Below are 56,838 nucleotides of genomic sequence, written 5' to 3'. Positions count from 1 at the left end.
GATGGCTTGCAGGCGCAAGCGCAGTTGAGCGGCCCCGCGATCAGGTCAGCGTACTTGGTAAAATGGTGTACGGGCGCCTCCGGGGGACATTCGAGAGGGTGACCCGGCGACCTCGCGATGAGGATAGGGTCGCTCCATCCGATGGGCCGCAAAGGGACGCACTGCCCGCCCCGTGCCTCGCATGACTTGGCCTCGACGCCGCCGCCGCCGCCGCCGCCTTCCTCGCCGCCATCGTTCGTTCCGGCGTCATCGGCATCCGGACCGGCGTCGCCTATTCCAATAACTTCAAGCGTCCCCGTATAACATGCCGAACACAGCGTCACGAATGCACCACAAATAGCCAACCGAATAAATGCTATGGTTTCCATATCGCCCCAACTCCAATAGACGGCAACACCGCAGGCATGGCCCAAATTCTTTCCGACTCTCGCGACCCAGGGGAAAGATAGACGATTTCGGTCCTGGTAGCCGCAATCAGTACCTCTGCATATCCGCGGAGTCGCACGTGCGGGGAGAGTGCGACGTCGTACGAACCCCGCAGGCCGGCACCGCCGAATGGCTCGGCGAAGCTACTACCCGTCTTTGCCGCGGCGCCGACGCCAATTTGATAGACCCCAGCGGATATCGGAATGCAGGCACGGACATGTTCGCCAATGACGAGGCACGGGAGCACGACGCCCGTTGCAAACCACGTGCGGATCGGGACCTCGGCGACCTCCCCTCGATGATCGACCACGACGCGCAGCTCGACGCCGAGGCTAGCCCGCGGCCAACGCAGCGCGACCTGGAGGGCTCCGCCGAAGGCGACGTTCGGGGTGTCGAGAGGCCCGAACACGGCGGCTGCGGACAGCTCCGGGCGGAACGGGGGCGCGGCGGCTGCGCCGTCCGGTGGAGCGGCCTGCGGAGGGGGCGCGGCCGGGGGCAGTACGTCAGGCGGCTGCCGCTCTGGCGTAGGCACCGAGGCCGGAGACGCGGGCGGCGGCGGGACCAGGAGTGCCCACGCCTCCGGCTTCTCGCCCTTCACGGTCACGAACCGCACCGCCACCATGAGCGCGACGTCCTCGACGAGATCATTGCACTTCCCTCGGGGCGTCGCCGTTTCCTCCCATTGAACCGTCCCCTGCTCGTCGCGCGCGATGAGCACGGCCTCCAGTTGCCCCCCGGCACGCCGCACCCTGACGGAGAGGGACGCACGCGCCGATTCCGGGAAGACGTCGTAGCGGAACTTCGCGCTCGTCAGCTCGGCAAGGGCCGCTTCCGTGGGACACCGAACGTCCGCGGGAACGACATACTCCAGGCGAAACGCGAGCCGCTGGTCCACCAGCGCGTCGTCGGCCATTGCAGGCGCCGCAAACGCGACGACCGAGGCGGTGAGCAGGTTGAGGCCCGGGCAGCGCATCGAATCCGTGGACGAACCCTGATGCTACCAGGGAACGCCCGGAAAACACAAGGGGACGGCGCACGGTTCGGTCACGACGAACCAGGGGGGGGGTCACTCGGACGAACCCCGGATCCTGCCTACGGCCATTCGCGGCGGCAGTTCGAAGAGCGTCGGCCGGTATTCGGGATCTTGCCCGGTGCCGGTCGACGTCGAGGTCGAAACGCACGCCGATCGTGCAGGGGATGTCTCGCGCCGGCGCGAACACCTTCCAGACCTCGGCAGGGCGCGCCTTGCGCCGGCGCGCGCACCTTCCAGACCTCGGCAGGGCGCGCCTTGCGCCGGCGCGAGCGCCTCGCAAGGCTCGTCAGGCAGCGCCTCGCACCGACGCAAACACCTTCCTGCACCTGACAGGACGTGTCTTGCGCCGACGCAAACACCTCCCGGCCGTCGGCAGGACGTGTCTTGCGCCGACGCAAACACCTCCCGGCCGTCGGCAGGACAGGTCTTGCGTCGACGCGGACACCTCCCAGCGCTCGCCGGGAGCCCACCGACGCGCCTGCGCCCGCGCGCCCCGTCGAAAGCAAGAATCCGCCTCGCATGAGATGACCCTCCGTACGTCTCACGGCCCGCACGGCCGCAGCGGCCTGCGCTTTCTCGACACTCCGCATCCCCTTTTGGAAGGAGGATTCCTCGATGCAATCGCCCACGCGTGACACCCCCGTCTCGAAATGCTCCGAGCTTGCGCGTTACTCCGCCCGAATGCTCGGTAAATTCAGCGCCAATGCCGTGCTCGTCGGCCTCGCCGAGAAGATGACGTGCGGCGAGGCGGAGCTCATCGCGGCGCAAGTCGTTTACGAGGAGGCCGTCAAGGCCATTCTTCCCGCGCGGGTCGACGTCAAATACGAGAACCACGTCTCCGATCGCCGCGTCCGCATCTCGCTCCAGAAGGCCGAGATCGCCGACGGCAGGAGCGGCGGGCGTATCGCGGGCATGGTCTTCCCCGAGGGATCTGGCGTGATCACGAGGCTGCTCGGCGAATCGCAGGTGCAGGCGATGATCGACCTCGAAGGCCGCCTCGCCGCCGCGGCGCCATTTTGGCCGGAGGCGGAGGCCGAGAGGCTCGTCATTGCGGCGCACAGGCAGCAATATCAGGTCGCGCTCGCGAGCCGGAAGGTCGCGGCGCAGAAGGCGCGGGACGCGCGGGCGGCGAGGGACGCGGCGAAGGAGAAGTTTCTCCTCGTATACACCGAGGTGATGAGCCGCCTCGTGGCCGAGTTTCCTCGCGATAGAGTCACGCAGGACCTCTTCTTCGACGAGGTCCGCACGAGGTCGGCCCTCGCCGCCGCCGATACGGGCGCAGGCGACGAGGCGCTCGAAACCGATCCCGCACAGGGCTGACGCCGCCGCCCGCCGCGATGGTGGACGCCATTCGCGCTCCATTGTTCGCGGCGAAGGCGAAGCAGACGCCGGAAGGCTGAGGCTTGGGGGGAGCGGGTTGATTTCCTTGTCAAACCCGTGAGAACATGCCCGCATGAACCCGCTCCTCCGCGCTGTGGCGATCGGGGTGTTCGCCCTCGTTCTCCCGAGCTGTTCGATCATGGACCCGGATGACCGGCAGGCGCTGCGCGACCGTCTGGCCGCGATGGCGCCGGAGGACATGGTCCTCTTGCGGCGCACGGTTCTGAACGCCAAGGGGCTCAACTACTTTCAGCAAAGGCCAAGCAACGATCAGGTGGGACGCCTCTTCTGCCGCGAGTATGCCGATGGTCAGTGGGGCGACTGGAAGGAAGAGAAGCGCTGGGAAGTCAAGGATGTCATTGAGTGTCTCATGACGGACGGCCTCGCGGTGACCTTCATCTTGTGCAAAGACAAATTTCTGTATACAGAGATGTCGAAGAAGAAGGGGGACATTATGGCGCAGCAGATCCCCGGCAAGGATGCGGAGTGCCGATTCGACTTCGATTGGCGGTACGAACCCGAGAAACTCCCTGAGGAGATCTGGAAGGAAGAATCGATCTCGTTCGACGACGTGATCGACGTGCTGGTCAGCCTCCCCGCGCCGCCGCCGGGATTCATCGCGCCTGAGCTTGTGCCCCTGCTTTGCCCGCTCGGTGCCGGGCCTGGGTGGGGGTGCCCGAGCGATCCGGCTACCGAAGGGGATCCGCCGCCGGAAGGAGGGGGTTGACGTGGAGCCGAAAGGACCTCCTCACAGCATCGCGAAAGGACCGTGCGCCGCGCTCGAGGCTGAGCTCCAGAAGGAGTGGTTTTTCCGGAAGGATCCGGCCGAGAGGGCTGCAATTGCGGACGCGCGCGCCCAGGTCGTTCTCTTGGCCTATCGAGATCCCCTTCCGGAAGAGGATGCGGAGTGGGCCCGCCTGCATCGTGAACGTTCGAAACGGGATCCAGAGCCGGCGCGCCGCGATTTTGCTGGGAGGTGCGCGTACAAGGGATACCTCGAAAGCACGGGCGGCACCTTCGAGGGCCGTGCGGCACCATGGGACAGCATCGATCGTGAACCATGGTGCGCGTTCGGCTACCACGTGTGGAAAGCCCCTGAAGACGAGCCCGAACACGAGACGCTCGCGGCTGCCCTCACCGCGTATGGGAACCGCGCCGGCCAGCCGGCGCCGCCGCCGTCGGAGCCCTGGCTCGCGGCCGCTCGCGCCGTCCGGAAGAATTTCCCCAAGCCGACGCCGCCACCATCCCGAGAGGCCGTGATGGAGGCCGCGCGAAAATGGCTCACGAGCCCGGAGGAGCGGACGCAGCGCCGGAGGGCGGAGGCCGAGGCGAAGATCCGCCCGATTGCGCCAGGACCGAGCGCCGCGCGTGAGGCAGAGCTCGCGAAAAAACTTTCGTGGGTCGAGGATCCTGCCGAAAAGGAAGCGCTCATGGCGGAGTACAAGGCGCTCATGAGCCGGGCCAAAAAAGACCCCGTCCCCGAGGAGGACGCGGAATGGGCCCTCATTCATCGGGAGTGGGATCAAGATTGGCTGCGAGAGTTTCGCCCCGCGCGCAGGGGCATCGCCGCCAAGCTTGCCTACCGCGCGTATTGCGAGACCGAGGGTATCCCCGTAGACGAGAAGGTGCTCGCGACGCGCCTCCCGGACGAGTTCTATTTCGTTGGCGATCGGATGATCGATAAGTTCGAGGAGCCCGAACAGGAGACACTCGCTGCGGTCCTTGCCGTCTATGTGAGGCGCACCGGCAAACCGCCTCCGCGCCCCTCGGAAGCCTGGCTTGCCGCAATCCGCAAGGTCCGCGAAGTCCTCCCGAAGCCCAAACCATGATTCCCCGCGTCACGATTGGGCTCTGCGCGCCCTTCCTCGCCGCGTCCCTCCACGCCGCCACGGCCCACGCCGATCCCGCCCCGTGGCAATTCGACGTAAAAGCCTCCTACGTCGTCCTCGGCGACCACGCCCAGCGCTCGACCGGCGGCCTCATGCCGTCCCTCTCCGCCCGCCGCACCTTTGCCCTGCGCGAAAACGTATCCCTCGGCCTCGGCGCTCATCTCGGCGCTTTCGGCCTCTTCCGCGACTCCGCCTGGATGGGCATCCTCGGAGGCCCCCTCCTGAGCGCTGGCTATCGACCCTCCCGCGCCCCCTTGTCCTTCGAGCTCGCCGCGCACCTCGATTTCGGCCGCGTCCCCGTCTGCAATGCGTGGGGCCTCTGCTCGCGGTATCTCGGCTTCTTCCCCGCGGTTCACCTCGGGCTTGCCTACACGCTCGCGAAGCACCTCGCCCTCGTCGCCGCCTGCGGCGTGCGCTTCCTCCGCACGCTCGCGTGGACCGGCGTGAGCGTGGAGCCCGCGGTCGCTGGCAGGTTTTCCTTCTGAGCGACTTGTCAAGGCACAACGGAGAGCGGGAAACGAGCGGCGAAGGTGAAAGCGGATACGGGCTTGACGGGTGGAAACACGGAGAGATAGCGTACGGGAATGAGGAGGCCGATGAGGTACGCCGTCGCGATGAGCATGCTCGTGCTGGCTGCCATGCTGATGGTCGGTGGATGCACGACGGATCCTGACCTCGGGGTCGATGCGGGCGTCGCGCAAAGCTATTGATGCACGCTGAGGTGAACGCGTGCATCAATAGCTGTTACAAAGCCGACCAGGGGCTGTCATGTCGTATGTGCTGCCGCCGTAATGGTGCGCAGTGCGACGCGGATGCTGGTTATAGCTTCTACTCATGCCTCGGGGACTGAGCGTCGTGGGGCTCGCATGGGCGCCCTCCTGCATCATCTTGAGTGCGGGTCTTGTCCTGCTCGCAGGTTGTAGCCCCCGGGAAAAGAAGAAGGGCCGGTACGATGCATACGATGGCGGCGTTCCGCCGTTTCGGGAGGAGTGCATCGTACCGGGGGACAATTGTTATCGCGACTGCCACGATCGAGAGGCCAGCGTCACGTGTGTAGGATGCTGCCGCGATCAGGATTTTTTGTGCAACACGCAGCAGCAGCATTCCTTCGAGTCGTGTAAGACCGTGAAGTGATCGAGCACTCTGTTGACGTATGGCTGGGCGCCGGGTGCACCGCCGGAAGCCACTCGCCTCCCGGACGAGCTCTATTTCGTTGGCGATCGGATGATCGATAAGTTCGAGGAGCCCGAACAGGAGGCACTCGCTGCGGTCCTCGCCGTGTATGCGAGGCGCACCGGCAAAGCGCCGCCCCGCCCTCGGAAGCCTGGCTCGCCGCAATCCGCAAGGTCCGCGAAGTTCTACCGAAGCCCAAACCATGATTCCCCGCGTCATGATTGGGCTCTGCGCGCCCTTCCTCGCCGCGTCCCTCCACGCCGCCACGGCCCACGCCGATCCCCACCCGTGGCAATTCGACGTAAAAGCCTCTTACGTCGTCCTCGGCGACCACGCCAAGCGCTCCACCGGCGGCCTCATGCCCTCTCTGAAGCACCTCGCCCTCGTCGCCGCCTGCGGCGTGCGCTTCCTCCGCACGCTCGCGTGGACCGGCGTGAGCGTGGAGCCCGCGGTCGCCGGCAGGTTTTCCTTCTGAGCGACTTGTCAAGGCCCAACGGAGAGCGGCTTTGCTACGCCCCGCCCGTTCGAGCGCTCTCCTCGGCCGGCGTGGCATCTCCCGGCGTCGACCCCGCTTCGGTCCGGGATCTCCACACGTGGTGGATCAAGATCAGCGCGGCGATCACCCACGCGATCTGCGTTGCCCGATGCTCCAGCAGCCGGTCGAGCAGGACCTGCCGTGCGTAGTCCCATATCCTCGGCCCGCGCGGCGTCTCCCCGGGGATCAGGCATAACACCCCTGCGAGGAAGGCACTCCAGGCCAGGGTCTTCCGTTCCGTAGCGGTAAGCATGCGATAGCCCCGCCCTCGATACGCGGGATCGCGCCGAGCCTAACGCAAATTTCCCGCGTAAGGGAAGGGAAGTGAAGGGGTGCGGCGCCTCGAAATTCGCGCTAATGGGGGGACGCCCCATGAGCTCCGCCACAGGCCAGCCGCCCCTCGACGCAAGCACGGCCCCCGAAGCCCTCGACGAAGCGCCGGAAGAGGCCTCCGAAGCTGCGCCCAGCGCCGCTTTCGAGACGCCCAAGGGCCTCGGGTGGCTCTCGTGGCACCTCCAGGGCTACTGGACGATCATCCGCGACGTCTACCTCTCGATCGACCGGCGGACCCTCGGCTTCGCCCGGATCATGCTCGGCTTCCTCCTCGTCACGGACCTCTTCCGGCGCACGCCGGACTGGCTCCACATGTACTCCGACAAGGGGGTCCTGCCGACGCACCTGAACCTCTTCCGGCCTCAGGCCTGGGGCGCGTTCACCCTCTTCAATGCCTTCTCCACCGCCCCCGAGCTCTGGGCCCTCTGGGCGGTCCTCCTCGTCACGTTCACCTGCGTCCTCGTCGGCTACAAGACGCGGATCGCCCACGTGCTCGCCGCGATCTTCGTGGCCAGCATGAATGGCCGCATCCTGCTCATCGAGAATGGCGGATACGTCGTTTTCAACCTCCTCGTGATGTGGACCGCGTTCCTCCCGATGGGGGACCGCTTCTCCGTCGACGCCCTGCTCGACTCGATGCGCCGCCGCAAAGAGGCGAACGCGGACGAGCTCAACGACCGCACGAACCTCATCGAGCCGCGCAAGCTCACGCCCCACGTCTCGCTCGTGGCCGGCGTCATCCTCCTCCAGATCTGCGCCATTTATTACTTCAACGTCATTCACAAGACCGGCACGGCCTGGAAAAACGGCACGGCGGTTCATTACGTGCTCTGGGTCGACCGCATGGTCACGCCGATCGTGGCGGCCGTGCGTGGCCTCGTCCCGCCCGCGCTCATCATCGTCGGCACGAAGTTCGTCCTGATGGCCGAGGCCACGATCCCGATCTGCCTCGCCTCGCCGCTCGGCCGCGCCTGGGCCCGCCGGCTCGCCGTCGCGCTCATGTGCATCCTGCACATCGGCTTCGGCGCGACGTTCGTCCTCGGCCCCTTCGCCTGGGCGATGTGCGTCTTCTCCACGTTGCTCTTCACCACCGACGACTGGGACCTCGCCGCCCGCACGATGCGCCGCACGCACCGCGCGCGTGTCGTCCTCTTCGACGCCTCGTCCGGCGCCTCGCTCTGGCTCTGCCGCGTCTTGAAGCGCCTCGACCGCTACGAGCTCCTCACGTTCCGCGCCGAGGAAGGCCTCACGCGTGGCATCGCCGTGGAGCGCCCGAAGGACCATGCGCGCCTCGAACAAAGCGCCGCGCTCGCCGACATCGTCGCGGCCTTGCCGCTCGGGCCCACGGTGGCCTGGCTCTTCCGCGTCCCTGGCCTCTCGCACCTCGTCGACGCGATCTGGAACGCCGTCACCACGCGTGACGTCTCGCGTGTCTTCGGCCTGCGTGTCCCGCGTGCGCCGGGCCCCGTGACCCTCACCGAGCCCTCGCCGCTTCGCCGCAAGGTCGGTCGGTTCGTCGTGACGCTGCGCGAGCTCGCGGTCGTCGCGATGCTCGCGGGCGCGGTGAACCAGGCGATGGTCGAGCTCTGGGTCGTCAACCGCCGCATCAAGGTCCCGCACCCCGAGCCCTTGCGCGTCCTCGCGCAGAAGATGCGGTACTTGCAGGGCTGGTTCATGTTCTCGCCGAACCCCGTGATGGACGACGGCACGATCATCGTCGACGCGAAGACCATCGACGGCCGCTCGATCGACCCGTTCACCGGCAAGCCGCCGGAGTTCGACCTCACGAAGGCGCAGAGCCTCCGGTACAACCAGATCTGGAGCGACTACTTCAACCGCATCCACCTGCCGGCGAACTCCGCGTACCGGGACGCGATGCGGGACTTCATCTTCCGCTACCCGGAGCGCACGGGGCGCCCGGAGGACACGATCGTCTCGGGGGACGTGTACTGGATCCAGGACATGAACCCGCCCTTCGGCAAGACGGCGTCGTACAAGCTGGAGAAGAACAAGCTGTTCTCCTTCGAAAACCCGGCCGCTCGCTCGCAGGCGCGGTCCGGAGGCTGACCGAACCGCCGAAACAAAACTTTCGTCTTGACTCGCGAAGCTCAATCAGTAGAGTCCCGCGAGTCGCTGACGGGCCTGTAGCTCAGTTGGGAGAGCGCTAGAATCGCACTCTAGAGGTCGCAGGTTCGATCCCTGTCAGGTCCACCAAGAAAAACCCGCAGCGAGATCAAACGCCGTGTTCCCGAGCTGGAACACGGCGTTTTTCGTTTTCCGCGCGCTCCTTACTCGGGCGCACGCTGGCGCGTTCGAAAACGCGGGAAAGGAAGCGCGCGAAGAGCGCCGTCCGAGGCTTGCGACCGCCTGCTCGGCTCCTCAGGTTCGCGATCGGACGGCACGGAGGGGGCGGTCTGGGCGGACCCCTGCGCCTTCGTCGTGCCCATACACCGCCGCGGGCCGAACTCCCGCGAGCGATCTGGGGGGACATCATCATGAAGAAGCTGCTCGTTGCGTTCGTCGCGGCCGGTTCGACCGTCCTCGGCATCTCGCAGCAGGCCAACGCAGAGCCTTACGAGCTCGTCGAGCCGCCCGAGGGCGTCGAGATCCGCGGGCTCGTGTACAACGGAACCGGCTGCCCGCAGAGCTCGGTCGCCGGCACCCTCTCCGAGGACCGCAAGGCCCTCGAGCTCATCTTCGGGGCCTTCACCGCCGAGGCGAGCCCGCTCGGACTGCCGAGCGAGGCGCGCAAGTTCTGCCAGCTCACGGTCGATATGGCCTTCCCGCAGGGCTACAGCTACTCGCTCGTCTCGGCCGACTACCGCGGCTTCGCCGAACTCGGGGCGGCCGTCGTCGGCACGCAGACGTCGAGTTACTACTTCACCGGCGGCTTCGGGCGCACCTTCCGCACCAAGCTCGTCGGTCCCTTCTCGGAAAACTACTTCCGCCGCGACGACCTCACCCTCGAGGCCGTGGTGTGGTCGCCGTGCGGCGCGAGCCGTCCGCTCAACATCAGCACGCAGGCGGCCGTCTCGACGCTCGCGAACCGCTCGGGCAGCGGCCTCATGACCGTCGACTCGGTGAGCCTCGTCGTGCGGCAGACGTACGGCATCGCCTGGCGCAAGTGCTGACGCGATCCGCGTGAACGAACGGCGGGCCTCCGGACGTGTGTTCGTCCGGGGGCCCGCGCTCGTTTCAGGTCAAACCTTCGAGGTGGCTGCGGTCGTTGATGCAGAGGATGCGCACGGTGTCCTCGTGGCGCTCGACGCGCTGGACCGAGCAGTTGTCCACGCGGAAGACGACCGGTGGCGGCTGCGAAGCCGGCACGCCGAGCAGGTGGTAGAGGAGCTGGTTGATCGCCACGCCGTGGCTGACGAGCACGATCCGGCCCTCGACGCCGCGGGCGAAGAGGCCCTCGACGAAGCCTGAGATCCGGGCCCGGCAATCGGCGTTCGACTCGCCGCCCGGGGGGCGGAAGAGCGGGTCGCGCGCGAGCAGCGCCCGCCACACGTCGGGATGGCGCGCCTCGATGTCGGCGAACGACGTGCCGGTCAGATCGCCGAAATTGCGCTCACGTAGAGCCGGGTCCGCGACGAGCGGAACGCCTGATTTTTCGACGAGGGGCGCCGCCGTTTCCAGGGCCCGCGGCAGATCACTCGCGAAGATCGCGGTGACTGGCTTCTCCGTGATCCGCCGGGCCACGGCCTCGGCTTCGCGGCGCCCGCGGTCGGTGAGCGGTGAGGGGCCGTGCCCCGTGAAGACACGATCCCGGTTTCCCTCCGACTGACCGTGGCGAACGATGATGAGTTCGATGTGCATGGTGCGAGAGCGACTGTGCTCGCGCTCAGCATAACGCGTCCGCAAGGGGTGAGGACCACGAGCCGCACGTGATTGATGCCTGTAGGCATCGAGATGAATTCTTCTTCATGCAGCAGGATCGCGCTTCTTGCCGGGATGACGCGCGGATTGACTGCTGGTACGGAACTTGATGATAAACGGGGGTTGCATCCGATTGCTTGGAGAGGACGCATGAGAAGAAGAACGGCTCTCAGCGGTATCGTCGCCACGCTCATCTGCGGGGCGGCGGGGACCGTGAGCGCAGAACCGGCGCAGCGTTTCCAGGTCACCCAGCGGGGTGACTTCGTTTTGATCGGCAACACGCTCGCGCAGGACTGTGGTCCTGGAGTCCCCGTGCCGATCGCCGGAAACGTCGGCGCCTGCGGCACGAACACGAACGACTCGGCGCCTGACGTGTACTGGCAAGCGGACGCGCAGGCCTCCGCGAGCACGATGGTGAGCGCGAGTTCCGCGAGGACGACCGCGCAACTGACCCTGCCGATCGGCGCCACCGTGACGCATGCATACCTCTACTGGGCTGCGCGCAGTCCGACCGGGGTGGCCGATCTCGAAGTGACCCTCGATGATCCCCTGGGCGACTTCACCCACAACATCACGGCGATCGACTCTGTGCTCGGGGATCCGCTCTCGAACATCAGCGGGTACTACCAGTCGGTCGCCGACATCACGGCGTACGTGCAGCAGTACGGCTCGGGCCCCTACCGCGTGAGCGGCGTCGACACGGTGGCGCTGAACAACCTCAACAACAACTCGGTGTTCGCCGGCTGGTGGATGGTCGTCGTCTACGAGCTCCAGAGCGAGCCGCCGCGCAACATCACGCTCTTCGACGGCTTCGACGAGGTCAGCAGCGAAAACCAGGATGGCATCGCGGCGACGATCTCCGGCTTCGCCGTGCCGCTCGCGGCCTACAACGCGAAGCTCGGCGTCGTCGCGTACGAGGGCGATGATCAGCAAGGGGGAGACAGCCTGAGCTGGAACGCGCTCCCGCTCTCGGACGCCTCCAACCTCGCCACCAACTTCTTCAACGGCACGCGCTCACGCCTCGGCACGCCCGTCTCGGTGATGGGAGATCTGCCGCAGCTCACGGGCGCCGCGCGGAGCATGAGCGGCATCGATCTCGACATCCTCGACATCACGAGCATCGTCACGCCCGGCTCGACCTCGGCCGAGCTCGTCGCGAAGACGTCGAGCGACGGCTACATCCTCGGCGGCTTCATCACCGCGATCTCCACGCTCAAGCCGAACTTCACCTCGTCCGCGAAGAGCGTCGCCGATCTGAACGGCGGCGTGGTCAACCCCGACGACGAGCTCGAGTACACGATCGTCGTCAGCAACACGGGCGACGACACCTCGAAGGAGACGGTTCTCTCCGACAAACTCCCCGCCGAAGTGACCTACGTCCCGGGCTCGCTCGAGGTCGTCACGGGCCCGAACATGGGCGCGAAGACGGACGCGAACGCCGACGATCAAGGCGAGTTCGACGCGGCCACGAGCACGGTGATCGTTCGTCTCGGCACGGGCGCGAACGCCACCGTCGGCGGTAACCTCAACGTCGGTGAGACGACGACGATCCGTTTCCGCGTCAAGGTGAATCCCGGCGTCGGCGGCAGCATCGTGAACCAGGCCGTGATCAACGCGAGCGGCACGCAAGGCGCGCCCGCCGAGGACACGCCCACCGACGGCAACGGCGGCGATCCCGGCGCGCCTCCCACGGTGATCATCGTCGACTCCGACGGCGACGGCCTCTCGAACGACGAGGAGGAAGCCGGCGGCACGGACCCGAACGACGCCGACTCCGACGACGACGGCGTGATCGACGGCCAAGAGCCGCAGTGGAACGTCGACTCCGACGGCGACGGCCTCATCAACGCGCTCGACCCCGACAGCGACAACGACGGCCTGCTCGACGGCACCGAGCTCGGCCTCGGCTGCGACAATCCCGCGACCAATGCCTCGGCCGGCGCGTGCCGTCCCGACGCGGACATGGGCGCGACGACGACCGATCCGCTCGACGCCGACACCGACAACGGCGGCGTGAGCGACGGCTCCGAGGACGCAGACCTCGACGGCAAGATCAATCAGGGCGAGGGCAACCCGCTCGATCCGAGCGACGACACCACGATCAACGACACCGACGGCGACGGCCTTTCCGACATCGTCGAAGCCATCCTCGGCTCGGATCCGAACGACGCCGACAGCGACGACGACGGCGTCATCGACGGCCAGGAGCCGAACCCGTCGATCGACACCGACGGCGACGGCGTGCCCAACGTGCTCGACGCCGACAGCGACAACGACGGCCTCTTCGACGGCACCGAGCTCGGGTTCGACTGTTCGAACCCCGCGACCGACACGACGGCCGGCACCTGCAAGCCGGACGCGGATAGCGGCGCGACGAAGACGAGCCCGATCGACGCCGACACGGACGACGGCGGCGTGTCCGATGGTTCGGAGGACGGGAACCTCAACGGCCAGATCGATCCGGGCGAGGGGGATCCGAACGTCGCCGCCGACGACAGCACCGTCGTCGACACGGACAACGACGGCCTCTCCGACGTCGTCGAAGGCACGCTCGGCACCGATCCGAACGACGCCGACACGGACGACGACGGCGTGCCCGACGGGCAAGAGCCGAACCCCGCCGAGGACTCGGACGGCGACGGCCTCATCAACGCGCTCGATCCTGACAGCGACAACGACGGCCTGCTCGACGGTACCGAGCTCGGCTACGACTGCAAGGCGCCCGGCACGAACGAGGTCTTCTGCGTGCCCGACGCCGACATGGGCGCGACGAAGACGAGCCCGATCGACGCCGACACGGACAACGGCGGCGTGAAGGACGGCTCGGAGGACGGAAACCTCAACGGCCAGATCGATCCGGGCGAGAAGGATCCGAACGATCCGAGCGACGACAGCGTCATCATCGACGCGGACGGCGATGGCCTCTCCGATGACCTCGAAGAGCACCTCGGCTCGGATCCGAACGACGCGGACACGGACGACGACGGCGTGGCCGACGGCGCCGAGCCGAACCCGTCGTTCGACACGGATGGCGACGGCACGCCGAACATCGCCGACGCCGACAGCGACAACGACGGCCTGTTCGACGGCACCGAGCTCGGCCTCGGCTGCGACAGCCCCGCGACCGATCCGAACGCTGGCCGCTGCGTGCCCGACGGCGACATGGGCGCGACGAAGACGAGCCCGCTCGACGCGGACACGGACGACGGCGGCATCTCCGACGGCTCCGAGGATTGGAACCTCAACGGCGTCGTCGATCCGGGCGAGGGCGATCCGAACAATCCCGGCGATGACAACACCATCGTCGACACGGACGGCGACGGTCTCGGCGACGATCTCGAGGACTTCCTCGGCTCGGATCCGAACGACGCGGACACCGACGACGACGGCGTGATCGACGGCAAGGAGCCGAACCCGAGCGACGACTCGGACGGCGACGGCATCAAGAACGTCGTCGATCCGGACAGCGACAACGACGGCCTGCCCGACGGTCTCGAGCTCGGGTTCGACTGCTCGAACCCGGCGACGGATGCGGCGGCGAACATCTGCAAGCCCGACGCGGACGGCGGCGCCACGACGACGAGCCCGATCGACGCGGATACGGACAACGGCGGCATCCCCGACGGCGCCGAGGACGCGAACGGCAACGGCGCGGTCGACGCCGGCGAGACCGATCCGACGAACCCCGGCGACGACATCTCATGCAACACGGACGCCGATTGCGGCAACGCGACGAGCGGCATGGTCTGCAACGAGAGCAAGGCTTGCGTCGAGGGTTGCCGTGGCAGTGATGGCAACGGTTGCCCGACGGGGCTCGAGTGCACCTCGATGGACAGCAGCATCGGGCAGTGCGTCGATCCGACCGGCGTGGGCGGCGCAGGCGGCGAGGGTGGCGCAGGCGGCGCGGGCGGCGCGGGTGGCACGGGCGGCGCCGCTGCGGACGGCGTCCAGCTCAGCGGTGGTTGCGCGGGTTGCACGGTCGCGGCTGACGACGACGCCTCGCGTGGCCTGCTCGCGGCGCTCGGCGCGGCGCTCCTCGCGTTCGGCCGTCGTCGCCGGCGCGCCTGAGGCCATGAACAAGGGGCTCGGCCTTCCGCGCCGAGCCCCTCCTTCCCCTCGTTCATCTCTCCAAACCTGAGCTCACTTGCAGCAGAAGGTCACCGCGCCTTCGGGCGTGACCTCGCCTGTCGGCGCGCCGCCCGTCGGGGTGCACGAGCCGCTCGGCATGGCAGGGACTTGCTCGATCGACCACGAGTTCGAGTCGAGCTGCCCGCTCACGTTCCTGCACGTGTTGCTGTCGACCGCGATCCGGGCGGTGCTGGCGCCCTCGGCCACGCACATGTCGAGATCATAAAAGACGTACTGCCCGCCCGTGCACGTCGTGTCGGACTCGCACGCGCATGCGCTGCACGCGCGCGTGTCCGTGGCGCTCTTGTAACTCACGACCTGCGTGAAGCCGTTGGGGCACGCGTGCTCGCCCTCCTGCCGGAGGCAGAGGCTCTCCGTGTCCGCGGCGGGCTTCGGCGCGCACGCCGAGCCGGCGCCGCAGCCACCGTTCGAGGTCTTGGCGTCGCACGCCGTGATCTTGCCGGCGAAGGGCTCCTTGTTCTGGAAATCGCTCACCGAGGGCGGACAGCTCCCGGGCGAGGTCACCATCGCCGTCCCGTTCAGCCGGCACGAGAGGCTGATGGCGAAGCCGAGCAGGTTCGTCGGCTTGGCGCAGGCGCCGTTCTGGAACGCGCCCGACCAGCTCTCGCCGCCGCCGAAGCAATTGTTCGAGTTCGTATGACACTGCAGGCCCGGGGTCGAGCACGCCGCGCCTTGCAGATCGCCGCACGTACACGCCGAACACTCGGCCGCGCCCGCGGGATCCCTGAAGAGCTCCTCGGGCTGGAAGCCGGGTTCGCAGGACGTGGGTGTCGCGTCCCCTTCTGCGGTCCACGTGTACGACCACCCCGCCGGTGCCTCGTCCACGCAGGTAAAACCTTCCGTGCAATCGGCATCTGCGCAGTCGACATCGCCGTCGCCGTCGTTGTCCGCGCCGTCGAGGCAGTCCTCGGACCCGCTCATCCCGGCGCCTGCGCCACCTTGCCCGCCCCCGCCGCCGCCTTGCCCGCCGCCGCCTTGCCCGCCGGAGCCGCCGGGTCCCGCGTTCGTGGTGTTTCCTGCGCCGGCGCTCCCGCCGCCGGTCTGGAACACGTCCGACGTATCGGTTCCGCATCCGAAGAGCGACGCACCGAGCAGGGTGAGCGCGCCGCCTGCCATGGCGGTGGAGGCGACGATGGAGAGACGCAATGTGCGACGAGGCCGAACGCGGCTGAACATGGTTAAGCTCCCGGGTTTTCGAAGGATTCGAACGACCCCGAGAGATACCGTGAAACCTGGGATTCGAGAAGGATCGTCGCGCACCCTACCTGCATCCATTGCGCGAGGGGACGACTGCCCTTAGCATCGCGACCCTCGCGGACTGCCCCCGCGTTTTCTGCTGTGCGATGACGATGGCCTTCTCTGCGGTCCCGCGTCCTTCCCAGGTCCTGCTCGTGCCGCCTCGTGCTGCGCATGCGCACCTCTGGTTCGGCTGGCGGAGCGAGGCGCACGCCCAAAGGCACATGCCGATCGAGCCCTGGTCGGTCGACGCGCTGCGCCGAAGGCTCGTCGCGTCGACGCCGGACCTCTCGGACCCGGAGAAGCAGGAGCACCGCTGGATCGTGCAGTGGCAGGAGGAGTGCGTGGGGATCGTCTCGATCCTGCGGCCGAGCTTCCGCCTCGGCCACGCCGAGCTCAGCTACCACGTCGCGCAGGCCCACCATCGCCGAGGCATCGCCACGCACGCGGTGGCGGCGCTCATCGATCGCGTCTTCGAGCAGACCGACCTCGCGCGGCTCTACGCGTACATCAGCGAACCGAACCGGCCCTCGCGCAGGCTCGCGGAGAAGCTCGGCTTCGTGCACGAGGGCACGCTGCGCGAGCATTTCATGATCCACGGACGCCGCGTGGATCAGTGCATCTACGGCCTGCTCCGGCGCGAGTGGGTCTCGCCGCGCAAGCGCTGAACGGCTCAGCCGATGACGGGGTACTTGCGCTCGTCGTAGAGCTCGCCGAGGCGCTTGCGCATGCGGCCGACGACGAGGTCGAAGCCGGCCTGCACGATCTCCGGATCGGAGGCGTGGTGCGGCGCGAGGTCCCTCCCGAGCGCCTCGGAGAGGTGGATCGGGGGCAGGACCTCGGTCGTGATTTTCGCGGGCAGCGGGATTTGCGGCAGGAACGGCAGCGCCCAGATGCCCCAGGGCAGCCCCGCGAGGACCGGCCAGATGTCGGCGGAGCGCACGATCTTCGGGATTCCGATCGCCTTGGCGAACTCGTGGCCGCCGGAGAGGACGACGACGGTTTCGTGGGAGCCGGCGGAGACCACGGGCGTGATGGGCAGGTTCCAGCGGATTGCCTGCGCGATAAAGCCTTTGCGGCCGCCGAGGTCGATGTTCGCGCGGTGCCAGAAGGGGCGGAACGACTCGCGGGCGGCGCCGGGAAAAATCAGGACGGATTGCCCGCGCTCGAGCACGGCGTCCATGGCGTTGCGATCGGCGCGGAGCAGCCCCGAATCCGCGAGCAGCTTGGAGAACGGATCCCACAGGCTGTGCAGGAGATCGTGCGTGAGGACGTAGAGGGGACGGTCGAATCCGAAATGGTCGTACCAGTGGACCCCGAGGCAGAGACCATTGATCGGCAGCACGCCGCCGTCGTGATGGGAGACGATGATCGTTTGGGACGACGGGAGTCGCTCGGCGCCTCGAATCTCGCTACGGAAATACGATTTCACGATCCGCGAGATGATGCGGTGCGAGCGCCGGACGACCTCGGTCCGGATCTCGGGAACGGTATGGCCGTATTTTCGTGGACTGCGGGACGCGCTCGAATGCTGCGCGGCTTCGAATTTCATGCGAGGATCGTCCTGGTCACCTCGGGCACGATCACGGAACCAAAGAATCCCTCGATCGTCCGGACGACCTCGTCCGGGCACTCGATCATGGGCAAGTGGCCGCACCCAGGAATGACTCTCATTATAACCCTGGGTAGCTTGGCCGCCACCTCCGCCGCGCTTTCCCGCGGAATCAACCGATCTCGTTCTCCCCATACGACCAGGACTGGCATGCCGAAGCGATGCGCATTCTCCAGGATCGTCGGGGACACCAGATCCTTCGCCAGGTCGTGAAATACCTTCGCCATTTCATCCATCGTCGGGTGAATGGGCCGGTCGAGGGAATCTTTCACGAATTTCTCGGTATACTCGTTTCGAGCGACGAACACATGGTCGAGCATCGGCATCGCCAAGCGGTCGAGCGTGCGCGACAGGAGCCACGGCTGAAGCAGCGTCTCGGCGAGCCACGGGGTGAACGGCGGGTACCTGCGCATCCCCGCCGAGCCGATGAGCACGAGCCGCTCGACCCGATCGGGCGCACGGAGCGCCGCCTCCGCCACGACCTGCCCCCCGGCCGAGTGCCCGACGAGCGTCACCCGGCGCATCCCACGCTCATCCAGCCATTCCAGGAGCGTGTCGGCGTAACCGGCGATCGTGTTCCGCGTCGTCGGTTTGTACGAGAGCCCGCAGCCCGGAAGATCGAGCCCAGCGAGGCGAAATCGCCCGGCGAAGGGCTTCACGACATGCTCGAAGTGCGTGAAATCACCCACGAGTCCGTGGACGAACACCACGCTTTCACCCTCTCCCGCGTCGAAGTAAGCGACGCTCCCACGCCGGAGCGCGGCGAAGCGCGTAGGGAACGGAAACGACTGCGAACGCCCCTGACCCAGACCACCGGTGACGACCACGGGCCGGAGGGTAGTAACGAGCCGGGCGACGTCGAGCGAAACCATTCGCCTGGGCGCGCGTCCGGGTCGGGTAGCAAGCCACGCCGAACCCGTGAAATATTGCCCACATCACGCAACCACACGAAGGAAAGCTTTTTCGAGGGATGCACGTGGGGGCTCGACGGCGCGCCCACATGGAAGTACATACGCCGCTCGCTCGGCCTCGATCCGGGGCTGGAACGGGCAAGATGACACCTCCTCGAAATCGCCGACGGTCGACCTCTCTTCGGGTGGAATCGGAAAACCACGGCGAGCCGGGCTTTGTGCAGGCCAGCCGCGACGCGCAGGTCGATTGGGTCTTCGAGATCCTGTTCGGCAAGGGCGCGCTCGACAGGGACGATGCGATCGGGCAAGCGCTCGACGCGCTCGTGCTGCTCGGCCTCGCCGACGAGGAGGACGAAGCGAAGAAGGCCAAAGCGCGCATCGCCGTGGAGCGAGCGATCGACAACGGCCTGCGCGCGGGCCGCTTCGATCGGCCGAAGCGCGGCCAGATCCGCGCCATTCGTACCGACGCGAAGGACTATTCGTCCGAGGATTGGACGCTCTGCCTGATGAACGCGCTCGACCGCGAGCCGACCGATCGTGACGCGGCCTTGCGCTTCGCCGCGTACTGGGCGGCGTCGAACACGGGTCTCTCGTTTGCGCGTTTGCAGCGCGGCGGCTCGATCTTGACGGGCCTCGACGCTGCGCTCGAGTCGGCTCTGCGGCGTGGTCGCTTCCTCGACGTGGGCGGCGGCTGCGTGCGCAAGGTCTGACAGGAACGACCGATCGCTTCGTGATACGTTCCGCGCCATGTTCGGCCGGATCGGCGTCATCGCCCTGAACACGTACCGCGAGGCGGTGCGCGCGCGCATCTTGCTCGGGCTCGCGGTCGTGGCCTTCTTCGTGTCGCTCTACTCGCTCGTGGTCGGCGCCTTCACGCTGAAGAACGCGCCGCGCGTCGTGAGTGACCTCGGCGCGGCGTCGATCTCGATCTTCAGCTTGCTCGTGGCGATCGTCATCGGCGCGACCTCGCTCTACCGCGAGCTCGAACAGAAGACGCTCTTTCCGATCCTGGCCCGACCGATCCGCCGCAGCGAGTACCTCGTCGGCAAGTACCTCGGCACGCTGCTCACGATCGTGGTCTTCGTCATGGCCGACGCGGGCCTCGTGCTCCTGCTCAGCGCGGGCCTCGGCGCGGGCGACTCGGCCGCGCACCTCTCTCGCATCGCAGGCGGCGGGCTCGGCTGGCTCGTGCTCATGGGCCTCGTCGGCTGGCGGATCCCGTCGATGCGCACCTACGGCGTGATCCCGTGGGCCGCGGGCATGCTCGTGCTCGGCGTGGTCCTCTCGGGCGTCGCGCCGGACGAGCGGCGCGTCGTGCTCGCGTCGAGCGTGCTCACGCTCCTCGAGATCGCCATCGTTGCCGCGGCGGCCACGCTCTTCGCCTCGTTCTCCACGCCGTTCCTTTCGGCGCTTTTGACGCTCGGCGTGTGGATCGTGGGCCGGCAGGCCGACAGCCTTTCGCGACTGCCGGTGAAACAATTCGGACAACAAATTCACGACATGGGTGTCGTGCTTTCGAAGATCGTACCGAACCTGCAAATCTTCGTGCCGCCGCGGCCGCTGCTCGTGGGCGCGGCGATCGATGTGAAGTTATCTTCGTACCTCGGCATGGCTTCGCTCACGTCGCTCGGCTGGTCGATGGGGCTTTTGGCCGTGGCTGCGCTCGTCTTCAACGAGCGTGATTTCCTGTGAGCGACGCAGCCCCCACGACTTCGATTTCGCCCGAGCGCGCGCGCTTCGTCACGCGTGTCGTGCGCGCGCTCGGGGCCGCGGCGATCGTCGGGCTCCTCGTCGGCGCGGTGACGGCGCGTGTCGTGTGGTCGGGCGAGTCGGAGATCGCCGAGAGCACGGCGGCTTTGCGGCACGGCAACGCGTACGAGGCCACGGTGCGGGCGCGGAGGGCCGCGGGCTGGTATGCGCCGGGCGCGCCGCACGTGCGGGTCGCCTACGAGCGGCTCGCGTCGATTGCCACGACGGCCGAAGGTCTCGGCGATCGGGATCTCGCGCTCCTCGCTTGGCGCGGCATCCGCACGGCGGCGATCGAGACGCGCTGGCTCCTCGTGCCGCACAAGGAGGACCTCGACCGCGCGAACCTGGCCATCGCGCGGATCGAGGCTGCGGCGCCGCGTCCGCCGGGCACGCGGACCGAGCCGCCCCAGCGCATCGAAGAAAAGCAGCTCGCGGCGCTGCTCCGCGACGAGGCTCCGCGCACGCCGTGGGTCGTCCTCTTGCTCGTCGCGTTCGTCGCGTGGGCGGGCGGCGCGGCGTGGGCCGTGCGCCGTTCGAGTGCTTCCCCGGACGGCATCGATCTCGCGCGGGCGCGGGCGGGCGTGTTCGTTGCGCTTGCCGGCGTGCTCTTGTGGGTGCTCGCGCTCTGGCGCGCTTGATTCAGCGTTTGGCGAGGTCCATTTCCGCGGGCACGCTCGTCCCGGGCGAGAACGCGACGACGGGCGAGGGCAGGAGCTTCGGCTTCGGCTGTGCGCCGTGCGTGGCCTCGGCGAAGGCGACGAGCGCGTTCGTCTGCACGTGCACGCGTTTGGCGAGCGAGCGCGCCCCATCGGCGGCGATCTTCCCTTGTTCCTCCTTGTGCGAGCGTGCCGCGCCGATCATCTGCTCCTTCTTCGACACGCGCAGCGGCTCGGTCACCGAAAACAGGATCGTTCCTGTGCGTACGTCGAGGAAATCGGCCTGGGCGATCCCCTGGCTCTCCACGGTCACGCCTGGCGCGAAGAACATGCCGAGCACGGTCGGATAGAGCCACGCCCAGCCGTTCAGGTGCGTGCTGTCCTCGAAGCGCTCCGAATAAAGCACGAGATACCTGAGCCGGTAGCGGGCGGCGATCACGCGCAGCCCCTCGATTCCGCCCACGTTCGGCAGGTCCGTCGAGATGTCCGTGACCTGCGAGAAATGGGGATTTCCCGCGAGCGCCTTGGCGAAATGGTGCGACGCCGTGTTGCGGAGGCCGAGGGACGGCGATCCTTTGGGATCAAAGGGTTCCGCCAGGGGAATCACGCCAATGCGTGCGGGGAGCTGCAGATCGATCGGCGCTTCGAGCACGGTTTGCAGGTCCTGCTCGGTGAGCGCGCCGGTCACGTCCTTCGTGAAGTACGAGCGCTGGAGCGCGGGCGCGGTGGGCGCCACCATTTCGGGCCGCGCGGCGGCGTAGGCCTGGGGCTCGGCCACGGGTGACGGCGCGCCGCCGCAGCCGGCGAGAAGGGCGATCGAGGCGAGGACGGGGGCGATTGTCGAGGCGAGGCGGCTCAGGGCGATCATGGCGGGTATCCGTTCTCCGTGGCGTGTGCATGAGAACGAGATCGCCGCCTTCGCCTTACACCGGGATCGTCAGGCGCGCGAGGGGCGCGAAGAGCAGCTTCTGGTAATGGGCGAGCTCCTCGATCGATTCGCGGATGTCATCGAGCGCGCGGTGCGTCTCCTTCTTCTTCGGCGCCTGCCGCTCTGGACACCACCGCTTCACGAGCTCCTTCAACGTGGACACGTCGATCATGCGGTAATGCAGGTGCGCCACGAACGCGGGCATGTAGCGCTCGAGGAACTCGCGGTCCTTCCAGACGGAGTTGCCGCAGAGCGGCGCCGTCCCCTTCGTCACGTGCTTCTGCACGAAGGCGAGCGTTTGCGCGGCGGCGTCGTCGAGGGTGACCCTCGAGGTCGGGATCCGTTCGAGCAGCCCCGAGCGCGCGTGCAGCTCGCGGACGAAGTCGTTCATCGTGGCGAGCACCTCGGGCGGCTGGTGGATGACGAGGTTCGGCCCTTCTTCCACGACGCGAAGGTTACAATCCGTGATGATCGTCGCGATCTCGACGATCGCGCAGCGCTGTGGATCGAGCCCTGTCATCTCGAGGTCCACCCACACGAGGCGGTCCGACGGTTCGGCCATGGGGCGGAGCATAGTCAACGAAGCCCGCCCCCCGCCAAGTTTTGACCCGCTCGGCTCGCCCGCGTGCGCGTCCTCGCGTCCGGGCGCGTCGATCGGTGCCTTCGCTCGCTCCCGAATGGACTACCCTCCCGGCCATGGCCCGTGCGGCGCACCCCGATGAACACGCGCATCACGACCACGCGCATCACGATGGTCACGATCACGACCACGATCACGACCACCACGACGATCACGACCACGCGCACGACGAACGCGCGAAGGGCGACGCGCACCACGACCACGGCCACGACCACGGCCACGCGCACGGCTTGAGCGAGCTACGGCGCACGCCGATCCGGCGGCTCGTCCTGGCGTTCACGATCACGGCCGGCTTCATGGTCGTCGAGGCGATCGTCGGCTTTTTGTCGGGCAGCCTCGCGCTCCTCGCGGACGCGGGCCACATGCTCGCGGATGCGGCCGCGCTCGCGCTCGCCATGATCGCGCAGCGCATCGCCTCGCAGCAGCGCACGCGCGCCCGCACGTACGGCTATCGCCGCGCCGAGGTGCTCGCGGCCTTCGCGAACGGCGTCGCGCTTGCGCTCACGGCCGTGTGGATCTTCGGCGAGGCCGTGCAACGGTTCAACGAGCCGCGCCCAATCGACGGCACGGCCATGACGGCGACCGCGGCGGCCGGCCTCGTCGTCAACCTCGTCGCCGCGGCGGTGCTCTCGTTCGGCGACAAGGGGCACAACATCAACACCCGCGCGGCGCTCGCGCACGTCCTCTCCGACGCGCTCGGCTCCGTCGGGGCGATCGTGGGCGGCGTGCTCGTCCTCTCGCTCGGCTGGACCCGGGCCGACCCGATCATCAGCGGCGTCATCGCGCTCTTGATCTGCTGGGGTGGCTTCAAGCTCGTGCGTGACACCTCGCACGTGCTCATGGAGGGCAGCCCCATCGAGATCGACATCGCCCACGTGGAGGAGACGCTCCTCAAGGTCCCGGGCGTCGTGGGCTTCCACGACCTGCACGTCTGGTCGATCTCGGAGGGCTTCGACGTGCTCACGGTGCACATCGTCATCGCCCGCGGCTTCCACGGCACCGACGTCGTCCAGGCCGTCGCCGCGCGCATGCGCGAGGCCCACGGCCTCGAGCACTGCACCATCCAGCCCGAGCCCTCCTCCGAGCCCCAGCTCGTCCCCCTTCGCCGCAAGTCCCAGGGGGAAAACCCTTCGACCTCCAACGAAGGGAAACCCTGAACGTTACGATCCGGAGAACATCTCCGTCACCCAGAACGACCCATCCGCCCCGCGCGACACCGCCACCCCCACGCGGGTGAACTTCTCGAGGAGCAAATTCCCTCGGTGTGACGGGCTCGCCCAGAGCGCCCGATGCGCGTTCGGCAGCGAGCTCGCGCTCGCCACGTTTTCCCCGGCGATCGCCGCCTGGATCCCCGCCGCCTCGATGCGCTTGCGTGGATCGCCCCCGCCCACGTCGTGGCCGACGAGCCGCGTCTTCATCATCTCCTCGGAGTGCGCCCGCGCCACCTTGTCGAGCGCCGCGTCCCGCACGAGCGGCTTGCGACCTTCGGCGATACGCGCCGCGTTGATCATGCGCAGCATCGCGTCCGCGTCGTCCTTCGCGCCTGCCGCGGCCTCCTCGCCCGGCACCGCGGCTCGAACGAACTCGCTCGGCGGCTTTTGCCCGGCGTAGATCGTCGTTTCCAGCACCGGCCGCGGCCCCGTCGACACCGTCGCGAGCACCTGCACGAGCCACGCGCCCGGCTGGTCCACCGAGAACGTCGACCGGATCTTCCCGCCCGACAGCGAGCTCGGCACCGTGCGCGGCGCCGCGCGTGGCCCGAGCAGCACGACCTGCACGCCCGAGGCCGGCACGAGCATCGTCCCTTCCAGCGTGATCCACTGCCCCACGCGCGCCGTCGTCGTCACTGGCGCCATGTCCGCGAGCGCGTCGAACGTGATCACCGTCGCGACCGACGCCCCGCCTTCGCCGTCGAGCTTCGCCACCCCGCACCGGCGCGCGCCGAGCGAACGAAGGCCGTTGATCCACCCCTTGAAGCGCGTCTCCGTGTCCGCGTCGTCGAGGTTCACTCCGGAGAGCGACCACGCCTTCGGCCACACGTGCGGGTCTCCCGCGGCGCGCAGCGCGAAGGCGAGCTCATCGGCCGTCAGCGCGCTCGCCCCGTCGAGCTGGCGCCGCGCCACGATCCCCGCGACCTCCATGAGCGCGCTGTCCGCGGGCCCGCAGAGGCCGAGCAGTGGAGCCTCGCGCGAACCGGTCTTCGCGGCGGGGTGGGGGGACGAAACGGTGGGCTTCCAGGTGACGCGCAGCGCGCCGGCCTGGGCGGAGGCGACGAGCGGTAGCACGAGTGCGGCCAGGGCGGGCAGCGAGCAAACGAGCGCGTGGAGGCGGGACGGACCTCGGTGCAATCGACGCGAATGAGCGTTCATCGACGATCTCCGGGTGGGGTCAACGCGCCGCTGTGTACACCCCTTGCGCGGGGTCGGCGACGAGCGGCGTGCCGAGCATCGTGCGTTCGACGTACCGCACCATGGCCTCATGCACCTCGCGTGGCGCGCCGCGCGCCCGCTCGGGACGGTACCGGCCCAGGATCTCGGTCATGACGTACCCGCCGAGACCTTCCTCGTGGGCGACCTCGAGCAGCGCCTCCATCGCCGGATCGACCGCCGCGCCCTCCTTGGACATCCGCGCGGCGACGTACGCCCCGATCGCCGATTCCATGCAGATGAGCTCTTCCATCATCGTGAGGTGGTAGGGCACGTCCTCGGGCTGCTCGAAGATCCGCGCGCGGACCTCGGGCTCGTAGCGCATCACGGCGCGGCAGCCGGCGTAGATCCGCGCGGGATCGCCGCCCGAGGAGCCGACGTGGATCGCGCCCACGTCGTCGACGTCGAGGAAGACGCGGAAGAGGGGAAGGCGCGTGTGACGCGACGAGACCAGGCCGTTCGAGAGCCGGTCGGCGAGATCGAGCGCGCGGCGCGAGGCGGGCCAGAAGGCGATGGCCTCGGCGACCCGGCGACGCGCCTCGTCGCGATCGGTCCGTTTCTCTGCGAGCTCGGCGAGCCGGAGATGCGCCGTCGCGAGCGTCGGGTCGATACGGAGCGCCTCTTCGAACGCCTCGCGCGCTTCCTTCGGCTGGTTTTGCGCGACGAGCATTTCCCCGAGCTCCAGGGCAATCCCCGCGGCCCGCGTGAACCCGAGCGCGGCGCGGAACGCCTCGGCGGCGGCCTTCGTATCACCCGCGTCGCGCTTCGATCGGGCCGTCGCGAGCGACGCTTTCGCCTCGTCCGACAATTTTACCGCGGTCAGCGTGAGCGCGCGCTCCTTGCGAACCACCTCCGCCGTTTGCCACGGGTCCGGCTCTGCGGCCGGGGGCGGCCCGTACTGCGCCACCAGGTTCGCGAGCTCGGGCGCCGCGTTGTCGAGCGCGTACAAGCGCGGCGATTTGTCGATCACCGTGACGATCAACGTCGAGAACCGGATCGTTCTCCGTAGATCGTCGAGGCGCGCCGGGCCCGCGTACTGGAAGCGGTGCAGGTCCGGATAGACGCGCGCCGCGGGCACCTGAATCGGCGTCTCGACCGGGGCGAGCAGGGCGCGCTGCGCCGCGGAGTACGCGGGGAGCCACGCTGGCCGATCGCCGTTCACCTGCGTTTCTGCGGCCGGCGCGTCGGGGGCGGGCGTCATCGGCGCGGCGCCGGCACAGCCCATGCCGCCGAGCGCGAACGTCACGAGCGCTGCCCGAGCTACGCCACGCATGCTTCTGGTGGTAGCAAATTTCGGCGCGCCTGACACCCTCGGTGACCACGCCCCGGCTGCAAGAAAGGGGCGCGTCTCTTCGGCATTTCCGTGGTACGCTCGGTTTGCTTGGGCATCGAGGTCAATAAAGGCGCCAAGGTCGGCTTGATGACCGTCGCGCTCGCGGCTGCGGCGTACGGCGCGTATCGCTTCATCTCGCCGGATGCGGGCACCGAGAACGGTTATCGCGTCTGGGCGTACTTGCCCGACGTGACCGGCGTGGCGCCGCACTCGCGCGTGATGATCCAGGGCATCCAGGTTGGCACCGTGGATCGCATCTGGCTCGACGGCGGCAAAGCGCGCGTCGACATCAAGATGTTCCCGACGGCCCCGCTCTACGACAACGCGGCCATTGGCAAGCGCGCGACAAGCCTGATCGGCGAATACTACATCGTGCTCGCGCCCGGGACGGAAGGATATCCACGCATCCCGGATCAGGGGCAGATCACGCACTACATCGAGGAGCCCTCGATCCAGTCCTTGCAGGGGCAGGTCTCCGAGATCCTGAAGGACGTCAAGACGGTGACCGAGTCGTTGAAGGGCACCGTCGGCAGCGACACGGGCAAGGATCAGCTCGAAAAGATCCTGAAGAACCTCGCCGAGGTGACCGAGGCGCTGAACGAGACCGTCCGGGAGAACCGCACGGCGGTCCGCGACACGATCAACAACATCAACACGATCACCCAGAACTCGCAGCCGAACATCAACGCCATCCTCGACAACCTGCGGCAGGTGACGGGCGACGTCCGCAAGATGACGAGCGCCAACGGCGAGAACGGCAAGGCGGGCGAGCTCCGGAGCGCGGCGGCGCGCATCGACAAGGCGACGACCTCCCTCGAGAGCGCGCTTTCGCATGCGGACAACGTCGCGGCGCGGATCGATCGGGGCGAGGGCACGCTCGGAAAGCTCACGAAGGACGAGACGCTCATCAACGAGGTCGAGAGCGCCGTCGGCGACGTGGGCGAGCTCGTCGGCGGCATGGGCCGATTGCAGACGATCGTCGGCCTGCGGACCGATTACAACTTCCTCGCGAACACCATCAAGAGCTACGTCGAGCTGCGATTGCAGCCGTCCGAGGACAAATACTACCTCATCGAGCTCGTCAACGACCCGCGCGGCCTCACCACATTCGAGCAGATCGACGTCGACACGACGAACCCGAACGACCCGCCGCATTACCGCGAGATCCGTACGGTCACGACGAATGCCTTCCGCTTCTCGTTCCAGTTCGCCAAGCGTTTCGGCCCCTTCACGGGCCGCTTCGGCATCAAGGAGTCGACCGGCGGCATCGGCCTCGATTTGCATCTGCTCGATGATCGATTCGAGCTTCGGCAGGACCTCTTCGGCTTCGGCGAGCAGATCTCGCCGCGCTGGCGCGTCGCGCTCGCGTACGAGTTCATTCGCAAACTGTGGCTGCTCGGTGGCGTCGACGACATCCTGAATGCCGATCGCCGTGATTACTTCATCGGCCTTCAGCTCCGCTTCAACGACAAGGATCTGAAGACGATCCTGCCCTTCGCGCCGCCCGTGTTCTGAGATCGCGAAGGGTGCGGAGCCAGCGCCGCACCGTTCTCTCCGCAGGCGAGGGGCGCGGCGATCGCTCCGCAGCCGATTTTTCGCGCAAATCGCGAATTCGGAGCGGAAATGACCTCGGCACGGACCGTGCAATTCCTCCTCGCGAGCGCCGAGACAAGGCGCTGTCCCAAGGAGCCAGCCATGATGCACGTCCCCTCGTTCTTCCGCCCCCTCGCCGTCGCCCTTTGCCTCGCTTTCGCCGCCGCGCCCACGGTCGCTTTCGCGGGTGACGGCAGCGCCCCGGCCGGCGCCAAGGCCAAGGACGAGGCGGGCAAGAAGAAGCGCGTCGCCTTCCCGATCCCGGCCGATCAGTTCACGAAGCACCTGGAAAAGCGCATCGAGAAGGCACGCGGTCGCATGGAGAGCCACATGAAGGAGAAAAACCTCCCCGAGGCCGACCGCGCCGCACGCCGCAAGGCCTTCGACGCGAGCGCCACCGAGGTCCGCGCCGCCGCCAAGCGCGTCGCGCAGGACGGCACGGTCACGAAAGAGGAGGCCAAGGAGGTCCGCAAGCTCGCGAAGGGCCTCAAGCCGGGCGGCCACAAGAAGGGCCGCGACCACGGCAAGAAGCCTGGCAAGGCCGCCTGATCCGACGCTCGCGCCCCGCGCCGCTCACGCCCGCCTCGACCGGAGGCCCCTGCTGTACTACTGAACAACCGAACCCTGTTCACCCGGTCGAGGCGGCCCCGATAGCGTATCCTGCCAAACGTAGCGCCCGTTCGTCCGCTTGGAACCCCAACGGTTTTTTCTCGGTAGATCCTGCGTCGAACCTGGATCGAGAGCCCGGTTGACATGACCTGAAACTTCGTTCAGTATCCGGCCCAGGTCGCGCCTCGCCCGGACGTGCTGCTCGGGCCTGCTCGCGCGCGCCAGGGATGTCGCCATGACTCCGCCCAGCGCCAGTCATCGTGTCGTTTGCCTCGGAGTGCCCGGCGTGCCGGAGCTCGGGTGCGAAGAGACCAATGCCCGCGATATGTTTCGCCTGTTCAGCGGAGCACTCGGGCCGCCGGGGACCATCGCGACGTGTCTCGTCGGCGAGGACGCCACGAAAACGGCCGTAAAGCGCGTATTCGACGCGGCGTCGCGCGAGAGCGCGCCGTTTTTCGTGGTGTATTTCTCGGGTCGGGCCAGCGAAAAAGGGCTGCACGTCGCGGATGGGTGCATCGGCGCTGACACGCTCGCGCGTCATTTCGAGCGCGTCGCGGCGCCGTCGGTGCTGGTTGTCCTTGATCTCGTGGTCGGCGCCGTTCCCGATGAAGACGTCGTGCCGGCGTGGGTCGAAGCCTTCGCGCGCGCACGCAAAGGCCTGCGTGTGGCGGCGGCGCGCGCGACACGAATTGGCGCGGGCAGCGCGGGCGCGGGGCGGGGGCGGTTCACGGGCGCGCTGCTCGAAGCGTTGCAAACCTCCGAGGGCGATCTGGAGTTTCAGGGGGCGAAGTACATCTCGGATATGCGGGCGCTCGACCAGTCGCAGGCCATTTTGCAGCGGCGGTGGCATGCGACCCATTTGCCCGTCCGGATGGGGCCATTCGGGGAATTTCCGCTTGCGCGTTGCCAGGCTGTCGCGGGCATTGGAAAAGGCACGATTGTCGGGGTCGCGGCCGGGACGCGCCTCTCGGCGACGGTGCGTTATTCGATCGAAGGTCGCGCGTACGTGCCGACAGTGCTGCAGTACGCGCTCGAAGACACGAGCCAGGAGGTGCTCGGGGAGGGCGAGGTGATGGTGCTCCCCGACGGTCCGGTGTGCGTGGGTCGTCAGCGTATTCGCCTGCCCGCGCGCGTGCTCGCCGATCATACCGTCTGGGGGCCGACGCTCGAGCTTGGCGAGCGGGTGCACGTCCGCTGGCGCATCTCCCTGCGAGATGCTCGCGGTCGCACGCTCGATCGCAAGGTCTTCGGCCACGAATACGCCGCGCCGCCGAAGTCGTCCCGGCGTTCGCGACGCTAGTCGGCGGGGCGGCCGGGCGGCTCCGAAGCGCCGCGCCCTGTGCTACAAGCCGTCCGATGCCTCGCGCGCTCCCCAGCACGGCTCTCGTTCTGTCCCTCGTCCTCGGAGCCACCGTGGCCGCGTGTCAGGGTTGCCGTACGCCTCCGGCCGTCACCGCCGAGGAGGACGCAGCCTCCGCGCAGCCGACCCTACGCCTCTACCTCCTGAGCACGGTCGCCGGCGCGATCGAGCCGTGCGGCTGCACGAAGGATCAGCTCGGAGGCGTCGATCACCTGGCCGCGTTCCTCCGCGCGGAGTCGGCCGCGGCGCCTTCGAGCCTCGTGCTCGGCGCAGGTCCGATGCTCTTCGGCGAGCCGACGCTGCGGCCCGAGGAAGTGACGCAGCAGTCGTGGAAGGCGGAGACGCTCGCCGCGGCGGCGAAGGAGCTCGGGCTCGTGGCGTGGGCGCCCGGCTTGAACGACTGGGCGGCCGGCGGCGAGGCGCTCACGAAGTACGTCTCGACCGCGGGATCGGCGCTTCTCGCGGGCAACGTCGAGGGCGTGCCGGGCGTGACGAGCGTCGTGGTGCGCGAGGTGTCGGGCGTGAAGGTGGGGATCATCGGCGTGGCGGAGCCGCGGGATCGCGCGGGAAAACTGCCGGACGGGATCACCACGAAGCCCGCGCTCGATGCGATGAAGGCGGGGGTCTTGGAGGCGAAGAAGCAGGGCGCGCGCGTGCTCGTGGGGCTCGCGGCGATCCCGCGCGGCGATGCGCTGCGGCTGGCGGACGCGATCCCGGAGCTCGCGGTCCTCGTGCTCGGCAAGCCCCAGGAGACGGACCACAACAACGACGCGCCGAAGCCGCCGATGCGCGTGGGCTCGACGCTCGTCGTGGAAACGTCGAACCATCTACAAACGGTGGGCGTCGTGGATCTCTACGTGCGGGCGCGGGACGCGGAGGTGCTCTCGTTCGCGGACGCGAGCGGGATCGAGCGCGCCGAGGAGCTCGTCGTGCTCGCGGGCCGCATTCGCGACCTCGAGACGCGGATTCAGTCGTGGGAAAAGGGCGGCAAGGTGAAGGCCGAGGATCTCGCCGCGCGCAAGGCCGACCTCGAAAAGCTGCGCGCCGAGAAGGCGAAGCTCGAAGAGCCCATGCCTTCGCCGAAGGGCAGCTTCTTCCGGTACAAGCTCGTCGAGGTGCGCGAGAAGCTCGGCATCGAGCCGGCAATGGCGACCAAGCTCGTCGATTACTACAAGCGCGTGAACGAGCACAACCGCACGGCGTTCGCGGATCGCAAGCCCGCGGCCGCGCCGGCGGGGAAGGCGAGTTTCATCGGCATCGAGGCGTGCACGGTTTGCCATGACGAGGAGCGCAAGGTCTTCGACGGCACGGCGCACGCGAAGGCGTACGAGACGCTGGAAAAGGACTTCAAGGAGTTCAACCTCGATTGCGTGAGCTGCCACGTGACGGGCTATGACAAACCCGGTGGCTCGACGGTCACGTTCGTGGACAAACTCAAGGACGTGCAATGCGAGGAGTGCCACGGGCCGGGGTCGCTCCACGCGAAGAAACCGGACGCGAAGGGGCTCATCATCCTGAAGCCCGATCCGCAATCGTGCGTCTCGCAATGCCATCACCCGCCGCATGTCGAGAACTTCGATCCGGTGGCGAAGATGGACCTCGTGCTCGGGCCGGGGCACGGGAAGTAGGGCTTTCGCCGATGTCTGGCCCTCGCGAGGGTCGTCGCGGAGGGTGTGAGGAACGGTCTCACGGTCGGGCTGCGGGGCTGGTTTTCGGGTGGGAGCGGGGAGCTCGCGGGAGGTCTCGGGCGGGTATCCGCGGTTCCGATCCCCATTCCAGCGAGACGTGGCGTGATCGGAGGTCGCTGCTGCGCTCGTCACGCTCGTTCCTGGTAAAACGTTTTACTTGACGGAACCCCGCCCCGCCGGTACACGGCGCACGTGTCCCCCGAAGACGACAGCGTCGACTTGATCCTGCGCCACATCTCGCAGCGGTTCCCGGCCGAGCTCGCGCGTGGTCTCCTCGGCTGCGAAGGGCCTCTCACCGCCGCCGTGCTCGAGACCCAGGTCACCTCGCGCCACCGCGAGCTCGATCGCACGCTTGACGTACGCATCGACGGAGAGCGGAGGCTGCTCCACGTGGAATGGCAGACCGCGATGCCCGCCAACATGCCGTATCGGACCTACGAGTATCAAGCGCTGCTCGGCTTCGCGGTCGCGGAAGAGAACAAGAGCGGCCCGGAGCTCGTGCCGCCCATCGAGAGCATCGTCGTCCTCTTGGGCGGTCGTGAGGAGCCGTGGCCCCTCTATGGCACCTACCGGGTTTCCCCGCGGGGCGCGCCGTTTTCGGGGGTCCACTTCCGCATCGAGCCTGTCTACCAGCGGACGATCGCCGAGCTCGCCGCCTGGGGCAGCTTCTGGCTCGCGTTCGCGCCGCTCGCCGTGGACGCGGACGAACGTAGCGTCGCACGCGTGCTCGACGAGCTCCGCGCGCGCGTCCCGCCCTCGACGTTCGACGAGCTCGGCACGGCCATGGCCGTCCTTGCGGAAGCGGATCAACGCGAGCGGGGATTACGAGACGTGGTACGATCGCTGTTGCCGAGGGAGCTGGTGATGCAGAACTGGATCTACAAGGAAGGGCTGGAGGAAGGGTACGCGAAGGGTATCGAGAAGGGCATCGAGACGGGTATCGAGAAGGGCATCGAGAAGGGCATCGAGAAGGGTATCGAGAAGGGCATCGAGAAGGGCATCGAGAAGGGCATCCACGAGGGCCTCCGGCCGCTCGTTCACCTCTTCGAGCGCCGGCTCGGCCGTGCGCTGACCGAGCCCGAGCGCGCGACGTTGCTCGCGCGCATCCGCGCCGACGGCCCCGATCGGGTGGGCGACGCCGTCCTCGACCTTTCCCCGCAGGACCTCGCCGCCTGGATCGCCGCGACGAACGGCCATTGAGCGCCGCGCCCCCTCGCGCTCCCCATCCCCGCGCTGTCGCTGGCAGGTGGTCCGGTAAAACCACATCGCCCTCGCATACCGCCGCCGCGTGATCCATTGACGAGCGCGAGACCTGCGTCGACGCACGCGATCCGTCGACATGGCCGACCGAAGGGGGCCTGGCCGACGAAAATCCGGTGTCCGGCGCCGGTTTGCTTTCGCCTTCAGCCGCGCGGGGGCAGCACGACATTCATCATGACCCGCGTCGCATTGGCCTCGCCGTCTCCCGGCTGGGCGCGGATCACGACGCGGTCGCGGAAGCGGTACGTGCACTCGATCGACGAAAGCCCCGCCGCGTAGAGGCGCTCTTCGAGCTCCGGGAGTTGAAGCCTGCGCACGGGTCCGTCGAGGCCGCCGCGGGCCCAGGGCGCGCCGAGCGTCTCGACGAGGAACAAAGAGCCGCTCGGCGAGAGCATGGCCGAAAGCTCTTCGAGCGCTCGATCGAGCCACGCGATTCCGTCGCGCAACGTCCCGCCGCGCAGCTCCATGATGGGCATGAGCACGCTGCCCACCGTGACGACCGTGGCGAGCGGCGCGATCGCGAGCCCGCCTTCGCCGAGCCCCTGCGTGATCGACTTGATGCGTGTCGACCCGCGGTGGAGGGCCTCGGCGAGCGCACGTTCGGCGCGGATGATCTTCTGCACGTTCGGCTCGACCAGCGTGATCCGGCCGAGCTCGGGGTAGGCCGAGGCGACGAGGCGCGTGAGCTTGCCCGTGCCGGCGCCGACGTCGACGAGGTGATCGTCGGCGCCGAGCGGGGGGAGCGAGAGTACGAGCTCGCGGTAGTGCTCGGGTTCCCGCTCGGGCCCGGCCGTGAAGGTGGTGTCGTGCAGGTCGTACCAGTCGGGGTGCTCCCACGGGGGCATCATGCCCCGAGTTTATCGCGACGCCGCCGCCCGCGCCACGCCCGTCCGCCCGCGCGCCGGGGCCGCGCGCCGGGGCCGCGCATGCGCCTCGGGCGGGTTCGGCCGGACGTACCCTGGGTTTGCCCGCGGCAGGTTCGGACGACAAAAACACGCCCGCCGACAAACGTGGAGGTTGTCAAACCCGGCCGTGCCTTCTATAGTTTGCCCCGGAACGATGTTCGTCTGGACAACCAACGGCGCGACGCGCTGCGAGGGCTTCGACGAGACAGGCGCGCTCTTCGGCGGCCTCGGCGCGATCGTGCTCGGGGGATTTCTCGGGCTCGTCTTCTTGCCTGTGTCCTGGGGCCTCGTGGTCCTCGGTATCGTCGTCACCTTGTGCGTGGGCTGCCGGTATTCGATCCGGATTGGTACGGATGGCATTCGCCTCACGCTCTACCGGTTCTGGCTCGTTCCCGTGCACCGGCGGCATTCGTTGCTCGACGCGGACATCGACATCCATCACGACCTCGACGCGGCAGGCCCGAAGGGCCTCGTCATCCGCGAGCCGTACGCCGATCCCGGCTTCGACAACGAATCCGACGTGTTCGGGCCCCGCTTCGGTCCGCCGCGCCTTCTTCGGCTACACGCGCGGCTCGTGACCGCGCTCGAAGTTATGCGCGCGGCCGCGGCCCGTACGCCGGTGCCGCCGGAGCTGCGCAATTTCTGGCTGGGCCCGCAGATGGGCGCGTTCGACCTCGTCCGGGCCATTCGCGACCCGCGTGGGCGGCTCCGGCGGGTCCGTTCGGTCTCGCCCGTGTACGTCGGCGAGGTCGAGGTGCCGCCGGGATCCATTTTCCATTTCAATGAAGACCGCTTCCTCGATCCGCGCCGGGAGGACCGGCTGCACGAGGTGGTGCTCGGCGGTCCGATTTCGCTGCTCGGGAGGAGGGTCCGCCCGGGGGCGAGCCTCGTGTTCGCGCCCTCGGGCCGTTTGTCGAGCCTGCGCGGCGCATTCGAATCGGAGGTGGAGATCGACGGGACGTGGGTGAACGGGCGGGACGTGCTCTCCTTCAATGAAGACGGCGAGCTCATGGGATTCACGTTGGGCCGGGACGGGCGCGCGGCGGGTCGCTGTTTCCCCAAAGGGAGCCGCTTTCAATGCTGGCCGGCCGACGACGTGCTGCCCACGCGCTGGACCGTGCGCCTCGGGGGCACCTTGAAATTGCCCGACATCACGCTCCGCGCCGGCGAGTCGATCGAGCTCTCGGACGACATCAGCCGGATCACCGCCATCTGCCCGCGCCGTGACGTGAAGGCCTCCGGGCTCGTGGTGCGGGCCGGCATCGTGCCGATTCCGCTCCGCCAAGACGGGCGAATCGACGTGGCGGGTTGCTTGAAGAATGGAATCTTGCGGCCTCGCGAGGAGGCCGAGGAGCAACGAGGCTTCTGACCTCAGGCCTTCGGCATCGGCGGCGTCGGCACGAAGAACCCTTCGAATTCGTCCCAGCCTTCACGCGGGCCGGGGAAGCCGAGCACGGCGAGCGTGCGGCGCGCAGGCTCCACGACCGCGGACGGCAATTCTTCCTCGATGGGAGCGCCGCCGGGCAGCGCCTCGCAGATCTCCTCGACGAGCGTCGCCGCCTCGACCACGCGGCCGACGTCCCCCGAGAGCGAGCCGCTCCGTGTCCGGATGCCTTCCGCCGTGCGCACGAACGCGCGGAGCGTCTCCGCCGCCGAGGCGAGCGACTCCGGGCTCGCCGAGCGGACGGAGGCGAACACGCGGGGCGCCGCGAACAGGAAGAGGAGGTTCATGCACTGGGACATCGCATGCGCGACCTCGGCCGCGCGCGTGGCGCTCGCATTCATGGACAGGCATGGTACCACGGACTTTCAGCGTCGGAAAAGCCCTTCCCCACGTACAGCACGGCTACGACGTGGGAGGACCGCCGCTCCGTCCACAATGGAGAATGACCGTACGATCACTCTGCCGGCAAGGCGGAAAATCGTTTGGCGAGATTAAACGTTACGGTCCGGAGCCGGCTTTTCGGCCGGATGACGGCGCGCATATCCGAGGCGAGCGCCGAAAAAGCCGAAGACCGCGCCGAGGCCGCCGAGCAAGACGAGCAGAAGTGCCCAGGTCGGCGCGCCGGGACCCGGCGCAGGCGCAGCCGCCGCGAGCGCCCAGGCGAGGGCGGCCGCGACGAAACCGCCCACCGCGCCCTCCTTCGGCCCCGCCTTGCCGCCGAACCGACCCACGAGGAATCCGCCCGCGAGCGAGGCGATCAAAAACCCCGCGAGCTGCAAGCCGATGAACGCGAGCTGCGCGGAGAGCGGCACGACCATTTTGGCGTCCGCGGGCGCGGGGACGCCGAGCTCGGCCCGATCGACGATCCGCGCGCCGACCTTCGCCGCGATCGCCGCGAGCGGTAGCCAGACGAGGAACGTCGCGACCGCGCCGATCCCGGACCAGTGCCACGGCGGCCGATCCTCGGCGTCCGGCTCGTCCGGCGGCGGGCCCGCTTGCACGAGCGGGAGGCGTCGCTTCTTGTCGGGTGCGCTCACCTAGCTCGGCCTGCGCCAACGCGCGCGGGCCTCGTCCTGCATGCGGAGGAGCCGGCGTTGCTCCTGGATGAAGCTGCCGTAGGCGCGCGGGACGCGTGAATCCTTGGCGAGCGCGTAGAGCACGCGCAGCGCCGCCTCGGCGTCGTCGGTGGCGCGGTGCGCGTTGACGAGCTCGATGCCGAGCAGTGCGGCCATGTCGCCGAGCGCGCGGCTGCCCTCGTGCTTGTAGAGCTCGCGCGCGAACGTGAGCGGATCGATCCAGTCGACCTCGCGGCGCATCGCGGGCGGCGGGTTTTCGGGACGAACCGAGGCGCGCTCGAGCTCGGCGAGCAAGAAGCCGCGGTCGAAGACGGCGTTGTACGCGGCGGGGATCGCGCCCCCGAGTGTCGCGAGGAACTCGCCGGCGATCTCCGAGAACGCGGGCTTTCCGGCGACGTCCTCGTCGCGGATGCCGTGCACCGCGGTGGACTCGGCGGGGATCGGGCGGCCGGGGTTCACGAGCCAGCTGTGGCGCGCGACCACGTCGCCGCGGATGCCGATGACGACGGCGACCTCGACGAGCCGATCCTGCTGCGCGTTCTTGCCGGTGGTCTCGACGTCGAGGAAGGCGATCGGGTGATCGATCCACGGCGCGCTCGCGTCGAGCTCGGAGGCGACGCCGACGGCGCGCACCTTGAGCAGGTGCGCGATGCCGGGGTAGTGCCTCCCGGTCGGGAAGCAGCCGCAGGGATCGGCGACCTTCATTTCTTCGCGGGACCCGCCGCGGGCACGGCCGAACCGGCTGCGGGCACCGCGGAGCCGGCCGCGGGGATCGCGGAACCAGCCGCGGGCGCCGCCGAACCGGCCGCGGGGATCGCCGAACCTTCGGGCTTCGCGGGGGCCGGCGCTGGCTTGATGCCCGCGAGCTCGAGGTCGAGCTTGATCCACTCCTCGAGGTCTCCGTAGAGGTCCGTGAGTTTGCCGAGGTTGACCTCACGGCCGTTGATGAAGACCGTGGGCGTGCCTTCGAGGCCCACGCCGTCGGCTTGCTTCTTGTCCTTCTCGATGCGGCCGGTCGTGTCGTCCGAGACCATGTCCGCGCGGAACTTCACGGCGTCGAGCTCGAGCTTCTTCGCGTACCGTTCGAGGTCCGACTGCTCCAGCCGATCCTGGTTGTCGAATAGGAGATGGTGCATCTCCCAGAACTTGCCTTGCTTGAACGCCGCGTTCGCCGCGCGCGCGGAAATCTCGCCGTGGGGATGGCTCCCGAGCGGGTAGAACTTGTAGACGGCGCGCACCTGGCCCGGGAAACGCTTCACGAGGTCGTCGACCACCGGGTAAAACGCGCGGCACGCGGGGCACTCGAAGTCGGCCCACTCGACGATCGTCACGGGCGCGTCGGGCGGACCGAGCTCGGGCGAGCCGTCGGTCACCAGCGTCCGGACCTTCTTGGAATCGAAGCGAGCCGTGTACGCTTCCTCGCGCTCCTGCTTGCTACGCCCGGCTTGCACCTGTTTGAGCAGAAACTGTGCCGCGGGAAGACACGCCTTGCAGGGCCGGTTTTCCTGGATGCACTGGGTGATCGGGACCGGCGTCTCGGCGCAAGGGGCGAGCAGCGTCGAGACCTGCGCCGTCCACTCGCGTCGCTCCCGCGGCGTGAGCTGACCCAGCTCGACGCCCGGGATGCTCGGATCGGGCGCCGCCGAGGGAGCCGGCTTCGATTCGCTCCGGTCGGACGAACCATGACAGGCGCCGCCGCTCCCGAGAAGGGCCAAGAGGAGAGGCGACCATCGCAGTAGGGACATCGCGGCGCGAGCTTAGTCGGACCCTTCGCGGGGCGCTAGCCCCGGAGCTCCATGGGCGAACCGGGGTTTGGGGCGTAGCTCGGTTTGCCGAGCGTAGCCCCATGGGCGAACTGGGTGTAGCGTGTGCGCGTGCGGAGCGTCTGCTATCGGTTTCCCGACCCTCGGCAGTTCGAGCAGATGATCGGTTCGGCCGGGGATTCCGAGCTCGAGCTCGGTCTTCCTTCCGGCGAATCGGTGGAAGACGGCGAGTGGGTGCTCGCCATCTTCGACGTTGGTCCGGAGAGACGGGCCACGTCCGCGGCGGCGCGCGCCTCGATCGGCCCCGAGGGGCCTCTCCTCGCGTTCGAACCTCGCGACTGGCGCAGGCTTGCGGACTTCGCGGCGATCGAAGCGTTCCATCGTCCCTCGTCGCGGCCGCCGGCGCGCGCCTCGCAGCCCGAGATCGAGCTGCCCCTGAGCCTGCCGCGCTCGTGGCCGCCGCGTGCCGGTGAAGGCGCGCAGATCCTCGTCGTCGACGACGACCCCGACATCCGCGACGTCGTGAGCGCGATGCTCGAAGCCGTGGGCCTCGTCGTCACGACCCGCACGAGCGCGGAGGAAGCGCTCGAGACCGTGCAGCGCGAGCACTTCGATCTGCTCGTGCTCGACTGGAACCTGCCGAAGATGACGGGCATCGAGCTCTGCCGGATGATCCGGCGCGACCTCAACGTCGCGCTGCCCGTCTTGTTCTTGACGGCGAACGCGTCGAGCCAGGACATGGTCGAGGCGTTCGCGAGCGGCGCCGACGACTACGTGGTCAAGCCCTTCCGCGCGCCCGAGCTCGGCGCGCGCATCTTCAGCTTGCTGCGCCGGACGATAGCTCGAGGAGCGTGATCTCCGCGGGCGCGCCGACGCGCATCGGCGGACCCCAGTAGCCCGTCCCGCGGCTCACGTAGATCTGCGTCTCGCCGAGACGATCGAGCCCCGCGACGAACGGCTGCTGCAGGCGCACGAACATCGTCGCGGGGAAGATCTGCCCGCCGTGCGTGTGGCCGCTGATCTGCAGGCCCACGCCGTGCGCGGCGGCCTCGAAGATCTGGCGCGGCTGGTGCGCGAGCAGGACGAGCTCGCGGTTCGGATCACGGCCCGCCACGACCTTCGCCATGTTCGGGCCGTGCCCCTTCACGTACGAGCCGCCGGTCCAGTCGTCGACGCCCGCGAGGTCGAAGCTCGCCGCGCCTTCGCCGATCGATACGCGCTCGTTCCGAAGCACGCGCACGCCGATGCGGCCGAGCTCCTCGATCCACGCCTCGACGCCCGAGTAGTACTCGTGGTTCCCCGTGACGAAGTAGACGCCGTGCTTCGCGCGCAGATCCGCGAGCGGCGCGACGTGCTCGCGCAGCGCCTCGACCGAGCCGTCGACGAGGTCGCCCGTGATGACGACGACATCGGGATCGAGCGCGTTGACGCGGCCGACGATCTCCGCGAGCCACGCGCGCCCGATCGTCGGGCCCACGTGCACGTCCGTGAGCTGCACGATGCGCAGGCCGGAAAGCTCCTTCGGCAACCTGCCGAGCGCCACGTTCACCTTGCGCACCGCGACCTCGCCGAGCGCCTCCGCCGCGCCCGAGCCCGCGAGCCCGAACGTGATCATGCCGGCCGAACCGGCGATCGTGCGCGAGAGAAACTTGCGCCGCGCCTCGTCGAGCGGGCGCGAGACGAGCTTCGACAGCGCGTGCACCGCGGCGCGCATCGGCTCGCTCACGAGCAGCGTCGAGACGAGCAGCGCCGCCACGCCCATCCACGTGTACACGACGAACGAGACGAGCGCGCCCGCCGAGCGTGGCAGGAGCCGCACGACGAACATCGACACGGGCAGCGCGACGCCGAGCGCGACGAGCACGCGCTTGCCCCAGGTCTGCACGCGCTGATGCAGCGCCGGCGCGCGCAGCAGCCGGTGCCAGAGGTAGAAGTGGATCGCGAAGACGAGCAGGGCGAAGACGACGATGAAGATCGCGTACTGGAGGACGGAGCGCTGCACGGGCGAAAGGATGCCACGCGCGGCCGCGCGGCGCTCCGTCCGGGCCGCGCGATCACACTACTTCACACAGACGCCGATCCCGTCGGGGAAGCTGTTCGCCCCGCCCTGGCAGAACATGCCATCGGGGCAGTCGTTGCCGCCCGTGTGGCAGAGCGCGAGGCACTTCTTGAAGGCGGCCACGCAGAGGAAGCCCGCGGCGCACGGGCACGGGTCGTCGAGCCCGCTCGCGCCGGGCGCCACGCAGCTCGTCGTGCCGTCCTCACGCACGAGCGTGCACGTGAGGCCCTCGGGGCACGACGTGTCGTCGAGCAGCGTGCACTCCGTCGCGGGGATGCACACGGGGATGATGAGCGGCACCTCGCTCGTCGTGTCGTCGGCCATCGGCGCGGGCGCGCAGTAGGTGTCCTCGGGACACGCCTCGACCGCGCCGCAGCAGTACGGCCTGCACGAGCCGACGCTCGATCCGGTGAGCGCGCAGCCGAGCCCCGGCGCGCAGTCGCTCGCGCGCGTGCACGGGTCGCCGGCCTTGAACGTGCCCGGCGTCAAACACTGGGCCGACGCGCCGTTCTCGGTCGGCACGATTTGACACGCCACCTGGGGCGTGCCGTCGGGGTTCATCGCGACGCTACAGCCGAGCGCGCTCTCGCTCGACATGCACCCGCCGCCGCAGAGGTGCGTGTACGACGTGTTGCCGTCGGGCGGCGGGTTCGGCGGGGGAAAATCGATGCCGCTCGAGTTCCCGCCGCCGCCGTCGGTCGTGGTCGGCCCCGTCGCTTCGCCGCCGGCCGTGGACCCGGGGTCTTCGTCATTCACCGTCGAACGCTCGTAGGTCGAGGCGTTGAGCTGAATGTTGCACGCGACGCCGAGGACAGACGCAGCCGCGAGCGAGGAAAGCAGGCAAAGGGAGTGGAGGAAGCGCGTCGTAGAGGCCATGGCAAGGTGGGGTGCGAGCGCGGGAAGGAATGCCCGAGTTTATCACCACGCCTCATTCACGTCCCGTGCCGCAGGTCGCTCGCGCAAGGGAACGACGCGTCGGAATCCACCTCCGCCGAGAGATGCGGCGCGAACGGCTCGGCGGGTCCTTTCGAGGTGTCGAGCCTCTGGCGCACGGGGCATGACGCCCGTGTCGTGGGGCGAGGTGGAGGCACATCGTCTGAGCACCCTCCGCGCTCCCGCGGAAGGAGAGGGGAGAGCGTCAGGAAGTCGTCGGATTACTTCGCTTCGACGTCGCGCGTGACCACGTTGCCGGCGCTGTCGTAGACGCGGACGGCCACGATGTGCGCCCCGGGCGGCACGATCGAGGCGATGTCGACGTCGAAGGCCTCGGAGGGCTCGTCGAGCACGCCGTCGCTCGGGAAGAGCGGGCGCCACTCGTCGGAGCCGGCGATCGAGACCTCGATGCGGGCGATCGGGCCGAGGCCGTCGACAACCTCGCCCTTCAGCTTGCGGCCCTGCATCGCGAGGGCCTTGTAGACGGGCGGCGTGTTGTCGACGAGGACCGTGGCCGACTCGAGCGAGTGCTTCTGCACGCGGTCGGGCGGGTTCGAAAGCTCGTCCGTCGCCTCGACGAGGATGCGGTACGGGCCCTCGGGCAGGCCCGTCGTGTCCCAGTCGAGCTCGGGCCGCGTGAGCTTCTCGCCTGGCTTCTGCACGCTGCGCCAGGTGTTCTGGCCTTCGAGCCGGTACGAGACGCGGTACCGCAGGTCGTCCTGATCGGGGTTGTCGACGCGCCACGAGAGCTTGACCGAGCTCGACGGACGCGGCGACTCGCCGCCCGAGGACACGATGCCCATCTTGCCGCTCTTGCTGCCGCTGTTCTTCGCCGTCGCGTCGATCGAGGTGATCACCGCGCGCGCGTTGTCGGTGACGAAGTACAGCGTGACCTCGCGCAGCACCGCCTTCGGGTCGCGGCTCCATCGCGCGCGGATCTGCACGTAGCGGCCCGGCGGACTCTGCACGTCGCCGGGCGCGCCGAGGCCCGCCGACCACGCGCTCCACGTCGCGTCCGGTGTCTCGGTGTTGCCGCTGCGCGTGGAGAGCTCGAGCTGGCCCTCCGAGCGCCACGCGAGACGACCGAACGTCGCGCGCAGGCCCGCGTCGAGCACCTTGCTCGTCCACACCGCGTCGGCGCCGCCCGTACCCTTGATCTCGCGGAACACCACGGGGTCGGTCGTCGCGAGGAAACGCTGCTTGCCGCTCACCACGACGGCGCCGATCTGGCGCTCGTCCGTGTCGGCGACGAGGCTCGCGACGTGCGCCTCGTCGACCGTGTAGAGCCGTCCCTCGGCGCCCGTGCCCACGTACGGCGCGCCCGTGTCGTCGATCGCGAGCGACACGTAGTGCGCCTCGTTGTCCGTGAGGAGCTGCTCGGCGATGCCGTCCTTGCCGAAGCGGTAGAGCATGCCCTTGCCGGGCTTCGAGGGCCGCGTCGACTGCGGTCCGGCCGGGCCTCCGCGGTTGCGCTTCGGCGGCGCGAAGCTCTCGCCCATCTTGTTCGCCACCACGAACATCGAGCCGTTCTTGCCGAACGCGATCGCCTTCACCTCGTCGGCGTCGAAGTCGTACGCGACCGTCGCGCGGCCCGGGCCCGTGATCTTGTAGAGCAAGCCCTTGCCGTTCGAGCCCGCGTAGAGCGTGCCGTCCTCGGCGACCGCGAGCGAGACGATGTGCGCCTCGTCGCTGTCGAAATGCACCTGCGACTTGCCCGCCTGATCGACGCGGAAGACCTTCCCCTCGGGCCCCGTCGCCGCGTAGAGCGACTTCGACTTCGCGTCGAACGCGAGCGCCCAGACGTCCTCCGCGCCCGGCAGATCGCCGAACGCCGCCGCGGGGCCGCCATTGCCGCCGCCCGCGGGCAAACGATAAAGCTTGCCCTCGGGGAACGTCCCCGCGATGACGTCGCCGTTCCACGCGACGACCAGCGCGCTCACGGCCATTGCGCCCGTCGTCGCGACGAGCGTGGCCTTGCCGCCCGAGACCTTGAAGATCTTGCCGTCGCTGCCGGTGCCGAGCAGCACCGAGCCGTCGGGCAGCACGACTGAGCTCCACACGCTGCTCGCGTCCTGCACGGGGAGCGATCCGAGCGTGAGGCCTGCGCGCACGTTGCCGTTCGAGTCGACGCTGACGCCGGTCAGATCGCCGCCCTTGAGCTCGTCGATCGTGTCGAGCTGGAAGGTGCGGGTACCGACGGCGGAGGCCGTCTTCGCGGGAATGACGGCGGCAGCGAGGACGAGCGCGCCGATGCCGAGGCGCGCGAGCTTTCCGGGAGAGAGTGTCATGCGTGGGCTTTCTTCAGGCGGCGAGGGTAATGGGCTCTTGCGGGGAGAGGGATTGGGGGGTGAGGGGCGTTCACCGGAGGACGTTGCGAACCTTCACGCGCACGGTGTCGCGACCGACCATGAACTGCTTGAGCGGCACGGCAGACTGCACCTGCGCGACGAAGGTCTCGGGCGTATCGGAATCGACGCTCGAACGGAGCGTGTCGATCGCGCCGGCGGGCAGGCGCGAGGCGATCTTGCCCTTGTAGGACGCGCCGTTCTCGCGCAGCCGGAACGAGGCCACGACGCTCTCCGGATCGAAGGTCTGGTTCGGCAGGTTCGCCACGAGCTGCGCCACGGTCTCGGGCGAGGGCAGCGGGCGCTCGACCTCGTAGCCGGGGGCGAGCTCGATCTCGACCTCGCGGCCCGCGAGTTCCGTGGGCACGTCGACCTCGATGATCTTCGTCTCGGTCTTGCCCTGGAAGCGCTGCAGCTCGAGCTGGATGTGCACCTTCGCGCCCGCGTCGATCTCGGGCTCTAGGATCTTCGCGCCACGCAAGGTCACGACCTCGCGCTCGTAAGAGACCTTGACCTCGGTGTCGATGCCTTCGATCGAGATCGGCTCCCAGGGGTTGTTCAAGAGCGAGCCGACCGCGCGCACGAGGCGGCCACGCACGAAGTCCTCGGCGCCCGGGGGATTGCCATTGCCGGCGCCGAAGTCCGTGAGCGTGATCGTGCCCCACCGGCCGATCTTCAGCTTGCTCGTGGCGCGGTAGGTGAGGTCGTTGCGCTCGGAGGCCGAGGTCTCGAACGCGTTGCCGATCGCCATCGCGACGAACGTCGGCGAGAGGAACTGATCCTGCGCGACCTCCAGGTTCCACGTCGGGTGCGGGACGCCGCCGGGCGCGGTGATCGTGACCTTCATCGGGAAGATGGGCGCCTTGACGGACGAGTCGACGACGATGGCGGCTTGTCGATCGTTCACGAGCGCGCCGACGGAGCGCACGGCCTCGCCAATTTTGAAACTGCGGTTCTGGCTCGCCATGATCCAGTGCACGCGCGCGACGGCCGTGGGCAGGGCCTCGATGCCGCCGCCGAGCATGGGGTGACCGAAGGCGACGAGCTTGTCGCCGCTCACGCGCGTGACCGTGCCGAGGCCCATCGCGGAGATGTCGCCGCGGATCATCTCGACGCCGATTGCGCCGCCGTCGACGAACTTCGTGGGCGCGTCGGGCGGCGGCTTCGTCGACGTCCCGCCGCCGGCCTGGAGCGGCTCCATGCCCATCGGGCCGAGCAGGTTCTGCGCGATCTTGAGCGACGTCCCCGAAAGCCCGCCGAGCATGATGGGCGTCGAGGCGCGGGCGAGCGCGCTGCCCTCGGGCGGCGCGAGCAGGCTCGCGGCGCGCGACGCGAGCTGTGTCGCGTGTCCTTGGAGGTCATAACTTTCGGGCGTGCCGTGGAACAACCGGGCGTGCTTGTCGCGCTTCGGCCTGCCGTCGTCGTCGACGGAGGGCAGGGGGCCCTTGCCGGGAATGGGCATGATTGCCTTCGGCATGGGGCGCGCGAGCTCGTCGAGCATTGACTTGATGGGCGTGACGCCGGCGATGGGCTCGACGCCGAAGAGCCAGCCGTAGGCGTAGGCGCCGATCATCTTGCCGTTGAGATAGATGGGGCTCCCGCTCATGCCGCCGACGGTGCGGGCGACGTCGAGGCGCGGGTGGTTCGGCGTCTTGATCAGGATGAGATCCTGGTTGGGCCGGAAATTCTTGAGGGTGGAGATGACCTCGACGTCGAAGCGCTCGGGGTTCGTCCCGGAGAAGACGGTGAGGCCGTAGCCCTTCATGCCGGGTTTGACCTCGGAGAGGGGCAACGTATCGGGCGGGTCCGTGACAGCCTCGGCGACGCCGACGCCCACGAGGGCGCTCGTGATCACGCCGAGGGCGAGGCCCGCGGGCACGACGCGAGATCCGGGGAGGCGGTCGAGGAACGAAGATCGAGGAGAGGCGGGGAGATCTGTGTCGCGGACGGGGATGGGGCTTCTCGGCACGCGCAGAGCTTAGCGTGAAAATGGAGCGGGGACAGAGCCGCGAGCGTGGATCGATCGTGGTGATCGCGCCGGGTTCGTGGGAAAGGGCGCCTTGGGTCCGCGAAGTCGAGGCGAGTCGCCTCCGCCCGCGCTACGCTCGCCGCGTGTCCGGCAAGGACGTTGCCGTCGTCGCCCTCCTGATCCTGGGGTTCGCCTCGTTCGTGACCACGCACGTGTGGCTCGCGGCGAGGCTGATTCTCCGCGGCTCGTCACGTCTGCGCGGCGCGCTCGCGTTCTTCGTGCCGCCGCTCGCGCCGATCTGGGGATATCGGCAAGGCTTCCGAAAAGGGGCCGTGTTGTGGGTGGCCGCGCTCCTCACGTACGTGGCGGCGCGTGTCGTTGCGCAGTTCGCGTGAGGCTCAGCGCGTGAGGGGCTCGGGCGCCTGCTTGACGTGGCGCTCCCAGACGAGCTGGTTCGCGCCCTCGGCGACCCATCGATCGCGGACCTTCTTGGCGGTTTCGCGGTGCTCGGTGGCGACGACGGCAAAACCCTGGACGAGGCACGTGCCCGGGAAGGATTGGTAGGCGGCGACGGCGCCGACGTAATCGTCGCGGCCGAGCAAGCTGTCGAGCCTGCCTTCGACGAGGTCGACGATCATGGGGCGGACCTCGGCGCCGACGCTCTGGTTCATGCGGACGCGCTGGCGGGCGCCGATACGCACGCCGTTCGCGTCGGCGATGGGCGTGGCCATGTCGAGGAACTTGGCGAGGCAGGCCTCGGGATCGTTCGGGCCCTCGATGGTCGTGTACCAGATGGAGGCGACGGCGTAGTGATCGTCGCCGTAGCGATACGAGGCGCGGGTGGGATGGCCGAAGATGCGGACCCTGCGCCAGTTTTTCCAGTCGGCGAGGGGGACGTGGAGGGTGTTCCAGAAGTCGCGGCGAAAGCCCCAGGGCTCGGCGGCGAGGCGAGCGAGGGCCGCGCTTTCCGGATCGTCGGCGTCGCCGCCGGGGTTTTCGCGGGTGACGGTCTTGGGGGTCGGAGGCGCGCCGGGGGGCTGCGTGTTCGTCTGCGAGGCGCATCCCTCGGTAGCGAGCAGGAGTGCAAGGAGAGGAAGCAAACGCGGCAGCGACATGGCGAGCCCCTCAGGGTGAACGAGCCTCAAGGCTAGCAGGTAGACGAAGGTTACGCGGAGAGCACGCAGCGGGAAGCGCGGGATCAGGGGAGGTTGCGCGCGGCGTCAGGGAGGTCGCGAACGTTGCGGGCGTGTCAGGCGCGTTCGCCCATCGCGTCCACGAAGGCGCTCGCACTCGCCGCGGTGGCCGCGAGGACGAGCCAGCGCTTCAGCATCGTGACGTCGGTGCATGCGGTGATGCGTGCCCGTGCCGTTTCCGGAAGATCGAGCCCGCGCGCGTCGAGAAACTCGAGGAGCGTCTCCCCACGTGCGCGCGCTTCCGCTCGCTTTTGCACCCACTCGTCCGTGTAACGCGTCACCTCGCGCTGATCGAAGAACGCGGTCACGGGGAGCGCCGTGAGCCCGTACTTGTCGAGCGCGGGGATCATCGGGACTTCCGTGCCGGGGCGGTAGACGACGGACGCGACGCCGCGGCGCAAGACCTCGACCTCGTGCCGTTCGGCGTGGACGATCCAGACCTCGGGCCAGTCGTGCTCGAGGTAAAGCTTCACCTTGTCGTCGAGGTACTTCTTCGATTGCGTGCCGCGGATCTCGACGGCGAGCAAAGGCGTGCCGCGATAAGCGTCGTTCCGGGGCGTGACGAGGTCGCTGACGACGACGACGTCGGGGGCGCGAAGCGAGGGGCCCTGCTCGTCGGTCAGGTCGCAGTAGATGTCGGCGAGGACCGTGTGCCCCTCACGGGCATGCACGCGGAACAGGGCCGCGAGCAGGGCCATGGTGATGCCGTGGATGTCCTTGCTCCCCATCTGCTGCACCAGCTCGCCGCGGTGGAGCTCCCACGGGCTACCGTCGTAGCAGTCGTCGGGCGTACCCAGCCGATGGCCGTTCGGTCCGAAGTCGCGGAGCTCGATCGGGCCGGTCCTGCGGGGAGGGCGGGTCGGTCGCGCGTCCATGGAGGGCAAACGTAGCATGGGGGGAGGGCGTTCGACCGGACGAGGAGGCGCGAGCGGAGGGCCCTTACGACTTGCCACCACGGAGCCGATCGAGCTCCGCCTGCAGCGCAGCCGCTCGCCGTTCGGCTTCGTCGGCCCGCCTGCGCTCCTCTTCGGCCCGCACGTGCTCCTCTTCGGCCCGCACGTGCTCCTCTTCGGCCCGCTTGCGTTCCTCTTCGGCCCGCACGTGTTCCTCTTCGGCCCGCTTGCGTTCCTCCTTGGCCCGCTTGCGTTCTTCCTTCACCCGCCGTCGCTCCTCCTCGATCTGCCGCCTCGCTTCTTCCAGCGCGCGCTCGTCCTCCTCGCGTCGATGCACGAGGCCGTCCACCATCGACTCGAGCTGGCCGATGATCTCCTCTGATTCCAGGAGCGGCGTGCCTCCGACCACGAACCGCAGGCGACCCTCCACGAGCATCAATTCGAGCCCCAGCAGCGCGGACGCATAACGCCCCCCTTGCGGCACGATGGGCTGGTAGACGCGCGCCCCCGAGGACGGGAGCCGGTGCCCGCGCAGGCTCAGCCGGCCACGGTCGAAGATGAAATACTCCGGAATGCCCAGCTCGGCGTAGAGCGCGACGTTGCGCTCGTGATCCTTGCGCTTGTCACCCTCGACGTGCACTTCGAGCACGAAGTCGAGCCCCTTGCCTTCGTCGGCGACGACCCACTTGCTCCGCGGATGCGGGTCGACGTCGAGGACGGCCAGGACGTCGGGCACGACGCGCGGGCGGCCAGGGTAATACGTCGCGAGCTCCGACGAGAGGTAGACCCTGCGCCCGGTGCGACGGAAGAAGCGGCCGAGCGCGTCGAGCGTGCGCTCCTTGGCCTCGCGATGCGGGTCGCCCTCGGGCGCCATGATGTCGATGGGCACCTCGGCCGGGAGCATGGAGACGACGCGGCGTCGCTCCTCCGCGGACATGGACGCCCAGACCTCTTCGGGCGGGGCGCGCGGGTCCTCGGGGTCGACGGTGAACGCGAGCGGCTGCGTCATGGGGGAAACGTAGCATGTCGTGCTTCTCGACACGCCGCTCGCAGGGACGGCTCGACGGCGTTGTAAGATCCGCCCATGACCCTTTCGTTCCTTCGCGCCTTTTCGATGGGCATCACGGCCGTGCTCGTGTCGAGCTGCGTCGACGATGGTTACGACGAGTATGCGCCGAAGCCCCCGCCGAACCTCGCGTGCGCCTCGATTCCATGCGGGGGCAGCGGGGACACGTGCGAGCCGTTCCTCATCGAGCCGAACGTCGTCATGGGCGCGCTGAGCTCGGACGCCGAGTCGATCGTCGTCCGGCAATACGCGACGCCCGGCTCGATTCGACGCCTGCCGAAGCCGGGCTGCTCGGCGCCTCTGCTCGACCTCGGCGGCTTGCGGGTCGAATGGGCCGTGGTCTCGCACGATTTCATCGCCTGGACCCAGCGTGGCAACGAATCGACCTGCCTCGGGTCGAATCTCTCCTGGTGCGACCCGAGGAACTGCGATCCCGACGTGATCCCCGTGCTCGGCGAGCAACCGGAGTTCGAGAAGCTCGCCGGGATCACCCTCGGAGGCGAATACCTCTATTACATGCTCACGGACGGGCTCGTGGGGCGGGTGGCGAAGGGCTCGACCTCGTACGAAGCGCTCTGGATCGACCCGGAATACAAGCAGGGAACGGCGGCCTCGATGCTCTACGACATCCGCTACAGCGACGGCCGTCTTTATTTCACGCGCTTTGCGCTGGGCGACGACGTGCCGAACTCGTGCGACGATGGCGAGAAGGCCTTGACCGGCGCGGTGTACTCGCTCGATCCGTCGGTCGGCGTGGGCGTGGAGGAGAAGGCGCTCGCGACGGGCCTCAATTACGTGTCGAGCCTCGACGTATCGGACGAATACGTGTTTTTCTTCGCGCAGAACAACGCGCTCCTGAACCGCGTCCCGAAGGCCGGAGGGGCGGTGGAGTCGTTCGTGCCGACGAGCGGCGAGCTCATCTTCTCGAATGCGGCGACGGACTTCACGCTCGCGGTCCTGCCGCCGATCGAGGTTCAAGGGGACTGGGTCTATTTCGGCGCCTCGACGTTCGACGGCGGCAAGGCCATCGCGCGGCTGCCCGTGGGCGGCTCGAACTGGGGGACCCAGGCGGCCGAGATCGTCGTGCGGCCGACCGGGCCGTTCCATTTCACGGTCGACGAGGAGGCGCTCTACTGGATCGAATGCGAGACGAACACGGCGTGCGAGAACGGGCGGCTCCAGGCCCTGGTTCTTTCGCCGTAGGCTTTGGCAGGGATCCGTGGACGGGGAGCCACCTCCTGAGCGCGAGCGCGAGCAGCGCCGCGGGGTGGTTCTCGTATTGGGCCCTGCGCCTCCGCGGCGCTCGTCGAGCGGAAGCACTGGAACATGGGGAGCTGCGTGCCGAGGGGTGGGGCTACGGCAGGTGGGGGGTCATGTCGAGGCGTTGCCTGTGCAGGCGGGGCGCGCGGGAGCGGGCGTGACAGCGGGCGGTGCACGCTGGACACGCAGATGCTTGCCAAGCCTGGCAGCGGCGGGGGCGGTGCCAGCCTTGACGGTCAGGAAGTCAGATCCAACGCGATATGGTAGACGAAATGCGGCGCGTCATCGCGAACGTAGTCGAGTCGAACAACGACGAGCTTGCGATGGTTCTGATCGGCATATGGTTCAGAAAATCTGATCGGCAGAAGCCCTCGAAGTTGCGTGTTGCACACGTGGTCAACGTACTTGTTCCAGAACTGCAAGAATGGCGTGCCCCCTTCGTAGTACACGACAATGTATGCTTGAGGATGACCACTCGTGTCGTATTTGAAGACCGTCTTGTCAACGTGCTCGTCGATGTACTTGCGGCGTATCTTCGTCAGCACGAGTGCCTCGAAAATGGCAATCTCGCCCCCGGCGCCCGGATTCTCCAAAGTCCAATCCCGCAAGCCGGCATCCCTCCCCACGGTCGACGAACCGCCGCGGCCCTCTTTGACTGCCCACTTGAGGAACGCGACCCGCATCTGGAGCAGGGAAGCGAAAAAGTCGTTGCGCTTGGGCTCGTTGCCCCCTTTGAACAGCAGGTTGCGCTTCATGACCTCCTTCGCAATGTCGTACAGCTCGTCCATTAGGAACTGGTGCACGGGTGTTCCGGGGCCTCGCAAGACCTCCACGGCTCTTGAGGCACGGTAATCGCGCAATCTCTGGTGTACCCTGTACTCTGCTGCAGGGTCATCTTGAGACGCGGGGATCGTCATCGCTGCGCTGCCAAGCCCTGCCTGTGGCGCCGCCTTCAGAAGCCGCTCGAATGCATCATCGAACTTGCCTGTCTCGACCATGTGATAGGGTCGGGCATGTTCCAGCATGATGACTGCACGCTCCTCCAGCCCGCGGCGTCGGGCATTGGTAACGCCGACGGTGACGATGTCGATATCCGCCCGCATCTCGGGCTCCAGCCTTGCCCACGCTGCATCGAAGGCTTCGTCCATTCGAGCGCCGTCCAGTGCCATCAGTCGAAGGCCAGCAACATTGTTGCGTACACGCGCGAAAGCAGCGGTAGGGATGGTCTGCTCGATGGATTCCCAGGCACGGAGCGCCTGCAGGAAGGCCAGCTTTTGTGCATCCGGGTCCTGGATGCGCTTCGCTGCCTCCAGGGATGCCGCCGTCAGGTTGATGGCATGAGACACGGACCCTGGGTATCTGGCGGCTAATTCGACGAAAAGCCTCTGCGCCTCCGCGGGGTTTTTTTCGACTAGGATCAGGGCGCGGTAGAAATCGCGCGTGTCTCGCGCCTCGTCCTGTACGTGGCCATCTACGCGAATCCGGTGTCGAGCATGGGTCGGTGGCAACGCGACGGCGTCGAGCTCGTTCTCGTCCCGGCTGTGATAGGCGAGCATGATCCGCATTTTGTAGGCAAACATCGCCCACTCGTTGTCCCGGTAAGAGGCCCGCAGGTGCTCATTCCCATAGGCCAGAACCTTGTTTACGATGTCTTTCTGGCCAGCCACGTTCGCGGCCAGGGCAAGTTGCTGGAGCTGGTCCGCGTGTAGCTTCCTTGCAATCTGCTTGATGTCGAAAGCAGAGAGCTTGTCGACGACCTGCCGCTTCGCACTCGCTGAAAGCGCTCGATCGAGGACTCTCAGGAGTACCGTAGGATCGTCCTCGACAGGGATCCAGTCGGCGAACGCCTTGTCGCGTCTATCGACACTGGTGAAGCGGTTAAAGGTACGTACGATCGGCTCCAGAATTCCCTCGGGCCCCGCGATGCCGCCAGCGAACGCTTCCTTGTCGGGCGTGAACAACGATCCATGCTTCCCGTCGTGCGCCGAGTTCTCGCTCGTGCATACAAGCAAACTCATCCGCTCTTCCACCTTGGCCAATAGCTCGGCCGCCTGCTTCGAAGACAGCCCGAGCACAGGATCAAAGTCGCCCTTTACCAAAGCGTTGTGAATGGCCATGAGGACCCGCAAGTGCAGGCGTGTCTTCCTTAGCCAGGACCGGTGCGCATCCCCTCCGCCATACCTGTCCGCGTGGTAGCACCCCGCCAGATGGTTGCTCAAGTCGACGCCGCGAGGCGCCAGCAATTCGTCTGCCCTCCCCTCCCGATGAAGGAAAATTGCGAGGTCCGTCCATGGCTGGGCCACCATGTCCGGCGCGTCGTCGTACCAAATTTTAAGGTTGCCGCGGTCATCGACACATTCGCGTAGGAACAAGCTTTCGTACGCGGACAATAGGGTACCCGCGACCGTGGCCGCATCGAGTGTGGCCCCCTCGGGGTCGGTCATCAGCGTTCGTAGCAACCAGAGGAGAACGCGTACCTCTGCCGAGGGCCTGGCCCACGGATGGTTGGCTACACGGGCGGCCAAGAATCGGTGTAGCTCCGTGGCGAGCGGGAACAACACGAAATGTTTCGTCGTCGAAAGCTCGCGAAACAGAATCTGGAGCCGCTCCTCCGATCCATTGCGCAGAACTTCGTCAACCTCCGGAAGATGAGCCCGGCGTGAAATCGTTGGCACGGACAGGAGGATGGTTTCCCCGAGCGCTGTCGCACATTCCTTCAGGCGATCAGGCCTCTCGTTCATTTCGTCGCGGACCGTACCGAGTAAGAGGCCAACGGCTTCACGCCAAAGCCTGTTCTTTTCAGCCTCCTGGATTCTCGTCCGATCGCTCGGCTCCTCCCAGTTGAAGTCCGCCTCGACACGCACGCTGTGCTCTGCGAGAAGGAGCATTCCGAGCGGAGCTGTCTCCACATGCGCAACAACGCCGGCGATGACGCTATCTCCAGCCGCCATGCTCAGCATTGCGCGATAAATGAGATAGGGCTTTTGACGCGATGCCTGCAACACCTCGACCAAGCCGTAGCGCCAGACGTCTTCTTCGTGACGCACGACGAGCGAGATCAGGAGGTCGAGCCAATTCCGTATGCGGCGCAGCCCGCTCGGGTCGTAGAGGAAGGCATGATCGAACCATCGGTAGACCTCCAGCAAGCTGGCATCATCTGCTGGTCTGGCCGGTGGACGGAACGTGGTCTCGCGGTCGAAACCCACGGTTTCCCAAAGAAAACGCTCAACTTCTTTATCGGGATCGCTCACATCCGTCTCGGCTAGGATGAAGCGCGTCGCAGCCTTTACGAGGCGCGCTCGCATCGGCGCCGTCATGTGCTCGGTATGTGACCCCCACCAGGGAAATTCGATGGCACGTACGAGCCACTCCCGAAACATGGAATCATCCAGGTTCGTGTCGGCCCTGCGTGGCGTACTTCGCGTTAGGGCTTCCCAGTAAAGCCCAACCGCACGTGTGCATAGCCACGGAGTAACCCCTTTCTCACCACCACGATTCCTCCAGGGCAAGAGATACCCTTCTCGACCCTGGTGCGCTGCCGGGGCGATCACGTGCGTCTTCTCCAGATCGCACAACGTGGGCGTGAGCGGGTGCGCGTTCTTATGCACAGCATGTATGCGTTCGAGATCGTCGCGCTCCACCCAGAACAGAGGAGTATTGTCGTCCCGCGCGTCGACGAGCTGCTTGAGCGCTCCGCGCTCGGCGTCCGGCAAAGCGTCCCTGTGCCTCCCCGTCTGAAGCTCCCTGCGAATCGCGTCGGGGATCTCCAGTTGACCTACGACGAACCGCACCCAGAACTTCTCTTCGAGGCTCTCCAGCGTGACGCTGCTGCCGGCATCCTTCAGGATCTCCCTCGCACGCTCGCGACCGAGCCACGCTCTCCGGGGCTTCGCATGCACCAACAGCTCGACGAGGAACCGTGATTCTGCCCAGTCGTTTTCGGCCGCCGATACGAGCCGCTCTTCCGGCTGTTGCGTTGCGCGACTCCATCGCGCAAGCGCTCGAGCGAGAGGGTACGGTTGGCGTGCGTAGGAGAATGAAAACGACCTTGTCGTGAGCACGTTACCTCTTCGCGAGGCTACCGCGCGCAGCCAGGTCCGTCCATGCACCCTCCCGCGTGCCTGCTCGACCACCCGCGCCAGACTTCCCTCTTGCGCCCCGCGCGGGGCCCATGAAACCTTCCGCCGATGGCCGAGCCGCGGCTGCTACCATCCGACCCGCTCGACTTCGTCAAGCGCTGCGTGCGCTCGGGGAGCCTCCTCTGGACGCACCACGTGAACATGCGGTTCGGCGTGCGGCGCGTGACGCGGGACATGATCCTGGGCGCCGTGGACACGTTCGAGATCATCGAACACTACCCGGACGACAAGTACCTGCCGAGTTACCTCGTCCGCGGCGAGCATCCGGATGGAGTCTTCCACGTTCTCTTCGCAACCGATGTCGCGGGTGACAACGTACGGGTCGTCACGGCATACTTGCCGGACGTCGCGAAATGGGACGCCGAGTTCCGGCAACGGAGGTAACGCACATGCTGTGCACGACGTGTGGTGGTGACATGGAGGAACGCGTGACCGACTTGCCCTTCAAGCTCGGCGACCGGTCGATCGTCATCGTAAAGGACGTGCCCGTCCTCCAGTGCCCTGACTGCCACGCGTATCTCCTTCGTGATCCCGTCATGGCGAATATCGAGCGTCTGCTCGAATCGGCCAACCGCAGCACCGAACTCGCCATCTTCCGCTACGCAGCCTGAAGCGGAAACGCTCGTCCAAAGACGAGCCCCACCGTCTCCCTCGCTCGCTCTCCGTCGAACCCGGTCCTCGCCCTCCTTCGCTGACGGTCGACCCCCAGCGAACCCGGTCCTCGCCCTCCTTCGAGGCGGGTCGACCCCCAGCGAACCTGGTCCGTGCTCCCCTTCGCCGACGGTCGACCCCCAGCGAAGCCGGTCGCCGCTCTCCTTCGCCGAAATGCTGCTCCGATTGCGTGGCGAGCCCTCCGTTTGGCGTCTACCGCCCCGACCGAATTTTCCGGCATGCCCCAAAGGAGGCTCTGCATGGATACCTCGCTCGCCACGCTCTTCAATCTGTACATGTTCACTCCCGGCCGTCGTCTCTTCGCCATCACGCAGGTGCGCAAGGCTGCGCTCGCTGCGGGCGACATGGACATCGCGGCGTTCGCGGCTTCGTGCGTCGATCACGACGAGGCATTGCGCACGCTCGAGGCGAGGTGGGCAGCGCAGGACGAAAAGGTCCCGGCGTTCGCGCCCGAGGCGAAGCCGATCGACCTCGCCGTCGACGGTGTGCTCGTCGCCATTCGTGATACCGCGGAGCGGCAGATCGAAGCGTCCGCGCCAGGGGATCCCGTCGCCACGAGCGGCTCCGCGCTCTTGAAAGAGATCTTTCCGCGCGGTCTCTTCGCCGTGACGTCCCTCCCTTACGTGGAGGAGCTTTGCGAGGTGGAGCGGATCCTCGGCGTGCTCCAACATCCGATGCGTGTATCCACGGTGCAGGAGCTCGGGCTCTCGCGGTATGTCACGCGGCTCGTCGATCTGGCGAAGCAATATCGCACCGCGCTCGAACTGCCTTGGCCGAAGCGGATCACGTTTCCCGAGGTGAAAGCCGCGCGCGCCGAGGGGCAGCGGCGAATGCTTCAGCTCGTGGCCATGATCGTCGGGCGATACCCGTCGGAGGCGCCGGAGGATCAGGCTTCCCGTTTGGCCATGCTCGGACCCATCGTGCAGCAGAATGAGGCCATCGGGCAGGCCCTGCGCGCGCGGCGAGCGGCCGACGACGTGGATCCCGAGACGGGTGAGCCTTTGCATGCTCCCGTCGTGAGCGACGCACCGGCGCTCACGACGAGCCCCGCCTGATGTGCGCGGCAGCGTAGCGCCGGGGTTTCACCCCGGACCCGAGCAGGGGCTATCCGCCCCTGCACCCGGACCAGCGCAAGCGCTGGACCCAGGGCGACAGCGCGCGATGCGCGCTGTCGACAGGGAAGACGTCCCCAGCACGTAGGACAGTGCTGCTGTCTCAGCTGGCAAGGTCGTCGCGGGTCTTGCCACGGTCTGTTCGATGAACTGCGCATCGCGCAGTTCATCGACCCCGAGTCCAGCGCTTGCGCTGGTCCGGGGTGCAGGGGGCGGACAGCCCCCCTGCTGGGGGGGCGGGGCAAAGCCCCGCGCCGCGCCCCCTCAGAGCGTGACTTCGCGCAACGAGATGCGGTTCTTGTCGAACACGCCGAGCCCGAGCTCACTCGCGATGCGGATGTACGTGGGCTCGCGGCCGGCGTCCTTGAGCGTTGGCAGGCCGTTGTCCTTGCGCCATTGCTCGATGATGCCCCAGCCGAGCGTGTCCATCGCCACGGGGTCCGTCGTCGCGTAGACGGCCTCGTGCAGCACGCGGCGCTTCTTGTTCTTGTCGAGCGGACCCTCGTCGTAGATGAGCTTGAAGCCGTCGATGATGTGCAAGCGCACGCGGCTCTTCACGACGTCCTGCGCGTAGAGCTCGGCGATCTGCGGGCTCGCGTTGTGCTGGTGGAAGGCGTGCGGGTTGATCGTCGCGCCGTGCGTGATGTTCTTGAGGCAACCCGTGAAGCCGCAGATCGAGTGATCCTTGATCAAGCCGAGGTTGATCACGGCCGTCGCCTCGGTGAAGGGACGGACGAACTTCGTCGGGATGCCCATCACGCTTCGCTCGGGCATCGTGGCGTCCTCGTTCTCGTGCACCGCGGTCGCGATGCCCGCGGGCAGCGCCGGGTCCGGGCCCTTGTGGCGATCCCAGATGCGCGTGCCTTCCAAGAACTTCGGGTACTGCTCGAAGATCATGATCTGGCTCGCGGGCACGCCGGCAGCCATGACGCCTCGGACGACTTCGAGGATGAGCTCGCGGTTCGTGGCCATCGTCGCGCCCTTCTGGCCCGCGATGCCGTTCGGCTTGATGGCGACCTTGTCGTCTTTGTGGACGAACTTGGCGAAGGCCTCGCCGAGATCACTCTTGCCCGTGAGCTCGGCCATCACGCGTTCGAGCATGAGCTTCGCGGCGCCCTCGGTGGGCCAGAGGCCGTTCGGCTGCATCACGTTCGACTTCGCGACCTTCACGACCTTGCCGGGGATCGAGAGGGGCATGAAGCCCGCGGGCG

General features: G+C 67.8%; 51 protein-coding genes and 1 tRNA gene (1 of these 52 running past the window's edge). 27 read left to right on the top strand and 25 right to left on the bottom strand.

Features of this window, described 5'->3' with window-relative positions; genetic code table 11:
* Positions 1 to 355 precede the first annotated feature (355 nt).
* Positions 356 to 1,399 carry a hypothetical protein gene (locus KEG57_RS04285; RefSeq protein WP_272458159.1) on the bottom strand — a complete coding sequence of 348 codons (1,044 nt, stop codon included), beginning with the start codon at positions 1,397 to 1,399 and terminating at the stop codon, positions 356 to 358.
* A 675-nt stretch (positions 1,400 to 2,074) separates the two neighbouring features.
* On the opposite strand from KEG57_RS04285, the gene KEG57_RS04280 reads away from it, so the two are divergent.
* From KEG57_RS04280 to KEG57_RS04255, 6 genes are all read left to right on the top strand, one after another.
* Positions 2,075 to 2,779, top strand: a complete 705-nt coding sequence (locus tag KEG57_RS04280; protein ID WP_272417860.1) for a hypothetical protein — start codon at positions 2,075 to 2,077, stop codon at positions 2,777 to 2,779.
* A gap of 133 nt (positions 2,780 to 2,912) precedes the next feature.
* The gene (locus KEG57_RS04275; protein WP_272417861.1) at positions 2,913 to 3,566 is read left to right on the top strand and encodes a hypothetical protein; all 654 of its coding nucleotides are present in this window, start codon (positions 2,913 to 2,915) and stop codon (positions 3,564 to 3,566) included.
* Between the two features lies 1 nt (position 3,567).
* Positions 3,568 to 4,668 carry a hypothetical protein gene (locus KEG57_RS04270; RefSeq protein ID WP_272417862.1) on the top strand — a complete coding sequence of 367 codons (1,101 nt, stop codon included), beginning with the start codon at positions 3,568 to 3,570 and terminating at the stop codon, positions 4,666 to 4,668.
* Positions 4,665 to 5,213, top strand: a complete 549-nt coding sequence (locus tag KEG57_RS04265) for a hypothetical protein (RefSeq protein WP_272417863.1) — start codon at positions 4,665 to 4,667, stop codon at positions 5,211 to 5,213. The genes KEG57_RS04270 and KEG57_RS04265 overlap by 4 nt, the downstream gene beginning before the upstream one ends.
* A 349-nt stretch (positions 5,214 to 5,562) precedes the next feature.
* On the top strand, positions 5,563 to 5,862 hold the full coding sequence (locus KEG57_RS04260) for a hypothetical protein (protein ID WP_272458158.1): 300 nt from the start codon (positions 5,563 to 5,565) through the stop codon (positions 5,860 to 5,862).
* Between the two features lie 241 nt (positions 5,863 to 6,103).
* Complete coding sequence (locus tag KEG57_RS04255) at positions 6,104 to 6,376, top strand: hypothetical protein (RefSeq protein ID WP_272458157.1); 273 nt, start codon at positions 6,104 to 6,106, stop codon at positions 6,374 to 6,376.
* A 34-nt stretch (positions 6,377 to 6,410) separates the two neighbouring features.
* Here KEG57_RS04255 and KEG57_RS04250 read toward each other — a convergent pair whose 3' ends face one another.
* A complete protein-coding gene (locus KEG57_RS04250; protein ID WP_272417865.1) occupies positions 6,411 to 6,689 on the bottom strand; it encodes a hypothetical protein in 279 nt (92 codons plus the stop codon).
* A gap of 119 nt (positions 6,690 to 6,808) precedes the next feature.
* On the opposite strand from KEG57_RS04250, the gene KEG57_RS04245 reads away from it, so the two are divergent.
* The 3 genes from KEG57_RS04245 to KEG57_RS04235 all read left to right on the top strand — a co-directional run bounded on the left by KEG57_RS04245 (position 6,809) and on the right by KEG57_RS04235 (position 9,900).
* On the top strand, positions 6,809 to 8,836 hold the full coding sequence (locus KEG57_RS04245; protein WP_272458156.1) for an HTTM domain-containing protein: 2,028 nt from the start codon (positions 6,809 to 6,811) through the stop codon (positions 8,834 to 8,836).
* A 71-nt stretch (positions 8,837 to 8,907) separates the two neighbouring features.
* Positions 8,908 to 8,983 (top strand) — tRNA-Ala (locus KEG57_RS04240).
* A gap of 281 nt (positions 8,984 to 9,264) precedes the next feature.
* Positions 9,265 to 9,900: a DUF4360 domain-containing protein gene (locus KEG57_RS04235; RefSeq protein ID WP_272417867.1), complete on the top strand. Its 636-nt coding sequence runs from the start codon at positions 9,265 to 9,267 to the stop codon at positions 9,898 to 9,900.
* Positions 9,901 to 9,964: 64 nt separating this feature from the next.
* Here KEG57_RS04235 and KEG57_RS04230 read toward each other — a convergent pair whose 3' ends face one another.
* Entirely contained in the window at positions 9,965 to 10,588 is a 624-nt protein-coding gene (locus KEG57_RS04230; RefSeq protein WP_272417868.1) for a histidine phosphatase family protein, read from the bottom strand.
* Between the two features lie 210 nt (positions 10,589 to 10,798).
* Here KEG57_RS04230 and KEG57_RS04225 point away from each other — a divergent pair, with 210 nt between their 5' ends.
* Positions 10,799 to 14,716 (top strand): isopeptide-forming domain-containing fimbrial protein, encoded by a 3,918-nt coding sequence (locus tag KEG57_RS04225; protein ID WP_272458155.1) that lies wholly within the window; start codon positions 10,799 to 10,801, stop codon positions 14,714 to 14,716.
* 72 nt (positions 14,717 to 14,788) lie between these two features.
* Here KEG57_RS04225 and KEG57_RS04220 read toward each other — a convergent pair whose 3' ends face one another.
* On the bottom strand, positions 14,789 to 15,973 hold the full coding sequence (locus tag KEG57_RS04220; protein WP_272458154.1) for a hypothetical protein: 1,185 nt from the start codon (positions 15,971 to 15,973) through the stop codon (positions 14,789 to 14,791).
* A gap of 173 nt (positions 15,974 to 16,146) precedes the next feature.
* On the opposite strand from KEG57_RS04220, the gene KEG57_RS04215 reads away from it, so the two are divergent.
* Positions 16,147 to 16,701 (top strand): GNAT family N-acetyltransferase, encoded by a 555-nt coding sequence (locus KEG57_RS04215; protein ID WP_272458153.1) that lies wholly within the window; start codon positions 16,147 to 16,149, stop codon positions 16,699 to 16,701.
* Positions 16,702 to 16,706: 5 nt separating this feature from the next.
* On the opposite strand, the gene KEG57_RS04210 is transcribed toward KEG57_RS04215, so the two are convergent.
* A complete protein-coding gene (locus KEG57_RS04210; protein WP_272417872.1) occupies positions 16,707 to 17,585 on the bottom strand; it encodes a 1-acyl-sn-glycerol-3-phosphate acyltransferase in 879 nt (292 codons plus the stop codon).
* The gene (locus tag KEG57_RS04205; RefSeq protein WP_272417874.1) at positions 17,582 to 18,472 is read right to left on the bottom strand and encodes an alpha/beta fold hydrolase; all 891 of its coding nucleotides are present in this window, start codon (positions 18,470 to 18,472) and stop codon (positions 17,582 to 17,584) included. The genes KEG57_RS04210 and KEG57_RS04205 overlap by 4 nt, the downstream gene beginning before the upstream one ends.
* A gap of 269 nt (positions 18,473 to 18,741) precedes the next feature.
* Here KEG57_RS04205 and KEG57_RS04200 point away from each other — a divergent pair, with 269 nt between their 5' ends.
* Genes KEG57_RS04200 through KEG57_RS04190 form a run of 3 tightly spaced genes read left to right on the top strand, consistent with a single transcriptional unit; the run spans position 18,742 to position 20,943 of the window.
* Positions 18,742 to 19,266, top strand: coding sequence for a hypothetical protein (locus KEG57_RS04200; protein ID WP_272417875.1), 525 nt, complete (start codon positions 18,742 to 18,744; stop codon positions 19,264 to 19,266).
* Between the two features lie 37 nt (positions 19,267 to 19,303).
* Positions 19,304 to 20,248 (top strand): ABC transporter permease, encoded by a 945-nt coding sequence (locus KEG57_RS04195; protein ID WP_272417876.1) that lies wholly within the window; start codon positions 19,304 to 19,306, stop codon positions 20,246 to 20,248.
* Positions 20,245 to 20,943, top strand: a complete 699-nt coding sequence (locus KEG57_RS04190; protein ID WP_272417877.1) for a hypothetical protein — start codon at positions 20,245 to 20,247, stop codon at positions 20,941 to 20,943. The genes KEG57_RS04195 and KEG57_RS04190 overlap by 4 nt, the downstream gene beginning before the upstream one ends.
* A 1-nt stretch (position 20,944) precedes the next feature.
* Here KEG57_RS04190 and KEG57_RS04185 read toward each other — a convergent pair whose 3' ends face one another.
* The 3 genes from KEG57_RS04185 to KEG57_RS04175 are packed head-to-tail and all read right to left on the bottom strand — an operon-like array spanning position 20,945 to position 22,756.
* On the bottom strand, positions 20,945 to 21,829 hold the full coding sequence (locus KEG57_RS04185; protein WP_272417878.1) for a hypothetical protein: 885 nt from the start codon (positions 21,827 to 21,829) through the stop codon (positions 20,945 to 20,947).
* Between the two features lie 55 nt (positions 21,830 to 21,884).
* The gene (gene orn, locus KEG57_RS04180; RefSeq protein WP_272417880.1) at positions 21,885 to 22,451 is read right to left on the bottom strand and encodes an oligoribonuclease; all 567 of its coding nucleotides are present in this window, start codon (positions 22,449 to 22,451) and stop codon (positions 21,885 to 21,887) included.
* A 14-nt stretch (positions 22,452 to 22,465) separates the two neighbouring features.
* A complete protein-coding gene (locus tag KEG57_RS04175; protein WP_272417881.1) occupies positions 22,466 to 22,756 on the bottom strand; it encodes a hypothetical protein in 291 nt (96 codons plus the stop codon).
* A 3-nt stretch (positions 22,757 to 22,759) separates the two neighbouring features.
* On the opposite strand from KEG57_RS04175, the gene KEG57_RS04170 reads away from it, so the two are divergent.
* Positions 22,760 to 23,686, top strand: coding sequence for a cation diffusion facilitator family transporter (locus KEG57_RS04170; protein WP_272417882.1), 927 nt, complete (start codon positions 22,760 to 22,762; stop codon positions 23,684 to 23,686).
* A gap of 3 nt (positions 23,687 to 23,689) precedes the next feature.
* Here the strand turns inward: KEG57_RS04170 and KEG57_RS04165 are convergent, their stop codons facing one another.
* Positions 23,690 to 24,898, bottom strand: coding sequence for a CAP domain-containing protein (locus KEG57_RS04165; RefSeq protein ID WP_272417883.1), 1,209 nt, complete (start codon positions 24,896 to 24,898; stop codon positions 23,690 to 23,692).
* Positions 24,899 to 24,917: 19 nt separating this feature from the next.
* Complete coding sequence (locus KEG57_RS04160) at positions 24,918 to 26,228, bottom strand: tetratricopeptide repeat protein (RefSeq protein ID WP_272417884.1); 1,311 nt, start codon at positions 26,226 to 26,228, stop codon at positions 24,918 to 24,920.
* Between the two features lie 90 nt (positions 26,229 to 26,318).
* Here KEG57_RS04160 and KEG57_RS04155 point away from each other — a divergent pair, with 90 nt between their 5' ends.
* From KEG57_RS04155 to KEG57_RS04135, 5 genes are all read left to right on the top strand, one after another.
* Entirely contained in the window at positions 26,319 to 27,803 is a 1,485-nt protein-coding gene (locus KEG57_RS04155) for an MlaD family protein (protein ID WP_272417885.1), read from the top strand.
* A gap of 180 nt (positions 27,804 to 27,983) precedes the next feature.
* Positions 27,984 to 28,430: a hypothetical protein gene (locus KEG57_RS04150; RefSeq protein WP_272417886.1), complete on the top strand. Its 447-nt coding sequence runs from the start codon at positions 27,984 to 27,986 to the stop codon at positions 28,428 to 28,430.
* Between the two features lie 295 nt (positions 28,431 to 28,725).
* Positions 28,726 to 29,790 (top strand): hypothetical protein, encoded by a 1,065-nt coding sequence (locus tag KEG57_RS04145; RefSeq protein ID WP_272417887.1) that lies wholly within the window; start codon positions 28,726 to 28,728, stop codon positions 29,788 to 29,790.
* Between the two features lie 56 nt (positions 29,791 to 29,846).
* The gene (locus KEG57_RS04140) at positions 29,847 to 31,478 is read left to right on the top strand and encodes a multiheme c-type cytochrome (RefSeq protein WP_272417888.1); all 1,632 of its coding nucleotides are present in this window, start codon (positions 29,847 to 29,849) and stop codon (positions 31,476 to 31,478) included.
* 252 nt (positions 31,479 to 31,730) lie between these two features.
* Positions 31,731 to 32,738, top strand: a complete 1,008-nt coding sequence (locus tag KEG57_RS04135; RefSeq protein WP_272417889.1) for a FliH/SctL family protein — start codon at positions 31,731 to 31,733, stop codon at positions 32,736 to 32,738.
* 203 nt (positions 32,739 to 32,941) lie between these two features.
* Here KEG57_RS04135 and KEG57_RS04130 read toward each other — a convergent pair whose 3' ends face one another.
* On the bottom strand, positions 32,942 to 33,646 hold the full coding sequence (locus KEG57_RS04130; protein ID WP_272417890.1) for a small ribosomal subunit Rsm22 family protein: 705 nt from the start codon (positions 33,644 to 33,646) through the stop codon (positions 32,942 to 32,944).
* 211 nt (positions 33,647 to 33,857) lie between these two features.
* Between KEG57_RS04130 and KEG57_RS04125 the strand changes: the two genes are divergently transcribed.
* Complete coding sequence (locus tag KEG57_RS04125; RefSeq protein ID WP_272417891.1) at positions 33,858 to 35,072, top strand: hypothetical protein; 1,215 nt, start codon at positions 33,858 to 33,860, stop codon at positions 35,070 to 35,072.
* Between the two features lie 2 nt (positions 35,073 to 35,074).
* Here the strand turns inward: KEG57_RS04125 and KEG57_RS04120 are convergent, their stop codons facing one another.
* From KEG57_RS04120 to KEG57_RS04105, 4 genes are all read right to left on the bottom strand, one after another.
* Positions 35,075 to 35,488, bottom strand: a complete 414-nt coding sequence (locus tag KEG57_RS04120) for a hypothetical protein (protein WP_272417892.1) — start codon at positions 35,486 to 35,488, stop codon at positions 35,075 to 35,077.
* 150 nt (positions 35,489 to 35,638) lie between these two features.
* Positions 35,639 to 36,184, bottom strand: coding sequence for a hypothetical protein (locus KEG57_RS04115; protein ID WP_272417893.1), 546 nt, complete (start codon positions 36,182 to 36,184; stop codon positions 35,639 to 35,641).
* Positions 36,185 to 36,928 carry a 3'-5' exonuclease gene (locus KEG57_RS04110; protein ID WP_272417894.1) on the bottom strand — a complete coding sequence of 248 codons (744 nt, stop codon included), beginning with the start codon at positions 36,926 to 36,928 and terminating at the stop codon, positions 36,185 to 36,187.
* Positions 36,925 to 37,968 carry a DsbA family protein gene (locus KEG57_RS04105; RefSeq protein ID WP_272417895.1) on the bottom strand — a complete coding sequence of 348 codons (1,044 nt, stop codon included), beginning with the start codon at positions 37,966 to 37,968 and terminating at the stop codon, positions 36,925 to 36,927. The genes KEG57_RS04110 and KEG57_RS04105 overlap by 4 nt, the downstream gene beginning before the upstream one ends.
* Before the next feature lie 129 nt (positions 37,969 to 38,097).
* On the opposite strand from KEG57_RS04105, the gene KEG57_RS04100 reads away from it, so the two are divergent.
* Positions 38,098 to 38,841, top strand: a complete 744-nt coding sequence (locus tag KEG57_RS04100) for a response regulator transcription factor (RefSeq protein ID WP_272417896.1) — start codon at positions 38,098 to 38,100, stop codon at positions 38,839 to 38,841.
* Here the strand turns inward: KEG57_RS04100 and KEG57_RS04095 are convergent.
* The 4 genes from KEG57_RS04095 to KEG57_RS04080 form a co-directional block, all read right to left on the bottom strand.
* On the bottom strand, positions 38,804 to 39,988 hold the full coding sequence (locus KEG57_RS04095) for a metallophosphoesterase (RefSeq protein ID WP_272417897.1): 1,185 nt from the start codon (positions 39,986 to 39,988) through the stop codon (positions 38,804 to 38,806). The genes KEG57_RS04100 and KEG57_RS04095 overlap by 38 nt on opposite strands.
* A 57-nt stretch (positions 39,989 to 40,045) precedes the next feature.
* Positions 40,046 to 40,921 (bottom strand): hypothetical protein, encoded by an 876-nt coding sequence (locus KEG57_RS04090; protein WP_272417898.1) that lies wholly within the window; start codon positions 40,919 to 40,921, stop codon positions 40,046 to 40,048.
* 278 nt (positions 40,922 to 41,199) lie between these two features.
* Positions 41,200 to 43,266 (bottom strand): hypothetical protein, encoded by a 2,067-nt coding sequence (locus tag KEG57_RS04085; RefSeq protein WP_272417899.1) that lies wholly within the window; start codon positions 43,264 to 43,266, stop codon positions 41,200 to 41,202.
* 70 nt (positions 43,267 to 43,336) lie between these two features.
* Entirely contained in the window at positions 43,337 to 45,202 is a 1,866-nt protein-coding gene (locus KEG57_RS04080) for a SpoIVB peptidase S55 domain-containing protein (RefSeq protein ID WP_272417900.1), read from the bottom strand.
* Positions 45,203 to 45,435: 233 nt separating this feature from the next.
* Here KEG57_RS04080 and KEG57_RS04075 point away from each other — a divergent pair, with 233 nt between their 5' ends.
* Positions 45,436 to 45,687, top strand: a complete 252-nt coding sequence (locus KEG57_RS04075) for a hypothetical protein (RefSeq protein ID WP_272417901.1) — start codon at positions 45,436 to 45,438, stop codon at positions 45,685 to 45,687.
* Between the two features lie 3 nt (positions 45,688 to 45,690).
* Here KEG57_RS04075 and KEG57_RS04070 read toward each other — a convergent pair whose 3' ends face one another.
* The 3 genes from KEG57_RS04070 to KEG57_RS04060 all read right to left on the bottom strand — a co-directional run bounded on the left by KEG57_RS04070 (position 45,691) and on the right by KEG57_RS04060 (position 48,387).
* Positions 45,691 to 46,407 (bottom strand): hypothetical protein, encoded by a 717-nt coding sequence (locus tag KEG57_RS04070; protein ID WP_272458152.1) that lies wholly within the window; start codon positions 46,405 to 46,407, stop codon positions 45,691 to 45,693.
* Between the two features lie 134 nt (positions 46,408 to 46,541).
* On the bottom strand, positions 46,542 to 47,360 hold the full coding sequence (locus KEG57_RS04065) for a Uma2 family endonuclease (RefSeq protein WP_272458151.1): 819 nt from the start codon (positions 47,358 to 47,360) through the stop codon (positions 46,542 to 46,544).
* Positions 47,361 to 47,424: 64 nt separating this feature from the next.
* Positions 47,425 to 48,387 carry a Uma2 family endonuclease gene (locus tag KEG57_RS04060; protein WP_272458150.1) on the bottom strand — a complete coding sequence of 321 codons (963 nt, stop codon included), beginning with the start codon at positions 48,385 to 48,387 and terminating at the stop codon, positions 47,425 to 47,427.
* A gap of 75 nt (positions 48,388 to 48,462) precedes the next feature.
* Here KEG57_RS04060 and KEG57_RS04055 point away from each other — a divergent pair, with 75 nt between their 5' ends.
* The gene (locus KEG57_RS04055; RefSeq protein WP_272458149.1) at positions 48,463 to 49,647 is read left to right on the top strand and encodes a hypothetical protein; all 1,185 of its coding nucleotides are present in this window, start codon (positions 48,463 to 48,465) and stop codon (positions 49,645 to 49,647) included.
* Between the two features lie 293 nt (positions 49,648 to 49,940).
* Here the strand turns inward: KEG57_RS04055 and KEG57_RS04050 are convergent, their stop codons facing one another.
* Positions 49,941 to 53,765 carry a hypothetical protein gene (locus KEG57_RS04050; protein ID WP_272458148.1) on the bottom strand — a complete coding sequence of 1,275 codons (3,825 nt, stop codon included), beginning with the start codon at positions 53,763 to 53,765 and terminating at the stop codon, positions 49,941 to 49,943.
* Positions 53,766 to 53,891: 126 nt separating this feature from the next.
* Here KEG57_RS04050 and KEG57_RS04045 point away from each other — a divergent pair, with 126 nt between their 5' ends.
* From KEG57_RS04045 to KEG57_RS04035, 3 genes are all read left to right on the top strand, one after another.
* Positions 53,892 to 54,227 (top strand): DUF4258 domain-containing protein, encoded by a 336-nt coding sequence (locus tag KEG57_RS04045; protein ID WP_272417909.1) that lies wholly within the window; start codon positions 53,892 to 53,894, stop codon positions 54,225 to 54,227.
* Positions 54,197 to 54,454 (top strand): type II toxin-antitoxin system MqsA family antitoxin, encoded by a 258-nt coding sequence (locus KEG57_RS04040; protein WP_308215605.1) that lies wholly within the window; start codon positions 54,197 to 54,199, stop codon positions 54,452 to 54,454. The genes KEG57_RS04045 and KEG57_RS04040 overlap by 31 nt, the downstream gene beginning before the upstream one ends.
* A gap of 300 nt (positions 54,455 to 54,754) precedes the next feature.
* Positions 54,755 to 55,570, top strand: coding sequence for a hypothetical protein (locus tag KEG57_RS04035; RefSeq protein WP_272417911.1), 816 nt, complete (start codon positions 54,755 to 54,757; stop codon positions 55,568 to 55,570).
* A 321-nt stretch (positions 55,571 to 55,891) separates the two neighbouring features.
* Here the strand turns inward: KEG57_RS04035 and KEG57_RS04030 are convergent, their stop codons facing one another.
* Positions 55,892 to 56,838, bottom strand: partial view of a DUF362 domain-containing protein gene (locus KEG57_RS04030; protein ID WP_272417912.1) — the 3' portion only. The gene runs 205 nt beyond the window's last position; the window shows 947 of its 1,152 coding nt (coding positions 206–1,152); its start codon lies beyond the right edge, outside the window; its stop codon occupies positions 55,892 to 55,894.

It is taken from the genome of Polyangium jinanense, from assembly GCF_028435365.1.
The sequence above is the reverse complement of the archived record's forward strand: the minus strand, read 5'-3'. Positions and strand labels throughout refer to the sequence as shown.

Coding starts and splice junctions, on each gene's coding strand:
- KEG57_RS04285 (WP_272458159.1), bottom strand. CDS start 1,399: ATGCGCTGCCCGGGCCTCAACCTGCTCACCGCCTCGGTCGTCGCGTTT.
- KEG57_RS04280 (WP_272417860.1), top strand. CDS start 2,075: ATGCAATCGCCCACGCGTGACACCCCCGTCTCGAAATGCTCCGAGCTT.
- KEG57_RS04275 (WP_272417861.1), top strand. CDS start 2,913: ATGAACCCGCTCCTCCGCGCTGTGGCGATCGGGGTGTTCGCCCTCGTT.
- KEG57_RS04265 (WP_272417863.1), top strand. CDS start 4,665: ATGATTCCCCGCGTCACGATTGGGCTCTGCGCGCCCTTCCTCGCCGCG.
- KEG57_RS04260 (WP_272458158.1), top strand. CDS start 5,563: ATGCCTCGGGGACTGAGCGTCGTGGGGCTCGCATGGGCGCCCTCCTGC.
- KEG57_RS04255 (WP_272458157.1), top strand. CDS start 6,104: ATGATTCCCCGCGTCATGATTGGGCTCTGCGCGCCCTTCCTCGCCGCG.
- KEG57_RS04250 (WP_272417865.1), bottom strand. CDS start 6,689: ATGCTTACCGCTACGGAACGGAAGACCCTGGCCTGGAGTGCCTTCCTC.
- KEG57_RS04245 (WP_272458156.1), top strand. CDS start 6,809: ATGAGCTCCGCCACAGGCCAGCCGCCCCTCGACGCAAGCACGGCCCCC.
- KEG57_RS04235 (WP_272417867.1), top strand. CDS start 9,265: ATGAAGAAGCTGCTCGTTGCGTTCGTCGCGGCCGGTTCGACCGTCCTC.
- KEG57_RS04230 (WP_272417868.1), bottom strand. CDS start 10,588: ATGCACATCGAACTCATCATCGTTCGCCACGGTCAGTCGGAGGGAAAC.
- KEG57_RS04225 (WP_272458155.1), top strand. CDS start 10,799: ATGAGAAGAAGAACGGCTCTCAGCGGTATCGTCGCCACGCTCATCTGC.
- KEG57_RS04220 (WP_272458154.1), bottom strand. CDS start 15,973: ATGTTCAGCCGCGTTCGGCCTCGTCGCACATTGCGTCTCTCCATCGTC.
- KEG57_RS04215 (WP_272458153.1), top strand. CDS start 16,147: ATGGCCTTCTCTGCGGTCCCGCGTCCTTCCCAGGTCCTGCTCGTGCCG.
- KEG57_RS04210 (WP_272417872.1), bottom strand. CDS start 17,585: ATGAAATTCGAAGCCGCGCAGCATTCGAGCGCGTCCCGCAGTCCACGA.
- KEG57_RS04195 (WP_272417876.1), top strand. CDS start 19,304: ATGTTCGGCCGGATCGGCGTCATCGCCCTGAACACGTACCGCGAGGCG.
- KEG57_RS04185 (WP_272417878.1), bottom strand. CDS start 21,829: ATGATCGCCCTGAGCCGCCTCGCCTCGACAATCGCCCCCGTCCTCGCC.
- orn (WP_272417880.1), bottom strand. CDS start 22,451: ATGGCCGAACCGTCGGACCGCCTCGTGTGGGTGGACCTCGAGATGACA.
- KEG57_RS04165 (WP_272417883.1), bottom strand. CDS start 24,898: ATGAACGCTCATTCGCGTCGATTGCACCGAGGTCCGTCCCGCCTCCAC.
- KEG57_RS04160 (WP_272417884.1), bottom strand. CDS start 26,228: ATGCGTGGCGTAGCTCGGGCAGCGCTCGTGACGTTCGCGCTCGGCGGC.
- KEG57_RS04150 (WP_272417886.1), top strand. CDS start 27,984: ATGATGCACGTCCCCTCGTTCTTCCGCCCCCTCGCCGTCGCCCTTTGC.
- KEG57_RS04145 (WP_272417887.1), top strand. CDS start 28,726: ATGACTCCGCCCAGCGCCAGTCATCGTGTCGTTTGCCTCGGAGTGCCC.
- KEG57_RS04140 (WP_272417888.1), top strand. CDS start 29,847: ATGCCTCGCGCGCTCCCCAGCACGGCTCTCGTTCTGTCCCTCGTCCTC.
- KEG57_RS04130 (WP_272417890.1), bottom strand. CDS start 33,646: ATGATGCCCCCGTGGGAGCACCCCGACTGGTACGACCTGCACGACACC.
- KEG57_RS04125 (WP_272417891.1), top strand. CDS start 33,858: ATGTTCGTCTGGACAACCAACGGCGCGACGCGCTGCGAGGGCTTCGAC.
- KEG57_RS04120 (WP_272417892.1), bottom strand. CDS start 35,488: ATGAATGCGAGCGCCACGCGCGCGGCCGAGGTCGCGCATGCGATGTCC.
- KEG57_RS04110 (WP_272417894.1), bottom strand. CDS start 36,928: ATGAAGGTCGCCGATCCCTGCGGCTGCTTCCCGACCGGGAGGCACTAC.
- KEG57_RS04105 (WP_272417895.1), bottom strand. CDS start 37,968: ATGTCCCTACTGCGATGGTCGCCTCTCCTCTTGGCCCTTCTCGGGAGC.
- KEG57_RS04090 (WP_272417898.1), bottom strand. CDS start 40,921: ATGGCCTCTACGACGCGCTTCCTCCACTCCCTTTGCCTGCTTTCCTCG.
- KEG57_RS04085 (WP_272417899.1), bottom strand. CDS start 43,266: ATGACACTCTCTCCCGGAAAGCTCGCGCGCCTCGGCATCGGCGCGCTC.
- KEG57_RS04070 (WP_272458152.1), bottom strand. CDS start 46,407: ATGTCGCTGCCGCGTTTGCTTCCTCTCCTTGCACTCCTGCTCGCTACC.
- KEG57_RS04065 (WP_272458151.1), bottom strand. CDS start 47,360: ATGGACGCGCGACCGACCCGCCCTCCCCGCAGGACCGGCCCGATCGAG.
- KEG57_RS04060 (WP_272458150.1), bottom strand. CDS start 48,387: ATGACGCAGCCGCTCGCGTTCACCGTCGACCCCGAGGACCCGCGCGCC.
- KEG57_RS04055 (WP_272458149.1), top strand. CDS start 48,463: ATGACCCTTTCGTTCCTTCGCGCCTTTTCGATGGGCATCACGGCCGTG.
- KEG57_RS04045 (WP_272417909.1), top strand. CDS start 53,892: ATGGCCGAGCCGCGGCTGCTACCATCCGACCCGCTCGACTTCGTCAAG.
- KEG57_RS04040 (WP_308215605.1), top strand. CDS start 54,197: ATGGGACGCCGAGTTCCGGCAACGGAGGTAACGCACATGCTGTGCACG.
- KEG57_RS04035 (WP_272417911.1), top strand. CDS start 54,755: ATGGATACCTCGCTCGCCACGCTCTTCAATCTGTACATGTTCACTCCC.